The organism is Microbacterium sp. DMC48, assembly GCF_056313825.1.
In genome coordinates this window covers 225,210-282,112 of sequence record NZ_JBQUZN010000003.1, presented here as the reverse complement: position 1 = coordinate 282,112, position 56,903 = coordinate 225,210, and the positions used below count along the sequence as shown (strand labels likewise).

General features: G+C 69.5%; 50 protein-coding genes (2 of these 50 cut by a window edge). 33 read left to right on the top strand and 17 right to left on the bottom strand.

What is annotated here, in order from left to right:
• A protein-coding gene (gene rfbA, locus ACT53O_RS01350; protein WP_294981464.1) for a glucose-1-phosphate thymidylyltransferase RfbA crosses the window boundary here: on the bottom strand, positions 1 to 687 show its 5' portion. The gene continues 183 nt to the left of window position 1, outside the view; 687 of the gene's 870 nt are visible here — the first part of the coding sequence; it begins with the start codon at positions 685 to 687; the stop codon falls past the left edge of the window.
• A 144-nt stretch (positions 688 to 831) separates the two neighbouring features.
• Here rfbA and ACT53O_RS01345 point away from each other — a divergent pair, with 144 nt between their 5' ends.
• From ACT53O_RS01345 to ACT53O_RS01335, 3 genes are read left to right on the top strand one after another with little or no spacing between them, the layout of a single operon-like run.
• Entirely contained in the window at positions 832 to 2,775 is a 1,944-nt protein-coding gene (locus ACT53O_RS01345) for a DUF6541 family protein (RefSeq protein WP_294981467.1), read from the top strand.
• Positions 2,776 to 2,798: 23 nt separating this feature from the next.
• A complete protein-coding gene (locus ACT53O_RS01340) occupies positions 2,799 to 3,545 on the top strand; it encodes a glycosyltransferase family 2 protein (protein ID WP_060960942.1) in 747 nt (248 codons plus the stop codon).
• Complete coding sequence (locus tag ACT53O_RS01335; RefSeq protein WP_060960941.1) at positions 3,542 to 4,006, top strand: DUF2304 domain-containing protein; 465 nt, start codon at positions 3,542 to 3,544, stop codon at positions 4,004 to 4,006. Before ACT53O_RS01340 ends, ACT53O_RS01335 begins: the two co-directional genes overlap by 4 nt.
• Here ACT53O_RS01335 and ACT53O_RS01330 read toward each other — a convergent pair.
• From ACT53O_RS01330 to ACT53O_RS01320, 3 genes are all read right to left on the bottom strand, one after another.
• On the bottom strand, positions 3,999 to 5,135 hold the full coding sequence (locus tag ACT53O_RS01330) for an NAD-dependent epimerase/dehydratase family protein (protein ID WP_294981471.1): 1,137 nt from the start codon (positions 5,133 to 5,135) through the stop codon (positions 3,999 to 4,001). The two genes, ACT53O_RS01335 and ACT53O_RS01330, sit on opposite strands and share 8 nt — an antisense overlap.
• A 183-nt stretch (positions 5,136 to 5,318) precedes the next feature.
• Positions 5,319 to 6,206 (bottom strand): glycosyltransferase family 2 protein, encoded by an 888-nt coding sequence (locus ACT53O_RS01325; protein WP_476151051.1) that lies wholly within the window; start codon positions 6,204 to 6,206, stop codon positions 5,319 to 5,321.
• Positions 6,199 to 7,065 (bottom strand): glycosyltransferase family 2 protein, encoded by an 867-nt coding sequence (locus ACT53O_RS01320; RefSeq protein ID WP_476151049.1) that lies wholly within the window; start codon positions 7,063 to 7,065, stop codon positions 6,199 to 6,201. Before ACT53O_RS01320 ends, ACT53O_RS01325 begins: the two co-directional genes overlap by 8 nt.
• An 86-nt stretch (positions 7,066 to 7,151) precedes the next feature.
• Between ACT53O_RS01320 and ACT53O_RS01315 the strand changes: the two genes are divergently transcribed.
• From ACT53O_RS01315 to glf, 4 genes are all read left to right on the top strand, one after another.
• Positions 7,152 to 8,342 (top strand): glycosyltransferase, encoded by a 1,191-nt coding sequence (locus tag ACT53O_RS01315; RefSeq protein WP_476151047.1) that lies wholly within the window; start codon positions 7,152 to 7,154, stop codon positions 8,340 to 8,342.
• 50 nt (positions 8,343 to 8,392) lie between these two features.
• Entirely contained in the window at positions 8,393 to 9,295 is a 903-nt protein-coding gene (locus ACT53O_RS01310) for a glycosyltransferase (protein ID WP_294981352.1), read from the top strand.
• Positions 9,292 to 10,521, top strand: a complete 1,230-nt coding sequence (locus tag ACT53O_RS01305) for a lipopolysaccharide biosynthesis protein (RefSeq protein ID WP_294981354.1) — start codon at positions 9,292 to 9,294, stop codon at positions 10,519 to 10,521. The genes ACT53O_RS01310 and ACT53O_RS01305 overlap by 4 nt, the downstream gene beginning before the upstream one ends.
• Positions 10,522 to 10,582: 61 nt before the next feature.
• Positions 10,583 to 11,719 (top strand): UDP-galactopyranose mutase, encoded by a 1,137-nt coding sequence (gene glf / locus ACT53O_RS01300; RefSeq protein ID WP_294981357.1) that lies wholly within the window; start codon positions 10,583 to 10,585, stop codon positions 11,717 to 11,719.
• A 39-nt stretch (positions 11,720 to 11,758) separates the two neighbouring features.
• Here the strand turns inward: glf and ACT53O_RS01295 are convergent, their stop codons facing one another.
• Genes ACT53O_RS01295 through ACT53O_RS01285 form a run of 3 tightly spaced genes read right to left on the bottom strand, consistent with a single transcriptional unit; the run spans position 11,759 to position 16,180 of the window.
• On the bottom strand, positions 11,759 to 13,681 hold the full coding sequence (locus ACT53O_RS01295; RefSeq protein ID WP_294981360.1) for a glycosyltransferase: 1,923 nt from the start codon (positions 13,679 to 13,681) through the stop codon (positions 11,759 to 11,761).
• A gap of 36 nt (positions 13,682 to 13,717) precedes the next feature.
• Entirely contained in the window at positions 13,718 to 14,719 is a 1,002-nt protein-coding gene (locus ACT53O_RS01290; RefSeq protein ID WP_476151045.1) for a glycosyltransferase family 2 protein, read from the bottom strand.
• A gap of 57 nt (positions 14,720 to 14,776) precedes the next feature.
• Complete coding sequence (locus ACT53O_RS01285; RefSeq protein ID WP_378794450.1) at positions 14,777 to 16,180, bottom strand: O-antigen ligase family protein; 1,404 nt, start codon at positions 16,178 to 16,180, stop codon at positions 14,777 to 14,779.
• 42 nt (positions 16,181 to 16,222) lie between these two features.
• Between ACT53O_RS01285 and manA the strand changes: the two genes are divergently transcribed.
• The 4 genes from manA (at position 16,223) to ACT53O_RS01265 (ending at position 22,270) form a co-directional block, all read left to right on the top strand.
• Positions 16,223 to 17,404 carry a mannose-6-phosphate isomerase, class I gene (gene manA, locus ACT53O_RS01280; protein WP_476151043.1) on the top strand — a complete coding sequence of 394 codons (1,182 nt, stop codon included), beginning with the start codon at positions 16,223 to 16,225 and terminating at the stop codon, positions 17,402 to 17,404.
• 183 nt (positions 17,405 to 17,587) lie between these two features.
• Positions 17,588 to 17,905 carry a WhiB family transcriptional regulator gene (locus ACT53O_RS01275; RefSeq protein ID WP_005048276.1) on the top strand — a complete coding sequence of 106 codons (318 nt, stop codon included), beginning with the start codon at positions 17,588 to 17,590 and terminating at the stop codon, positions 17,903 to 17,905.
• Between the two features lie 94 nt (positions 17,906 to 17,999).
• Entirely contained in the window at positions 18,000 to 20,846 is a 2,847-nt protein-coding gene (locus ACT53O_RS01270; protein ID WP_347418458.1) for a glycosyltransferase, read from the top strand.
• Positions 20,843 to 22,270 carry a DUF5719 family protein gene (locus tag ACT53O_RS01265; protein ID WP_347418459.1) on the top strand — a complete coding sequence of 476 codons (1,428 nt, stop codon included), beginning with the start codon at positions 20,843 to 20,845 and terminating at the stop codon, positions 22,268 to 22,270. The genes ACT53O_RS01270 and ACT53O_RS01265 overlap by 4 nt, the downstream gene beginning before the upstream one ends.
• Before the next feature lie 34 nt (positions 22,271 to 22,304).
• On the opposite strand, the gene ACT53O_RS01260 is transcribed toward ACT53O_RS01265, so the two are convergent.
• Positions 22,305 to 22,739, bottom strand: coding sequence for a metallopeptidase family protein (locus tag ACT53O_RS01260; RefSeq protein WP_039412603.1), 435 nt, complete (start codon positions 22,737 to 22,739; stop codon positions 22,305 to 22,307).
• Positions 22,740 to 22,840: 101 nt separating this feature from the next.
• Here ACT53O_RS01260 and ACT53O_RS01255 point away from each other — a divergent pair, with 101 nt between their 5' ends.
• The 9 genes from ACT53O_RS01255 (at position 22,841) to hpf (ending at position 33,207) form a co-directional block, all read left to right on the top strand.
• Positions 22,841 to 23,047, top strand: a complete 207-nt coding sequence (locus tag ACT53O_RS01255; RefSeq protein ID WP_005048283.1) for a DUF3499 family protein — start codon at positions 22,841 to 22,843, stop codon at positions 23,045 to 23,047.
• A 40-nt stretch (positions 23,048 to 23,087) separates the two neighbouring features.
• Entirely contained in the window at positions 23,088 to 24,569 is a 1,482-nt protein-coding gene (gene ahcY, locus ACT53O_RS01250) for an adenosylhomocysteinase (protein WP_476151040.1), read from the top strand.
• 99 nt (positions 24,570 to 24,668) lie between these two features.
• Entirely contained in the window at positions 24,669 to 25,148 is a 480-nt protein-coding gene (locus tag ACT53O_RS01245) for a Fur family transcriptional regulator (protein ID WP_112932616.1), read from the top strand.
• Positions 25,145 to 27,418: a catalase/peroxidase HPI gene (gene katG / locus ACT53O_RS01240; protein ID WP_476151039.1), complete on the top strand. Its 2,274-nt coding sequence runs from the start codon at positions 25,145 to 25,147 to the stop codon at positions 27,416 to 27,418. Before ACT53O_RS01245 ends, katG begins: the two co-directional genes overlap by 4 nt.
• 158 nt (positions 27,419 to 27,576) lie before the next feature.
• On the top strand, positions 27,577 to 28,257 hold the full coding sequence (gene mtrA / locus ACT53O_RS01235; RefSeq protein WP_036321663.1) for an MtrAB system response regulator MtrA: 681 nt from the start codon (positions 27,577 to 27,579) through the stop codon (positions 28,255 to 28,257).
• A 10-nt stretch (positions 28,258 to 28,267) separates the two neighbouring features.
• Positions 28,268 to 29,938 (top strand): MtrAB system histidine kinase MtrB, encoded by a 1,671-nt coding sequence (mtrB, locus tag ACT53O_RS01230; RefSeq protein ID WP_036321661.1) that lies wholly within the window; start codon positions 28,268 to 28,270, stop codon positions 29,936 to 29,938.
• Entirely contained in the window at positions 29,935 to 31,629 is a 1,695-nt protein-coding gene (locus ACT53O_RS01225; RefSeq protein WP_476151037.1) for an LpqB family beta-propeller domain-containing protein, read from the top strand. Before mtrB ends, ACT53O_RS01225 begins: the two co-directional genes overlap by 4 nt.
• 96 nt (positions 31,630 to 31,725) lie before the next feature.
• Positions 31,726 to 32,394 (top strand): ComF family protein, encoded by a 669-nt coding sequence (locus ACT53O_RS01220; protein ID WP_476151036.1) that lies wholly within the window; start codon positions 31,726 to 31,728, stop codon positions 32,392 to 32,394.
• A 150-nt stretch (positions 32,395 to 32,544) separates the two neighbouring features.
• Positions 32,545 to 33,207 (top strand): ribosome hibernation-promoting factor, HPF/YfiA family, encoded by a 663-nt coding sequence (hpf, locus tag ACT53O_RS01215; RefSeq protein WP_476151034.1) that lies wholly within the window; start codon positions 32,545 to 32,547, stop codon positions 33,205 to 33,207.
• Positions 33,208 to 33,341: 134 nt separating this feature from the next.
• On the opposite strand, the gene ACT53O_RS01210 is transcribed toward hpf, so the two are convergent.
• Positions 33,342 to 34,670 (bottom strand): hypothetical protein, encoded by a 1,329-nt coding sequence (locus ACT53O_RS01210; RefSeq protein WP_112932620.1) that lies wholly within the window; start codon positions 34,668 to 34,670, stop codon positions 33,342 to 33,344.
• Positions 34,671 to 34,813: 143 nt separating this feature from the next.
• Here ACT53O_RS01210 and secA point away from each other — a divergent pair, with 143 nt between their 5' ends.
• Both secA and ACT53O_RS01200 read left to right on the top strand, forming a co-directional pair.
• Positions 34,814 to 37,606 carry a preprotein translocase subunit SecA gene (secA, locus tag ACT53O_RS01205; protein WP_039414332.1) on the top strand — a complete coding sequence of 931 codons (2,793 nt, stop codon included), beginning with the start codon at positions 34,814 to 34,816 and terminating at the stop codon, positions 37,604 to 37,606.
• A 69-nt stretch (positions 37,607 to 37,675) separates the two neighbouring features.
• A complete protein-coding gene (locus tag ACT53O_RS01200) occupies positions 37,676 to 38,899 on the top strand; it encodes a pyridoxal phosphate-dependent aminotransferase (RefSeq protein ID WP_476151031.1) in 1,224 nt (407 codons plus the stop codon).
• A 36-nt stretch (positions 38,900 to 38,935) separates the two neighbouring features.
• Here the strand turns inward: ACT53O_RS01200 and ACT53O_RS01195 are convergent, their stop codons facing one another.
• Entirely contained in the window at positions 38,936 to 39,412 is a 477-nt protein-coding gene (locus ACT53O_RS01195) for an Rv3235 family protein (protein ID WP_187289968.1), read from the bottom strand.
• Positions 39,413 to 39,564: 152 nt separating this feature from the next.
• Here ACT53O_RS01195 and ACT53O_RS01190 point away from each other — a divergent pair, with 152 nt between their 5' ends.
• A complete protein-coding gene (locus tag ACT53O_RS01190; RefSeq protein WP_476151029.1) occupies positions 39,565 to 40,167 on the top strand; it encodes a hypothetical protein in 603 nt (200 codons plus the stop codon).
• 21 nt (positions 40,168 to 40,188) lie between these two features.
• Here the strand turns inward: ACT53O_RS01190 and ACT53O_RS01185 are convergent, their stop codons facing one another.
• Positions 40,189 to 40,470: a helix-turn-helix domain-containing protein gene (locus ACT53O_RS01185; protein WP_112932621.1), complete on the bottom strand. Its 282-nt coding sequence runs from the start codon at positions 40,468 to 40,470 to the stop codon at positions 40,189 to 40,191.
• A 98-nt stretch (positions 40,471 to 40,568) separates the two neighbouring features.
• Here ACT53O_RS01185 and ACT53O_RS01180 point away from each other — a divergent pair, with 98 nt between their 5' ends.
• From ACT53O_RS01180 to ACT53O_RS01170, 3 genes are read left to right on the top strand one after another with little or no spacing between them, the layout of a single operon-like run.
• Positions 40,569 to 41,198, top strand: coding sequence for a hypothetical protein (locus tag ACT53O_RS01180; protein WP_476151027.1), 630 nt, complete (start codon positions 40,569 to 40,571; stop codon positions 41,196 to 41,198).
• Positions 41,195 to 42,481 carry a CpaE/TadZ family protein gene (locus tag ACT53O_RS01175; protein ID WP_347418466.1) on the top strand — a complete coding sequence of 429 codons (1,287 nt, stop codon included), beginning with the start codon at positions 41,195 to 41,197 and terminating at the stop codon, positions 42,479 to 42,481. The genes ACT53O_RS01180 and ACT53O_RS01175 overlap by 4 nt, the downstream gene beginning before the upstream one ends.
• A gap of 47 nt (positions 42,482 to 42,528) precedes the next feature.
• Positions 42,529 to 44,022, top strand: coding sequence for a sensor histidine kinase (locus ACT53O_RS01170; RefSeq protein WP_036317362.1), 1,494 nt, complete (start codon positions 42,529 to 42,531; stop codon positions 44,020 to 44,022).
• A gap of 61 nt (positions 44,023 to 44,083) precedes the next feature.
• On the opposite strand, the gene ACT53O_RS01165 is transcribed toward ACT53O_RS01170, so the two are convergent.
• Positions 44,084 to 44,332 (bottom strand): WhiB family transcriptional regulator, encoded by a 249-nt coding sequence (locus ACT53O_RS01165; RefSeq protein ID WP_005048317.1) that lies wholly within the window; start codon positions 44,330 to 44,332, stop codon positions 44,084 to 44,086.
• Positions 44,333 to 44,546: 214 nt separating this feature from the next.
• Between ACT53O_RS01165 and ACT53O_RS01160 the strand changes: the two genes are divergently transcribed.
• Complete coding sequence (locus tag ACT53O_RS01160) at positions 44,547 to 44,939, top strand: histidine kinase (protein ID WP_347418467.1); 393 nt, start codon at positions 44,547 to 44,549, stop codon at positions 44,937 to 44,939.
• A gap of 28 nt (positions 44,940 to 44,967) precedes the next feature.
• Here ACT53O_RS01160 and bcp read toward each other — a convergent pair whose 3' ends face one another.
• Genes bcp through aroA form a run of 3 tightly spaced genes read right to left on the bottom strand, consistent with a single transcriptional unit; the run spans position 44,968 to position 47,848 of the window.
• The gene (gene bcp, locus ACT53O_RS01155) at positions 44,968 to 45,435 is read right to left on the bottom strand and encodes a thioredoxin-dependent thiol peroxidase (protein ID WP_039414354.1); all 468 of its coding nucleotides are present in this window, start codon (positions 45,433 to 45,435) and stop codon (positions 44,968 to 44,970) included.
• 15 nt (positions 45,436 to 45,450) lie between these two features.
• A complete protein-coding gene (rsgA, locus tag ACT53O_RS01150; protein ID WP_039414355.1) occupies positions 45,451 to 46,491 on the bottom strand; it encodes a ribosome small subunit-dependent GTPase A in 1,041 nt (346 codons plus the stop codon).
• A 22-nt stretch (positions 46,492 to 46,513) separates the two neighbouring features.
• Entirely contained in the window at positions 46,514 to 47,848 is a 1,335-nt protein-coding gene (gene aroA, locus ACT53O_RS01145) for a 3-phosphoshikimate 1-carboxyvinyltransferase (RefSeq protein WP_347418468.1), read from the bottom strand.
• 95 nt (positions 47,849 to 47,943) lie between these two features.
• On the opposite strand from aroA, the gene ACT53O_RS01140 reads away from it, so the two are divergent.
• On the top strand, positions 47,944 to 48,672 hold the full coding sequence (locus ACT53O_RS01140; protein WP_112932628.1) for a sigma-70 family RNA polymerase sigma factor: 729 nt from the start codon (positions 47,944 to 47,946) through the stop codon (positions 48,670 to 48,672).
• Positions 48,669 to 48,914, top strand: coding sequence for a zf-HC2 domain-containing protein (locus ACT53O_RS01135; RefSeq protein WP_036317410.1), 246 nt, complete (start codon positions 48,669 to 48,671; stop codon positions 48,912 to 48,914). Before ACT53O_RS01140 ends, ACT53O_RS01135 begins: the two co-directional genes overlap by 4 nt.
• Positions 48,915 to 48,957: 43 nt before the next feature.
• Here ACT53O_RS01135 and ACT53O_RS01130 read toward each other — a convergent pair whose 3' ends face one another.
• Positions 48,958 to 49,866: a diacylglycerol kinase gene (locus ACT53O_RS01130; protein ID WP_476151023.1), complete on the bottom strand. Its 909-nt coding sequence runs from the start codon at positions 49,864 to 49,866 to the stop codon at positions 48,958 to 48,960.
• A 128-nt stretch (positions 49,867 to 49,994) separates the two neighbouring features.
• Here ACT53O_RS01130 and ACT53O_RS01125 point away from each other — a divergent pair, with 128 nt between their 5' ends.
• The 3 genes from ACT53O_RS01125 to ACT53O_RS01115 are packed head-to-tail and all read left to right on the top strand — an operon-like array spanning position 49,995 to position 52,157.
• Entirely contained in the window at positions 49,995 to 50,540 is a 546-nt protein-coding gene (locus ACT53O_RS01125; protein WP_476151022.1) for a DUF3060 domain-containing protein, read from the top strand.
• Positions 50,541 to 50,556: 16 nt separating this feature from the next.
• Positions 50,557 to 51,273 (top strand): response regulator transcription factor, encoded by a 717-nt coding sequence (locus ACT53O_RS01120; RefSeq protein WP_476151021.1) that lies wholly within the window; start codon positions 50,557 to 50,559, stop codon positions 51,271 to 51,273.
• On the top strand, positions 51,270 to 52,157 hold the full coding sequence (locus ACT53O_RS01115) for a sensor histidine kinase (protein ID WP_476151019.1): 888 nt from the start codon (positions 51,270 to 51,272) through the stop codon (positions 52,155 to 52,157). Before ACT53O_RS01120 ends, ACT53O_RS01115 begins: the two co-directional genes overlap by 4 nt.
• 13 nt (positions 52,158 to 52,170) lie before the next feature.
• On the opposite strand, the gene ACT53O_RS01110 is transcribed toward ACT53O_RS01115, so the two are convergent.
• Entirely contained in the window at positions 52,171 to 55,896 is a 3,726-nt protein-coding gene (locus ACT53O_RS01110) for a multifunctional oxoglutarate decarboxylase/oxoglutarate dehydrogenase thiamine pyrophosphate-binding subunit/dihydrolipoyllysine-residue succinyltransferase subunit (protein ID WP_476151528.1), read from the bottom strand.
• Positions 55,897 to 56,018: 122 nt separating this feature from the next.
• Between ACT53O_RS01110 and guaB1 the strand changes: the two genes are divergently transcribed.
• Positions 56,019 to 56,903: the 5' portion of a GMP reductase gene (gene guaB1 / locus ACT53O_RS01105; protein ID WP_476151017.1), read on the top strand. It continues 573 nt past the right edge of the window; only the first 885 of its 1,458 coding nucleotides appear in the window; it begins with the start codon at positions 56,019 to 56,021; its stop codon lies beyond the right edge, outside the window.

Below are 56,903 nucleotides of genomic sequence, written 5' to 3'. Positions count from 1 at the left end.
CATCTGGTCGAAGGTGCCCGTGTCCAGCCACGCGGTTCCGCGCGGCAGCACCTCGACCTGCAACTTTCCCGCCTCCAGGTAGGCCTTGTTGATGTCGGTGATCTCGTACTCGCCGCGCGCCGACGGCCGCAGGTTCCGGGCGATGTCCACGACGTCGTTGTCGTAGAAGTAGAGACCCGGTACCGCGTAGTTGCTGCGCGGCGCGACGGGCTTCTCCTCCAACGAGACGGCTCTGCCTTCGGCGTCGAACTCGACGACACCGTACGCGGAGGGCTCGGCGACCCAGTAGGCGAAGACGGCGCCGCCGTCGACGTCCGTGTACCGCTTGAGCTGGGTGCCCAGTCCGGGGCCGTAGAGGAGGTTGTCGCCGAGGACGAGCGCGACCTTGTCGGTGCCGATGAAGTCGGCGCCGATCGTGAACGCCTGGGCGAGGCCGTCGGGCGACGGCTGCTGAGCGAAGGAGATGTTCACCCCGAACTGGGAACCGTCGCCCAGGAGCCGCTCGAAGAAGGGCGCGTCATGGGGGGTGGTCACGACGAGGATGTCCCGGATGCCCGCGAGCATCAGCGTCGACAGCGGGTAGTAGATCATCGGCTTGTCGTACACAGGAACCAGCTGCTTCGACACCCCGAGGGTGATGGGGTGCAGCCGGGTGCCGGAGCCGCCCGCCAGGATAATGCCCTTCATGGTCTCCCATCCTGCCAGACGGCGGTCGTCTCTCTCCGCAGAACCTGCGGACGCGGCGCGCGTCGGTGTTCTTCCAGGCCGCACGATTAGTGTGGATGGGATCCGCGAGAATCGAGCGGACACGACTCCCGAGGACTTCACCCCGTGACCTGGCTTTTGCTCGCTGTTGCCGTGCTCGCTGCCCTCGCCGTCCTCGCCGTCGTCGGCGGCGTGCTCTCCTGGGCGGTGGGCCTGCGCGGACTGTGGGCGTGTGCCGCGGCTCCGGCATTCGCCCTGACGGCGATCGCGCTCGCCTCCGTCACCGCGCCGTGGGTCGAGTTGGTCTGGTCGCCCGTCCCCCTCATCCTGCTCACTGCGATTCTGGCCGTTGCACTGACGCTGATCCGCCGGAGGTGGGTGCGACCGTCGACGGAGGCGGGGGGTTCGCGCCCCGACTTCTGGGTGCTGGCCGCGATCGTGCTGGGCAGCGGCTTTCTCGTCTGGCGGGTCTGCGTCGCGATCGGGGAGCCGACCAACTTCTCGCAGACCTTCGACAACATCTTCCATCTCAACGGTGTCCGATATGTCCTGGACACGGGAAACGCTTCGTCGTTCAACCTCGGACGGATGACGAACCCGGGGGGCACGCTGCCGTTCTATCCGGCGGCGTGGCACGCTCTCGTCTCGCTCGTGATCACGCTGACCGGTGTGGCCATCCCGATCGGAGTGAACGCCGTCACCCTGGTCGTCTCGGCCGTCATCTGGCCGCTCGGCGCCCTCCTGCTCACCCGCACGCTCCTGGGGACGGGGCGGGTGCTGTCTGTCGCCGCGGTGGTCGCCGCCGTGGGGGTGCCCGCCTTCCCCTTCCTGTTGATGGACTACGGCGTCCTCTTCCCCTTCCAGCTGGGTCTCGCTCTCGTGCCGGTGGCGCTCGCGGCGGCCGTGCAGGCCCTCGGCTTCGGTGCGCGGACGACGATGCCGCGGACCTGGTGGTCGCTCATCTTCCTCGGCACGCTCCCGGGGCTGTCACTGGCGCACCCCGGTGCGTTCGTCGTCGTCCTGGCGCTGACCCTGCCCATGGTCACCCTCTTCGCGTGGCGGCTCTCCCGGCGGACCGCGGGGCGTCGGCGCATCCTGGTCGTGCTCGGCTTCGTGGCCTATGCAGGCGTCGGTCTCCTGCTGCTCAAGGTGCTGCGACCGCCGGCAGACGCCCGTGGATGGCCCCCGACGCTGTCGATCCCGGATGCCGTCGGCCAAGTGCTGACGGCATCGATGTGGTACGCGTCGCCCTCCGTCGTCGTGGCGGTCGCGGTGCTCGCCGGGATCGTCGCCACGGCCGTGTCGCGCCGTCCGGAGGCTTTCGTCGCGCTGTCGATGTACGTGGTCGCGGCCGGGCTGTTCGTCGTGGTTTCATCGTTCACCTATCAACCGCTGCGAGACGTCCTTACAGGGAGCTGGTACAACAACATCCCGCGTCTCGCCGCGATCGTTCCGATGACGATGGTGCCGCTGGCGGCCCTCGGCACGGAGTGGGTCTGGAGGATGCTCAAGCGGCTGGCCGATGCCTCGGGGGTGCGCGTCGGACGCGCCGTGCGCGCCGTGGGGAGCGTGGCGGGCGTCGCCGCGATCGCCCTGGTCCTCACGGGCCCCGTCGCGACGGTCTCTTCCTTCGTCAACACCGTGTACCGCATCGCGCCCGACTCCCTGCTGATCAGTTCGGACGAGTACGCGCTTCTCGAGCGGCTCGGCGACCGGGTGCCGGAGGGGGCGGTGATCGCAGGAAACCCCTGGACCGGCACCGCGCTCGCCTACGCGCTCGCGGGGCGTCAGGTGCTGCAGCCGCACACACTGTCCGAGGTGTCCCCGGACATCCGCACGATCCAGGACGGTCTCCGTTCGGCTCGCGCGGGCGACGCCGTCTGCGCGGCCCTCGATCGCACGCACACGCGCTTCGTGCTGGATTTCGGTACCCGCGAGATCCTTCCGGGAACGCACAGCTACCCCGGGTTCGAGGATCTCGCCACGTCGCCCGCGGTGCGTCTGGTCGACGAGCAAGGTGACGCGCGTCTCTACGAGATCGTGGCGTGCGAGGGACAGGAGGGCCCGTGAGGTCCGTGGATAGAATCGCGGGTATGGGCTCGACCGAGGGACGCGTGCTCGTCATTGTGCCAGCATGGAATGAAGCTCGAAGCGTCGGCCCCACCGTGCGCGAGATCCGCGCGAGCGACACGTCGTTCGATGTCGCCGTCATCGATGACGGGTCGACCGACGACACGGCCGCGCAGGCGCGAGCCGCGGGAGCGACGGTGCTGACTCTTCCCTTCAACCTCGGGGTGGGCGGTGCGATGCGCACCGGCTTCACCTACGCGCAGCGCCGGGGCTACGCGCGCGCCATTCAGGTCGACGCCGACGGGCAGCACAATCCCGCCGACATCGCCCGGGTGCTGCAGGGACTGGAGCACGCGGACATCTCCATCGGCGCGCGGTTCGCCGACGTCGGTGACTACCAGGTGCGCGGCCCGCGGCGCTGGGCGATGATCGTCCTCGCGCGCGTCGTGTCCGGGGTGGCGAAGACCCGACTCACGGACGTCACGAGCGGTTTCCGTGCCGCGAACGCGCGCGCCATCGATCAATACGTGAAGTACTACCCCGCGGAGTACCTCGGCGACACGCTCGACTCGCTGGTGGCGGCCTGTCACGCGGGGCTGACGGTCACGCAGGTGCCCGTCGCCATGAGGCCCCGAGCTCATGGAACTCCGAGCCAGGGGCCCATCGGGGCCAGCATGTACCTGTTGCGGTCGGTGTTCGCGCTCGCGTTGGCGATCACACGCCGTCCGTCGCCGACGCGAGGTCGTCCCGTCGGGGAGGCTGCGGCATGATCGTGCTCGTCGGGATCGTCCTCGCCGTCCTCATCCTCGTCATCGTGGTGTGGATGCTGCTCGCTCGTCGTCTGCGTGAGAAGTATGCGGCGATGTGGCTGGTGATCGGTTTCGCCGTCCTCATCCTCGGCGTCTTCCCCCAGCTGCTCCTGGGGCTTGCGGGCGTGCTCGGAGTCCAGGTGCCGGCGAACCTCATCTTCGCGCTCGGCATCGTCCTTCTCCTCGGTGTCTCGCTCCACCTGTCGTGGGAGCTGTCTCAGGCCGAGGACGAGATCCGTCGGCTCGCCGAGGAAGCCGCCATCGCCCGCGCCGAGATCCAGGGCCTCGCCGCGCGCCTCGCTCTCCTCGAGCGTGAACGCGCCGACCTCGGGACACGGGGCGACGGGTCGGCCGCCGCGGCGAGGGACGACGAATCACCCGGTCCGGGTGATCGTCGGGGCCTCGACGGCTCGACTACTTGAGGAGCTTCCGGCGAGCCATCTCCTCGAGCGACTGCTCGTAGGCGTCGTCCGTCGTCGGTTCTGCACGAACCCAGTCGACGAAGCGGCGGACACCGTCGGCGAAGGGCACGGACGGTGTGAAACCGAGCCGGTCTCGTAGAGCGCTCGTGTCGGCCACGTTGTGGCGGATGTCGCCGAGTCGGTAGTTCCCGGACACCCGCACCGGCACCTCCGTGCCGAACGCGGAGAACAGGGCATGAACGACGTCGATCACGGTCGTCGCCACCCCGGAGCCGACGTTGTAGATGCCTCCGGCCGCGTCGGCGTGCGTGGCGGCGAGGAAGGTCGCCTCCACGACGTCGTCGATGTACACGAAGTCGCGGCTCTCCGCACCGTCCTCGAAGATGTTGATCTCCTTGCCCTGTCTGATGAGGGTCGAGAAGATCGAGAGGATGCCGGTGTAGGGGTTGGTCAGTGACTGGCCGGGGCCGTACACGTTCTGATAGCGCACCGACACCGGCTCGATCCCGAGCGTGGGCGCGACGGTCATGACCAGCGATTCCTGCATCTGCTTCGTGATGCCGTACACGCTCGACGGGTGCAGACGCGCGTTCTCGTCCGTCGGGACCATGCGCAGAGGACCTTCGCCGGCCAGGTGCACCTCGAAGTCGCCCGCCGCCATATCGACCTCGGCGCGGTGCGGCGGATAGACCACGCGCCCGTCCTGTGTCAGGTACGAGCCCTCGCCGTACACCGAGCGGGACGAGGCGATGACGATGCGCCGCACATCGTGCGGTTCGTTGGCGAGAAGGTCGAGGAGTTTCGCGGTCCCGCCGACGTTGGCGTCGACGTAGCGGTCGATCTCGTACATCGACTGTCCGGTGCCGGTCTCAGCGGCGAGGTGGACCACGATCGTCGCACCACGCAGAGCGTCGCGCAGATCCTCGATCGAGGTGACCGATCCACGGCGAACCTCCGCGACACCGTCCAGCGAGCGCAGCAGCGGCGAGGTGATCTCCGGATCCGGCCCATGCACCTGCTCGATGAGCGAGTCGAGCACCGTGACGGTGCAACCGGCCTCCACGAAGGAGCGTGCCAGATGCGAACCGATGAAACCGGCGCCGCCGGTGATGAGGACGTGGTCGGGCATGTGTGGTTCTCCTGGGCGAAGACGGATGCCGCCGAGCGGCGCGGGAGCGGCGTCGGCTCGATACGCGAACACGTGCGCGAATCTCGATTGTATCGTCACCGCTAGATCGTCACCGCTAGATCGTCACCGCGTCGCGGGCCCGAGCCCTCCCTACCCGTTCGCGAGGCGGCGAGATGTCGCCGGCTACGCGAAGACGTGGCGAAGGTAGCGCCGTGCTTGTGAACCTCGTCCGCGGGCGAGCGCCGCCGCGGCCGACACGAGGGCGTTCAGCCGCGGGATGAGTCGCGCCCGTGCGGTCCGCGCGGCGCCGTGCCATCCCCGTGCGGCGAACCGGCGCGCATACGCATCGAGCAGCATCGCTTCCTGGGTGAAGCGCACGTCCCCGTGAGTCCCCGCCGCGGACGCCGACGCCGCGTGCCGCCGATATCGGAACACCAGGTCGTCGGCGATGAGCATCCGCCCGCCGTCCAGCGCGATGTCCAGCAGCAGGGAGAGGTCCAGAGCGATCGCGAACCTGGTGTCGAACCCGATCCGCCGTGCCGTCGAGGTGCGCCAGAGGAGGGACGGGAAGTAGGCCCAATCCGCCCGCGCGAGAGACTTGGCCATCGCTTCTGCCTCGATGACGACGGATGCGCCGCGCGTACGTGGGCGCAGCGCAGCCTTCACGACGTCACCCAGGGGCCGGCTGGGCCGGCCGCCGGCATCGATGACCTCCACGCCGAGCTGGATGATGTCGACACCGGGATGAGCGTGCAGTTGTCGTGACATCGTTTCCAGGTACCCGGGCAGCATGATGTCGTCGCCGCCCATCATGACGAACCAATCCGCCTCCGCGAGCTCCAGACAGCGCGAGAAGTTGCCGGCGACGCCGAGGTTGCGGTCGTTGCGCACGTACTCGATGCGCGGGTCGCCCAGCGACAACAACCAGTCCCGCGGTTCCAGGGAGGGGTAGTGGTCGTCGACGCACAGGAGGCGGAAGTCGCCGTGCGATTGGGTGAGGACGCTGCGCACCGCTTCTTCGAACTGATCCGACGGCCCGTAGAACGGCAGGAGGATGTCGAACTCAGCCACGGCGGGACCTCGCCGGGGGGTGTCCGGTCCGTCCGCGATGGCCGTCGCGCCACCCGCGCCACGCATCGAGCACATCCGGGTGGCGGCCGTGCAGCACGCGGAAGGCGCTCTCCTCAGCGACGCGGCGTGCCACGCCCAGCGCCGAGCGCCATCCGGGAATGCCGGCGCGGCGTGCGAAGAGCACCATGTTGCGGATGCCGAGATACATCGGATGCGCTCCGGGATCCTGGGCGGCGAGCGCCGACGGCACCACGACGGTCTGGCGCCCCGCACGCCGCATCCGCCACGCCGTGTCAACGTCTTCGAAGTAGAGGAAATAGCGCTCGTCGAGCCAATCGATGAGATCGAGCGCATCGGTCCGGTACATGACAATCGCGCCGTCCACCCAGTCCACCGGGTAGGGCGCGTCCGCGGCTGGAGCCACGGTGTTCCATGCCCGCCCGGTGCGCGTGAGCCGCCCGCCCGCCGAGAAGACGGTCGACGGGTTCGACGCCCGGCGCAGCAACGGTCCTGCGGCGCCGACCGCTGGCGAGGCCGCCGCGACCAGCAGTTCGGCCGCGAGCTCCGGCGAGAACTCCGCGTCGTGCGTGAGAACGAGCAGCCGAGCGATGCCGGCGGCACGCACGAACGGGCGAGATTCATTGACCGCCGCGGAGTAGCCGGGATTGTCCGGTCGTCGGATGAGGTGCGTGTGCAGGGCCAGAGGGCTCTCGTGAAGCACGTCCTCGTCGAGGTCGCCGGCATTGTCGACGACGATGACGAGCTCGGGCGGGACCGTCTGCTCCGCCAGCTTCGCCAGCACCGAACGCAGGAGATCGGGGCGTCGGTAGCTGATGACGATCGTCGCGTACTGTTCCATAAAGTGGTCGCTGTCGGAGCGCGTCGTGGGAGAGGTGAAGCGTGGTGTCGGAGTCGAGCGAGGCGCAGCCTCCGCGTCTTGCGAGCTTGACGAAGTATATCCCGTACCCGGGTATCGCCCATGCCGGAGGCCGCTACGTCGGTGCGCATTACCGCGCCCTCGCGTCAGAGTGGGCGATCGATGCGACCGCTCCGCTGACGACGGACAACGCGGACGCGTCTCGACGCGTCGAGGACGTCGCATCGGTGGCTCTGATTCGCGGCAGTGGACTGTTCGCCGGAGGCCGGCTGAAGCCCGTCGCCGACGTCGAGGCCGCCTGGGCGGGAAGCGTGGTCACGCGAAACGTGCGCAACGAGTTCCGCCGAGCGGATGCCGCGGTGTGGGATCGGCTGCACCGGGCCGATGTCATCGAGTTTCAGTGGTCGGAGATGTTCGCCCTCGCCGAGCCGGTACGGCGCCGGATGCCCGAGGGGTTCCTGGTGGGGATCGCGCACGACGTGATCACGCAGCGCTGGGAGCGCGCCGCAGGGGCCACACGAGCTCCGCTGAGCAGTGCGTACCGGGTCGCAGCCGCCCGCAGCAGAGGCCGCGAGCAGCTGTCGCTGGCGCAGCTGGACGTGGTGATCGTCTTCAGTCAGAAGGACGCCGATCTGGCCCGCGAGCTCTCACCGGGCACTCCCGTGGAGATCGTTCTCCCGGGCCTGGGTCCGGAAGAGACCGCTCCAGTCCGCGCGCCGCAGGCGGCGGAGCCGATCGTGCTGTTCACCGGGGCGCTCAACCGCGCGGACAATCATGACGGCATCGAGTGGTTCCTGCAACGGGTGTGGCCCGCGGTGCTGCGTGCCGTGCCGTCTGCGCGGCTCGTCATCGCGGGCGCGCACCCGCGGCCGGGGCTTGAGCGCATGGTCGCGCGCGCGGATCGAGCAGTGCTCACGGGGTATCTCGAGTCGCTCGAGCCGTCCTATGCCGAGGCGTCGGTGTTCATTGCCCCGCTGTTCACCGGCGCCGGTGTGAAGTTCAAGACGATCGACGCGATGGTGCGGGGAGTGCCCGTCGTGGCGACGCCCGTGGGCGCGGAGGGCATCGGCGACGCGGACCTGTTCGCCGGGCTGACGGACGATGCCGACGAGTTCGCCGCATCCGTCGTGGGCGCCCTCGCAGCGAACGGCTCGGCCCGCACACGTCGTGCGCAGCAGTGGGCGGAGAGCCGCTACGGAGTGACCGCGTTCGAACGACGCCTCCGCGGCCTGTACGCAGGGTTCCCACGAACACCCTGATCTACGATGAAAATCCCGCTCCTTTCCAGTGAGAGCGGCCGAGGAGTCCTGTGTCCCACTTCGTCATCGCCGTCATCCCCGTGTTCCACGCGCCGCCGGCCCTCGCTGCCCGCGTGACCGCCCTCCGGGAGCAGGTCGATGCGGTCGTCCTGGTGGATGACGGGACCCATTCGACGGCGGCGCTCGGCCTCGAGCTCCCCTCGTTGCACATCGTCGAGATCGCCGAGAACTCGGGCATCGGCAACGCTCTGAACGAGGGGGTGCAGCGCGCACGCGAGCTCGGTGCCACCCACGTGCTCACCCTCGATCAGGACTCGTCCGCCCCGGCCGGGTACGTCGAGGGCGCACTGCGCATCCTCGCGGCATCAGCGGCGTCCGGGGTTGAGGTCGCGGCCGTCGTGCCCGAGTTCGTCGGCGGCCAGCGCGTCCTGCTGCGTGATGGGTTCGCTTTCGATCCCATCCAGGCCGGTCAGCTGATCCCGATCTCGGTCCTCGACGAGGTCGGACCGTACCGCTCCGATCTGTTCATCGACGCGGTCGACTCCGAGTTCTCCATCCGGGCTGAGGAGCACGGCCTGCGTTTCGTGGTGGCAGCGGGTGCGCAGATCGCCCACGAACTGGGTGAGCTGGTGCCCCTGACGGTCTTCGGCCGTCACCTCGTGATCGCCGGGAAGCCCCGACACGTCCTGTATCATGCTCCGTTCCGCACCTACTACATGGTGCGCAACAGCACCATCCTCGTCCGCGTGTTCGGTCGCCGCCGCCGGCGCTGGATGCTGTTCCGCACCCGCAAGATGGCGGAGATGGTGGTCGGATGCGTTGTGCTGTCGCCGGATCGCGGCGCGCAGTGGCGGGCTGCCGTAGCGGGGCTCTCCGACGGGCTGCGCGGCGTGACGGGTCGCGTCAGCGAGGAGCGGCTGCGTGCCATCCGGGGGAGCCGGCGACGCCGATGAGGCGCCTGTTTCGCCACGAGCTGCTGCGCCGGAGCGCTCTGTTCTCCCTCTCGATCGTCGCTTCGACGCTCGTCGGGGTCTTCTCGCTACCCGTCCTGATCGCTACCGTCGGCGCCGAGCAGTGGGGGCATCTCGCCGTCATGCAGGCCATCACCCAGTTCGCGTCGGTGATCGTCGCCTTCGGCTGGGGGGCGACGGGCCCGAGCATGGTGTCGGCTATCGCACCCGAGGAGCGCAAGGCGGTGTTCATGCAGTCGTTCTCCGTCCGCGGGACGCTGTTCGCGGTGGTGCTCGTGCCTACCGTGATCCTCTGCGCTCAGCTCACGGGCCAGTCGTGGATCAACGCGGTGCTCGCCGCCGGAACCTACACGTTCGCCGGACTGAGTGCCGCCTGGTATTTCGTGGGCACGAATCGGCCGATCCCGCTCTTCCTCCTCGACGCGACGCCCTCCATCGTGGGTCAGGTGCTCGGCCTGGTCGCCGTCTTGATCACCGGAGATCTGACCGCGTACCTCGCTTGCACCGCGGCGCTGACCGCCGTCGGAGTGGCGGCATCCATGGTCTACGTCGTCACCCGTCCCCAGGACGGCCCGCGTCGGGCCGCGCGCCCGACTCCGTGGCGCGAGATCCTGCGCTCCCAGTCCGCAGGAGTGTCGAGCACGATCTCGGCCAGCATGTGGACGGCTGCGCCGACGGTGCTCGTTCAGGCCTTCGCGCCCGCCGCCGTTCCGGTCTTCGCCATGATCGATCGGCTGATGAAATACGGAGTCCTCGCCCTCGCCCCGATCCTGCAGGCCATTCAGGGGTGGGTGCCGGAATCCGGGCGAGCGACCGTGGGCGCCCGAGCGGTGACCGGAGTGAAGGTCGCAACCGGAGTCGGCCTCCTCGGGGGCGTGGCTTTGGCGGCATTGTCGACCCCGGTGTCGTCGCTGCTGAGCCTGGGCGAAGCCGTGGTGCCGTGGACGGTCGCCGTCATCGCCGGCGCCGCCTTCGCCTTCGAATGCGTGGCTCAGATCGCCGGTCTCTCGGGCCTCGTCGCGCTCGGAGGCTCTCGCCAGTTGGCGCTCTCGTCGATCGCGTCCGCGGTGGTCGGTATCCCCGTCATCGCGGCGCTGGTGATCTGGCTCGGACTCTACGGTGCCATCCTCGGCATCCTGATCGTCGCCGCGGCACTCGCCGTCTATCGGGCGGTGCACGTCCGACGATACGCAAGACGGTACGTCTGAGGTCACCGGTCGGCTCGGTACCCTGGGAAAGTGAGCGCCATCGCGCTCGGGATTGGATGTCATGGATCTTCTCATCGTCGGTTCCGGCTTCTTCGGCCTCACGATCGCCGAGCGTGCCGCTGCCGCTGGCCGTAAGGTCACGGTCATCGATCGCCGCCACCACATCGGGGGGAACGCGTACAGCGAGGACGAGGCGACGACGGGCATCGAGGTGCACCGCTACGGAGCGCACCTGTTCCACACGTCGAACGCGACGGTGTGGGAGTACGTGAACCGGTTCACGACGTTCACGGACTACGTCCACCGCGTGTACACGAACCACAAGGGGGTCGTGTTCCCGTTGCCGATCAACCTGGGCACGATCAACCAGTTCTTCCAGGCGGCGCACACGCCGGACGAGGCACGGGCGCTCGTCCACGAGCTGGCGGGGGAGTTCGACCCGAAGTCGGCGCAGAATCTCGAGGAGCGCGGGATCGGCCTGATCGGCCGGCCGCTGTACGAGGCGTTCATCCGGGACTACACGGCCAAGCAGTGGCAGACCGACCCGAAGGAGCTTCCGGCGGACATCATCAGCCGACTCCCGGTTCGGTACACCTACGACAACCGGTACTTCAACGACACGTGGGAGGGCTTGCCGACCGACGGGTACACCGCCTGGTTGGAGCGGATGGCGGACCACCCCAACATCGAGGTCAAGCTGTCGACGGACTACTTCGACGAGACGCAGCCGCTCAACAGGACAGCGACTGTCGGTCAGCTGCCTGTCGTCTACACCGGGCCCGTCGATCGCTACTTCGACTATGCCGAGGGAGAGCTCTCGTGGCGCACCCTCGATTTCGAAGAAGAGGTGCTCGAGGTCGGCGACTTCCAGGGCACGAGCGTCATGAATTACGCCGATGCGCACGTGCCCTACACGCGCATCCACGAGTTCAAGCACTTCCACCCGGAGCGTGCCGACCGCTACCCGACCGACAAGACCGTCATCATGCGAGAGTTCTCCCGCTTCGCGACGCGCGACGACGAGCCGTACTACCCGGTCAATACCCCTGACGACCGCGCCGGGCTCCTCGCCTATCGCGAACTCGCGAAGGGTGAGAAGGACGTGCACTTCGGCGGACGACTCGGCACGTACCAGTACCTCGACATGCACATGGCGATCGGTTCTGCGCTGTCGCTGTGGAACAACCACCTCGCCTGACGGCGACGTCGCCTGGCGCCTCGAGCGAGCGAGCCGTGCTCAGCGGCCCGCGCCGCCGTCGAGGTCGAACGTCCGGCGCCACGCCGACTCCGCGGTCAGCTCCGGCAACGCTCGGCGGTACTCGTCGGACAGCCGGTCCCATCGCCGACGCAACGTGCGGTGCAGACGGATGCTGTCGATGAGCATCCGACGGAACTGTGCGCGGTCGCGGGTGTACACGTTCTTTCCCGATCCGTCCGCCGCGTTGACAAGGGCGCTGTCGAACACCGGGACGCGCCACCAGTCCGCGTCGTCCTTGCCAAACTCGACCTCCGGCTGCGCCACGTTCTCGGGACGCGGCGCGTGCAGCCAATGTGCAGCGAGTGTCGACGCCGTGAACCAGCGCAGCCGTAGGCCGGTGGGATTGCCGAGCTGATGGCGTTTGCGCTGAGGGAACACCAGGCGTCCGCGCCGTGATCGCAAGGGAGTGTCGGTATCGCGGTGGACGACGGTCTCGGGAAACCCCGCCGACAACGCGCGGGCCTGCGGCATGGCGGTCGCCAGGTTCGCTCTCATGTGCGCGGGACCGGAGAGAACGTCGCGCAACGCCCGGTGCCGCAGGGCCACGGGGTAGTACTGCATCATCATGAGGTGCTTCAGATCGAGGCGGCGGCTGTGCTTGAGCAGGGTTCCCCCCTGTGGCGCGCGAGAGTGCAACAACCCGGCGACGATGCGGTTGCGCGCATGGAAATACGCCTGCCAGTCGATCGAGTCGTCCTTGCCCACCCACGACACATGCCACAGCGCGACACCCGGCACCGACACCGTCGGGAAGCCGGCCTCGCGCGCGCGCAGCGAGTACTCGGCGTCGTCCCACTTGATGAACGCGGGGAGGGCCAAGCCGACCTCGCGGATGATGTCCGTCGGGATCAGACACATCCACCAGCCGTTGTAGTCCGCATCGAGACGGGAGTGCAGCGAGGGGGACTGGCGGAGGTTGGCGACCGAGAAGTCGTGCGGCATCCGCTCCTGGTTGAGCGTGCGCCACATGAACGGCATCTCGTCGACGACCTCTGCCCACGCGTGCAGCTTGGGGCGATCGAGGAGGTCGAACATGTGGGCGCCGACGATGGTCGGAATCGTGGCAAAACGAGCGAACATGATCGAGCGTCGGATCGACTCCGGCTCGATGCGGACGTCGTCGTCCAACAGCTGCACGAAGTCGCTCTCGGGCCGCTGGAGGGTCTCGGTCATCGCGCGCGCGAAGCCCCCCGAGCCTCCGAGGTTCGGCTGCGTCACAATCTGCAGAGTGTCGCCGAGCGCTCCCGAGACTTCTTCGTAGCCGGTTTCCGCCGTCACCAGACGGTCGCCTTGATCGATCACGAATACGCGGTCCAGAAGCGGAAGCACCTCGGGACTGGTTGCCAGTGCGCGAAGGGTACCGATGCAGTAATCGGGCTTGTTGTAGGTGGTGATACCGATGCTCGCCTTGCCTCGTCGGCGCGGTTCCGTCTCGGTCGACCAGGTCGCACCCTCGAAGATGGCGGACTTCTCGTCGGCGGCGACGTCGAACCAGATCCACCCGCCGTCGCTGTACTGATTGAGCGTGAGCTCGAACGTTGCGGTGGACTCGCCGTCCACTTCGCGAGTGTCGATGCGCTGTCGCACACCGCTGCCCGTCGAACGGTAGACGAGGATCGTCGCGGGCCCGTTCGTGCGAACGGTGAGCGTGACATCGCGCACGGTCGTCCAGTGCTGCCAGTACGAGGCGGGGAACGCATTGAAATAGGTGCCGAACGAGACGCGACGACCCGCGACGATGCGTGCGGTGGTGCGCCCGAGGATGTTGCCGAGCTGCGCACGGCTGGACACGCGTACGGGCTCCTCATCGATCGAGGTCCAGGTCTCGGGGTCGACGTAGAGCGGCAGCAGATCGGGATCGCGCTCGGTGGGAAGGACGGTGTTCTGCAGAATGTGAGTCACGAGAGGCTCCGAGCGTTGCCAGCGGATGGAGGGGGGTCAGGATGCCGCGCCCGCGCCGACCAGCGGCGGCATGGGCTTCCACGCGGCATCCCGCGAGATCTTGCGTCCGTCGCGCAGGCCTCGGAACAGGTTCGAGGTGCCTCGCACGGTGCGCTCGACCAAGAGCAGCCGGATGAGCTCCTTGCCGAACGTGAGCGCGGTGCCGAAGCCGAACAGCACGGGGTTGTAGACGCCCAGGCTACGGTAATAGCGCTTGATGATCGCGCGGTTGCGCATGATGTAGTACCGGTACGCGTTGCTCGACGCGTTCATGTGCCGGATGCCCATGTCCCACTGCTTGATCTCGCGCGTGCGGCGGAGCACGAACTCGTTCACGATCACCGAGGTAGTCAGCCGCGATGCAAGCCACCCGTAGGTCTGGTCGTCCCAGTAGATGAAGAAGCGGGGATCGGGCAGGCCGATCTGCCCGACGATGTCGCGGTGGATGAACATGCCCTCGAAGCAGCCCGAGTTCATCTCCTTGTAGCCCGACTCGTCGAACCCGCTCGGTGCATACGGGATCGGGATCGCGAGCGGCTCCGCAACGCGGTACTGCCAGTAGAACTCGCTGCCGTCGAAGTCGTAGCGCCGCCCCTGGATCGACTTGAACCGCGGCGCCCAGGCGCCCATCTTCGCGAGACCGTCGGGCAGCACCTCGACGTCGTCGTCCATGAGCCAGATCCACGTCGAGCCGAGTTCGTACGCCACCCGCATGCCCTCGCTGAATCCGCCGGAGCCCCCAGTGTTCTCGTCGAGTCGGCGGTAGACCAGCTCGGTGCCCAGCCGCTCGCGGAAGGACTCGACGACGGCGGTGGTGTCATCGGTCGACGCGTTGTCGACGATCACGACGTGGCCGGGCTTCGGATCCATCGCGGTGATGCTCTCGAGCAGCTTCGTCAGAAGGCCGGACCGGTTGTAGGTGACGATCGCGATCGTCGCGCTGGCGGGCGAGAACGTCTGGTTCGAGGCCGCGTCGGGGCGCGCAGAAATAGAGGCCATAGCGCGAGAAGTCTAACCCGGCGCCCTGCGCATCACCCGTGCCGTCCGCCCGCGCACTCAGCGCGGCACGCGCTCCGTCTCGCCCTGCTCGCCGACCAGCCGTTCTTCCGAGGCTCCGCGTCCCAGCAGGGGTGCCTGCTTGATCTTGAACGCGAGCATGACGATCAGCAACCACCCGCCGCCGACGGTCGGACCGGAGTCAGCCACGCCCTGCACGAGCAGGATCGCTCCGGTCAGCGTCGGCACGAGCGTCACGGGGGAGTAGGGCCGGTCGGCGACGAGGTCCCAGCGGGGGCGGTCGACGGCGAAGAACCAGGAGCGCCACACGTAGGCGAAGAAGGTCAGGGCGAGCAGCGCCATCCCGACGATCCCGAGCTGGAGGAGGACGTCGAGCCACACGCTGTGGGCCTGCGTGAGGGCAGAGTCGATGCCGGGGACCCAGGGCGCGGATGCCGCGTCCAGCGGCGGCCACGGCGTTGCGAAACCCCACCCTTGCACCGGACGCTCGAGCGCCTTCGCCGCGATCAGGGCCCACGTCCCTTCGCGCCCGTCGAGGTCGGTGCTGCGCCCGAGGAACGAGAAGATCTGACCGCGCCCGAGCCAGACGGCCAGAATGCCGGCCGCGGCGATCACGGCGTAGACGACGTAATACCGGGTGCGCTCGCCGGCGCGCTTCGTGGTGCGCATCACCAGCACCGTCGCGAGCACGAGGACGACCGCCGCCGCTCCGAGCCAGCCGAGGGCGGACCCCGCACGGAAGAAGAGGAAGGCCGACAGCGCGAACCACCCGACCAGCAGCGTGCGCCGTGGCGCACGCGAAGCGAAGCGGACGGCGAAGACGACCATGCCCAGCAGTGCAAGAAAGGCCAGCGCCGTGGCATCCCCGACGATGCCCTGGATGCGCCCACCGCTCATCAGCTGATCGCGTGACCAGACGACGGCCCCGTCGGCGACCACGCCGTCGGGCCTTGCGAAGCCCGGAAGCAGTACGCCGTGCCAGACGAGGGACACCCAGAGCTCGAACAGCAGCGACAACCCGAGCACCCACTTGAGCGCCGAGGCCATCGCGCGCACCAGCTCACGCCACGTCAGCACCGCTCCGACGAAGAGGGCCTGAATCGTCGTCACCAGCAGGAGGACGAGCGTCGCGGCCGTCGCCGCGAGATGCGTCGTCCACAGCAGCGAGCACACCGCCCACAGGACATAGGCGAGAGCGAACCACGGCAGTCGACGCCACTGCACCGGGGGACGCGAGAGCGCCCACACCGACGCCGAGACGACCCCGGCGACGACGACCGCGACGGCGGTGGCGGGGATGCCGAGCGCCAGCGGCCACGCGGATCCGGCGAGGGCCGCGGCGAGGACGAAGATGCACCACCCCCGCAGCAGCAGGTGGCCCGACGTCGCGCGGATCGGCGCGGTCGGCGGCGCCGCGACCGGATGCTTCGTGTGGACGGCCATGGTGAGATCAGAGTAGCGCGACGGCGGTCCTAGGCTGGGGGCATGCTGACGCCGATCTCCAACGATCCTCGCGACTACTCCTGGGGTTCCCCGACCCTCATTCCCGCCCTCGAAGGACGCCAGCCGACGGGGGCTCCCGAGGCCGAGATCTGGTACGGCGACCACCCGGGCTGCCCTTCCCGGACGCCCGATGGACGCACGCTCGACGTGGCCCTCGCCGACGCCGGACGTCCCGCGCTGCCGTTCCTGCTCAAGCTTCTCGCCGCGGCATCCTCGCTCTCCATCCAGGCCCACCCGACGCGCGCCCAGGCACAGGAGGGGTTCGCGCGGGAGGAGCGCGCCGGTATCCCGCGCGACGCCGCCGACCGTCTCTATCGCGACGACAACCACAAGCCGGAGATCATCGTCGCCCTCAGCGACCGCTTCCGTGCGCTCGTCGGACTCCGCCCGCTCGCCGAGACCCGTCGCTTCCTATCCGTGCTCGCCGCCACCGGCGACGACGTCCCCGCCGGTGTGGCCCAGCTGCAGAGCCGCCTCGCCGTCGACGAAGACGGGCTCGCCTCCGAGCGTGCTCTGCGTGACGTGCTCGCCTGGGCGCTCGACGAGGCGGATGCCGCGACGGTGGCATCCGTGGCCGCGGCTCTCGACGCCGCGGCGGACAGCGGCGAGACCGAGTTCGCCGACGAGATCGCGGTGCTCCGCGCCGCGGCATCCGACTTCCCGGGCGACGGCGGACTGATCGTGGCCCTCCTGATGAACCTCGTGACGCTCCATCGCGGTGAGGGGCTGTTCGCTCCGGCCGGGGTGCTCCACGCGTACCAGTCGGGGCTGGGCGTCGAGCTGATGGCCGCCAGCGACAACGTCATGCGCGGAGGCCTCACCCCCAAGCACGTGGACGTGCCGGAGCTGCTGCACGTGCTGGACGCGACACCCTCCCCGGCTCCTGTCATCCGTCCGCGCCCCCTCGCGAGCGGGGTCGACGTCTACGACACCCCCGTGGACGATTTCGCCCTCGAGCGCGTCGCGGTCGCCGGCGAGGCGGTCCGTGTCGCGGTGCACGGACCGGCGATCGCACTCTGCACCGTCGGGGAGGTCGTCGTCGCCGGCGACTCCGACTCTGACTCCGCGACCCTCCGTCCGGGCACGGCCGTGTACATCGCCGATGAGGAGGCCATCGAGGTGTCCGGTGTCGGCGAGCTCTTCGTGGCCCAGCCGGGCTCCTGACCCGCCGGCCCTGACCGACCGGCCCCGACCGCGCGGTCTCGGCCGCGACACGCCGACGAGCGTGCGTGAAGGTTCAATCCCGTGTTGAGGGTTTACGATCTGCGACTTGACCGCGGCGAATGACAAGGGTGTAATTATTCCAACACGCGCATCGGCGCATCGGGAAAACGTGGGGAGAACGATATGACGGGTTACCGCTCCGGCGTCCCCGACAACTGGTTCGTCGACCCGGTCAATCTGGGCGTGCCGGGAGTGCGTCGTCCGTCCGTCGCCGACGAGGACACTGCGCTCGCCTGGCAGGCGGACGCCCTCTGTGCGCAGACCGACCCCGAGGCCTTCTTCCCGGAGAAGGGCGGCTCGACACGCGACGCGAAGCGCATCTGCACCTCGTGCGACGTGCGCGGCGAGTGCCTCGAGTACGCCCTGCAGAACGACGAGCGCTTCGGCATCTGGGGCGGACTCAGCGAGCGCGAGCGCCGCAAGCTCAAGCGTCGCGCCTGATCTCGACGACCGCTTCCGCGGCGGCGTGACCGATCACGAGACTCGCGGGCGACGTCCGCGTTCTGCGCCGGCTCCCGCCTAGGCTGACGACGTCATGCCCGCCCGAGTTCACGCACTGCTGGTCGTGCGCCCTGATGCGCGCGTGGCCACCGACATCCGTCTCGACCGCGTCCTTTCCGCGCTCGCGGCTCAGGCGCGCCCGGTCGACACGCTCACCATCGTGCTGTGCGGCCCGCACGCGACCGATCGCGAGCTTCAGCGGATCGCGGGGGAATCCGCCGCCGAGGCGGTCATCACCGCCGATCGAGGAACCTCCTTCGCTGAAGCTCTCGCGCTGGCGAGCCGACGGCTCGGCGGGGATGCCGTCTGGGTGCTCGACCAGGACACCACGCCCGCGCCCGACGCCCTCGTCCGTCTCATGGGCGCCCTCGAGACCGCTCCCTCGGTCGCGATCGCTGCACCGAAACTCGTCCGCGCCGACGACAACGACCGCATCGTGTCGCTCGGTGTGTCGATGACCCGAGGCGGCCGCGCCGTCGGCCTCGCCGACGGCGAGCACGATCAAGGCCAGCACGACGCCAGTGAGGACGTGCTCGGTTCGGATGTGCGCGGCATCCTGGTGCGCACCGACGCGTGGCGCGCGCTCGGCGGTCTCGACACGGCGCTCGCCGGCGCCGATGAAGGACTCGACCTCGGTGTGCGCGCGCGTCTGCGAGGGGGGCGCGTCGTCCTCGCTCCCCAGGCTTTCGTCGCCCTCGCCGACCCCGATCGCACAGACCCTCCTGTTCTCGGCGACCGCTTCGAGCCGGTCGGGGTGCGTCGGGCCTACGGCCGCCGCACGGCGCAGCTGCACCGCCGACTCGTGTACGCGCCGCCCGTCGCCGTCCCCCTGCATTGGCTCTCTCTGCTGCCGCTGGCGATCGTCCGCTCCGTGGTGCTGCTGCTCGGCAAGCGTCCCTCGATGATCGGTCCGGAATGGGGCGCCACGCTCACGGTGCTGCTGCGACCGGCTGCCGTCGCTCGTGCGCGTCGCGGCATCCGCGCGGGTCGTTCCGTGTCGTGGGCGCAGCTGGCACCGTTGCGGGTCAGCCGGGCCGAGTTGCGCCAGCGCCTCGACGACGACGTGATCATCGACGGCACCGCTCGCGGTGAGCTGCACTTCTTCTCCGGTGGGGGTGCCTGGATCGTTCTCGGAGCTCTGCTCGTGTCGGTCCTCGCCTTCCTGTCGCTGCTCGCGTGGCCGGTGCTCGGCGGCGGCGGGCTCGCGCCGCTGCGCGCAACCGTGGGCCAGCTCTGGGCGGACGCGGCCTCCGGTGCCCGACCTCTCGGCTGGGACACGCAGGGGCCGGCCGATCCGTTCAGCGCGGTCGTCGCCGTGCTCGGCTCTCTCTGGCCCGCGGCGCCCTCGCGCGTCCTCGTGGTGCTGTGGGTTCTCGCGATTCCCATGTCCGCACTCGGCGGCTGGTTCGCCGCCACGCGCCTGACCGACAACGCCCTCGCCCGCGCCGTCGTCGCGGTGGGCTACGCGCTGGCGCCGAGCCTGCTGGACGCGCTGGCATCGGGACGACCGACGGTCGTCATCGCACATCTGCTGCTTCCCTGGTTGCTGTGGACCGCCGTCGCCGCGCACCGATCGTGGACCGCGGCAGGCATGGGATCGGTGATCGCCGTCGCGGTGCTCGCCAGCGCCCCGTCGCTGGCTCCGGCCCTCGTCGTGCTGTGGCTGGTCGCGATCGTCCTCACGGCAGCGCTCGGCCGCGGTCGAGGACTCGCGCGGGTCGTCTGGCTGCTCGTTCCATCGGTGATCGTCTGGGCGCCGATGATCTGGCGCCGTCTCGGCTCTGGCGAGCCATGGGCCCTGATCGCCGACCCGGGGGTGCCGCTGCCGTCGGGGGAGTCGACCGATCTCGCCCGCCGCGTCGCCCTCGCGCTCGGGTTTCCCACTGCCGGCGGTTCGGAATGGGGTCAGCTCGTCGACGGCGCGGGGCCGTGGCCGTTCCTTCTCGTCGTGCCCCTGATCGTGCTCGCGGCGGCCGCTCCCATCGTCTCGCGCACAGCGTCGTCCGCCGTGGTCCTCCTCATCGCGCTCAGCGGCCTGGCGACGGCGGTCGCGGTCATCGGCATCGTCGTCACGTCGGATGCCGGGACCGGCATCGCGGTCTGGCCGGGCGCCGCCCTGAGCCTGTACTGGCTCGCCCTGCTGGCATCGGCAGCGCTGACCATCGACGCGCTCCCGGCACGGGCCCGGCTTCGCGCACCGCTGGCCGCCCTGGTGATGACCGCTCTCGCGGTCAGTGCGGTCCCCGTGATCACCGCGCTGCCTCGGGGGACCTCGGCCGTCACGAACGGTCCGAGCAGTACCCTGCCGGCCTATGTCGAGGCGGAGGGCAGATCGGGGCTGGACAACGCCACCTTCGTGCTCACCGCCGCGGCTGACGGATCGGTCGTCACGGACGTCGTCTGGGGCGAGACGTCGGCCCTGGGCGGACAGAGCACCCTGCGCTCGGCGCGCTCGTCCACCGACGCCGGTGACGCCGAGGCCGCGGAGCTGACCGCCGAACTGATCTCCGTGCCCTCGGGTGACGCGGTCGCGCGTCTGGGCGCGCACGGGGTCGCATTCGTCCTGCTCGGCGGGACCGCCGACGGCGAGAGCGACGCGGCGCGCGCCGTGCGCATCGCCGCCGAGACCGCGCTCGATCAGCGCCAGGACCTCGAGATCGTCGGCGACACGACAAAGGGCAAGCTGTGGCGGGTCACCGCTGCGGTCACGGATCGCGTTGCCGCATCGGCGGTCGACAACGCTCGCACCGCCGCCGTGCAGATCGGGGTCGTGCTGATCGCATTGCTGCTCGCTCTGCCCACCCGACGCTCGCTGCGGCTGAACCGTCGTCGCCCGCGCATCATCGGCGCGCGACGCGTACCCGGAGGAGGACTCCGATGAGCAACCGCCTGCCCGGCGTTCGTCGCCTCACGTCCGTGCGGTTCGCCGTCGGCGGCGTGATCACGGCGGCCGCGGTCGCAGCGGGCGTGGCCCTGGTCGCGTTGCCGCTTCCTTCGCACACCGCCGACTCCACGCTCGCCATCGCTGCGCATCCGCCCGCGACGGCATCGGTAGCGACGTGCGTCGGACCCGTGCTGGCTGCGGGGCGCGACGCGACCCGCGCCGCCCAGCTCACCGACGCCGCTCCGGCGGCACTCACCTCTGCCGCGGTGTCGAAGGCGGCCTCGACGGATGCCGCGACCTCCACGTTGGCTGCCCCCGACGTCACCGGCGGAACGGGGCCGACCACCTTGCGCGCCGCTCCCGTGGACGGGGAGCCCGCCGACATCGCCGCAGCGACCTCGGCGCAGGTGAGCGCGGACGACCTCGCCGGGTTCGCTGCGTCATCCTGCGCGCGGCCCGAAATGGAATCGTGGCTCGTCGGCGGCTCCGGGGCGACCGGCGCCTCGGATCTGGTCGTTCTCGAGAATCCGGGTGTGGTCGCGGCGCGCGTGACGATCACCGTGTACGGTGCCGGCGGCGGCGCCGTCCCCGTCGCGGGCAACGCGATCGTCGTCGCCGCCGGCACGCAGCGGATCATCCCGCTCGCCTCCCTCGCGCTGCGCGAGGACAACCCGGTGCTGCGCGTGACATCGGCGCAGGCCCCGATCCGTGCCGCGCTGCAGACCAGCCTCACGCGCGTGCTCGTGGCCGGAGGTGTCGATCAGGTCGGCGCCACCGCCGTTCCGGACACCGATCTCGTGATCCCGGGTGTCCCGGTCGTGACGACGCAGGGTGGCGCCGGCGAGAGCAACGTCCCGACGTCCCTGCGGCTGCTCTCGCCGGGCGCCGACGCCCAGGCGACCGTCACCGTCGTGCGCGACGGTGCGGCCGTGGGTGCTCCGCAGACGGTACCCCTGCAGGCGGGGGTGCCTCTCAAGCTCGACCTGGGCGGACTCGCTACCGGCACCTACGCGGTGCGGGTGAGCGCGACGGCCCCGGTGACGGGCGCTGTGTGGGCGACGTCCGGCTTCGCAGCCGGGAGTGATTTCGGCTGGTTCGTGGCCGCCGACGCGATCTCCGCACCCGCACTCGTCGCGGTCGCCGCGGGGACGGCGCCCACGATGACCATCGTCTCCTCGACGGGCGAGCCGCAGACCGTCGTCGTCACGGCGGCATCCGGCACCGGAGCGAAGACCGACGTCGCGGTGCCGGGGGGCGGTGCGGTCACGATCCCGGTGCGCCCCGGTGAGGTCTACCGTATCGATCCGGGTACGGGCAGTGTCCGGGCCGGCGTGACGTATGCTGCCGCCGGCGCTATCGCGGGCTACCCCGTCGCGCCGAGCGCATCGGCGGCGTCGGCCGTCACCGTCTACCCTCGCTGAGTCCTCGCGGGCCACTCACGCCCACGCGGAACGGTCAGAGGAAGCGGAACCGCTCCGGTCCGAGATCCCAGGGGTCGCGATCGAGGTACTGCGCCGCCGCGCGGAAGACGCAGCCCTCGATGGCCATGCGCCGATGCAGCTCGTCCTCGCGATGCAGGCTGCCCAATCGTTCGATGGGCAGACGGTACAGCACGATGCGCCGCTCCTCGGTCGAGACCGTCCACCGCGGGATGCCGTCCTCGTCGGACGCCGGCGGCATGGCCGCCACCTCGAAGCGCACGTCTCGCAGTTCCGGCCAGGCGCTGCGCAGGAACTCCGCCGCCGTGCCGACGACGAAGTCGAAGCGTTCTTCGCGCGTCTCCTGCGCCGGAAGCGGCGGCCGCACGACGGGACTGCGGTCCTCGCGACCATGCCGTCCATGGCGGGACGGTCGCACCCGCGGGGGAGTGCTCGCGCGCCGCCTCATCATGTTCCGAGTCTAGGTCAGCGGTCGTCGTCGCGGTCGGCGATGCGTGCGGCGGCGGCGCGGCATCCCCCGCCCCGGGCTGTGCCGCCGGTAGCGTGAGGGCGATGCGTACCCGACTGTGCTCGAAGGTGGGCTGTGCCCGCGAGGCCGTGACGACCCTGACCTACGACTACGGAGATCAGATGGCCGCCCTCGGCCCGCTCGGCGCGGCGACCGACCCGCACGCGCACGACCTCTGCGCCATCCACACCGACCGCCTCTCGGTTCCCAAGGGCTGGGTCGTCGTCCGCCACGAGACGCTGCGCGTCTGAGTCCCGGCCGGCATCCGGATGAGGATGCGAGAATGGGCGGATGCCGACCACCGCCGCCCCTACCCGCATCCATGACTTCGTCGTCGCCGACCTGAGCCTCGCCGAGGCAGGCCGTCATCAGCTGCGCCTCGCCGAGAACGAGATGCCCGGATTGATGGCGCTGCGCGAGGAGTTCGGTCCGCTCCAGCCGCTCGCCGGAGCCCGCATCGCTGGGTCGCTGCACATGACCGTGCAGACCGCCGTGCTCATCGAGACGCTCGTGGCCCTCGGTGCACAGGTGCGCTGGGCCAGCTGCAACATCTTCTCCACCCAGGACGAGGCCGCCGCCGCGGTCGCGGTGGGTCCGCACGGCACCGTGGACCAGCCGGCCGGCGTTCCGGTCTTCGCCTTCAAGGGCGAGACGCTCGAGGAGTACTGGCAGTTGGCCGATCGCATCTTCGACTGGTCGGCCGAGGGCTTCGACGGGCCCAACCTCATCCTGGACGACGGTGGCGACGCGACGGTCCTCGTGCACAAGGGCGTCGAGTTCGAGGCGGCCGGCGCGGTGCCTGCGGCATCCGAGAACGATTCCCTCGAGTACCGCATCGTGCTCGACACGCTGCGCGCGAGCCTCGCCCGCGACCCGCAGCGCTTCACGCGCATGGCCGGGCAGATCGTGGGGGTCACCGAGGAGACCACCACCGGGGTCCACCGACTGTACGAGCTCGCGGCAGCCGGAAAGCTGCTGTTCCCAGGCATCAACGTCAACGACTCGGTCACCAAGAGCAAGTTCGACAACAAGTACGGCATCCGCCACTCGCTTCCGGACGGTCTCAACCGTGCGACCGACGTTCTCATCGGCGGCAAGGTCGCCTACGTGGTCGGCTATGGCGACGTCGGCAAGGGGGCGGCGGAGGCGCTCCGTGGCCAGGGAGCGCGCGTGATCATCGGCGAGGTCGACCCCATCTGCGCGCTGCAGGCGGCGATGGACGGCTTCCAGGTCGCACGTCTGGAGTCGGTCATCGGCGACGTCGACATCCTCATCACCGGCACGGGGAACACGCGCGTGGTGACGGTCGAGCACCTTCAGAACCTCAAGCACCTCGCCATCGTGGGCAACGTCGGCCACTTCGACGACGAGATCGACATGGCCGGGCTCGAGGCCATCGCGGGTGTCGAGAAGATCGAGATCAAGCCGCAGGTGCACGAGTACCGTCTGCCTGCCGGTGCCGGTCGTGCGCCGCGCAGCATCCTGGTCATGAGCGAGGGGCGGCTCATGAACCTCGGCAACGCGACCGGGCACCCCTCCTTCGTCATGAGCGCGTCCTTCACCAACCAGGTGCTGGCGCAGATCGAGCTGTACACCAAGCGGGAGCAGTATCCCGTGGGCGTCTACGTGCTGCCGAAGATCCTGGATGAGAAGGTGGCGCGCCTGCATCTGGCGGCGCTCGGCGTGCAGCTCACCGAGCTCACCCCGGAACAGGCCGCGTACATCGGCGTTCCGGTCGAGGGGCCGTACAAGCTGGACCACTACCGCTACTGACGGACCATTCGCGCGCCGTGCGCGGATCCATAGACCCGTCACAGCGAGTGTTCACCCCGGCTTTGTTTTGAATTCTTCAAAACTGGGTAAGGTGGAGGCATGCCCTCGATCGCGACCCCCGCGCACGGTGCCGACGCCGCCGATGCGGCGACCGCGCTGCGGGCGGCGGGGCTGAAGGTCACCGATTCGCGCACGGCGGTCTACGACACGCTGCGGACGCATCCGCACGCCAGTGCCGAAGACGTCTTCCTCGCGATCGTCGAGCGGATGCCGCGGGCGAGCCGTCAGTCGGTGTACAACGCTCTCGGCGACTTCGCCGACGCGGGGCTCGTGCGCCGCATCGAACCGGCGGGTCGGCCGATGCTCTTCGAGCTGCGCGTCAGCGACAACCACCATCACCTCGTGTGCACGTCGTGCGGCGCGGTCGTCGACGTGGACTGCGCGATCGGCGCGGCGCCCTGTCTCGAACCCTCCGACAGCCACGGCTTCATCCTCACCACGGCGGAAGTGACGTACTGGGGCCTGTGTCCCGCATGCGCGCACGCCGCCACCCCACCCCTCACGGAAGGAACACCATGACAGACCAGGACCCGACCAGCGCCGGCATCGGCGCTGACGCGACCGACATCGACCAGTCCGTCACCGTCACCGACACCGACGAGGCGTATGCCGAGGAAGTCGCGACCTGCCCGGTCATCCATGCACAGCCGCATCCGACGAGTGGATCGGCCAACCGGGTGTGGTGGCCCAACCAGCTCAACCTCAAGATCCTCGCCAAGAACCCCCAGGTGCGTAACCCGCTGGATGCGGACTTCGACTACGCCGCCGCCTTCGAGTCGCTCGACCTGGCGGCCGTCAAGAAGGACATCGAGGACGTGCTCACCACCAGTCAGGACTGGTGGCCCGCCGACTTCGGCCATTACGGGCCGCTGATGATCCGCATGGCGTGGCACTCGGCCGGCACCTATCGGGTGACCGACGGTCGCGGTGGCGGCGGCGCCGGTCAGCAGCGATTCGCCCCGCTGAACAGCTGGCCCGACAACGTCAACCTCGACAAGGCGCGGCGACTGCTCTGGCCCGTGAAGAAGAAGTACGGCCAGTCGATCTCCTGGGCTGACCTCATGATCCTCGCGGGCAACGTCGCGCTGGAGTCGATGGGCTTCCGCACGTTCGGCTTCGCCGGCGGCCGCGCCGACGTCTGGGAGCCGGACGACGACGTGTACTGGGGTCCCGAGACCACGTGGCTGGGCGACGAGCGCTACTCCGGCGACCGCGAACTCGAAAAGCCCCTCGCGGCCGTGCAGATGGGTCTCATCTACGTCAACCCGGAAGGACCGAACGGCAACCCCGACCCGCTGGCCTCTGCCCGCGACATCCGTGAGACCTTCGCGCGGATGGCGATGAACGACGAGGAGACCGTCGCGTTGATCGCGGGCGGCCACACATTCGGGAAGACGCACGGCGCGGCATCCGACGACAACCTCGAAGACAACCCGGAGGCGGCGGGCCTGGAGGCTCAGGGCCTCGGCTGGAAGAACAACCACGGCACGGGGCGCGGTGACGACACGATCACGTCCGGCCTCGAGGTCACGTGGACCTATCACCCCACGCGCTGGGACAACGAGTTCTTCCACATCCTCTACGCGTACGAGTGGGAGCTCATGAAGAGCCCCGCCGGCGCGCACCAGTGGCGGCCGAAGGGCGGCCAGGGCGCCGACATGGTTCCGCTCGCCCACAGCGACGGCAAGCGTGAGCCGCGCATGCTCACGAGCGACCTCGCCCTGCGTATGGACCCGGAGTACGACAAGATCTCGCGGAAGTTCAAGGACGACCCCGACGCCTTCGCCGACGCGTTCGCGCGTGCATGGTTCAAGCTCACGCACCGCGACATGGGACCCGTCACCCGCTACCTCGGACCGGAGGTGCCGGCGGAGGAGCTGCTCTGGCAGGACCCCGTTCCGGCGCCGAGCGGCGCTCCGCTGGACGCTGCGCAGGTCGCTGACATGAAGGCGCGCGTGCTCGACTCGGGTCTGACGGTCTCCGAACTCGTCGCGACGACGTGGGCGGCGGCATCGTCGTTCCGCGGCAGCGACAAGCGCGGCGGCGTCAACGGCGCCCGCATCCGCCTCGCGCCGCAGAAGGACTGGGAAGTGAACAACCCCGCCCAGTTGCATCGGGTGCTCGGAGTGCTCGGCGGTATCAAGACGGATGCCGCGCAGGCGGGTGTCGACGTGTCGCTCGCCGACCTGATCGTGATCGCGGGAAACGCCGCCGTCGAGAAGGCGGCCGCGGATGCGGGCGTCGAGGTGGAGGTGCCGTTCCACGCCGGACGCACCGACGCTTCCGAGCAGCAGACCGACGCCGAGTCGTTCGCCTACCTGGAGCCCGCGGCCGATGGCTTCCGTAACTACCAGGGTCCGCTGGCACCGATGCCCGCCGAGTACCACCTCATCGACAAGGCGAACCTCCTCACGCTCACGGCGCCGGAGATGACCGTCCTGATCGGAGGCCTGCGGGTGCTGGGCGCGAACTGGGACGGCTCGCCCTACGGTGTGTTCACGGACCGGGTCGGCGTCCTCTCGAACGACTTCTTCGTGAATCTGCTCGACCTCGGCACCACGTGGACGCCGCTGGACCCCGGCTCCCACGCCTTCGCCGGCGTGAAGGACGGTTCGGGAGAGAAGGTCGGCGTAGGCACGCGCGTCGATCTGCTCTTCAGCTCGAACTCCGAGCTGCGCGCGCTCGCCGAGGTGTACGCCTCGGACGACGCTACCGAGAAGTTCGTCCGTGACTTCGTCGCGGCGTGGACCAAGGTGACCGAGCTCGACCGCTTCGATCTTCACCGCTGAGCACGCGTCAGAACGACGCCGGGGCCCCTTCCGAGCGGAAGGGGCCCCGGCGTCGTTCTGCGCGGCACTCGGTCTCAACCCAGACACGTCGGATACTGTGTTCTTGCGCCCTGCCGCCGTCGCGGCATCCGGCCCACCCGAAGGACGAATCAGGCCAAATGACTTCCCGCATCCTCGTTGTCGATGACGACATCGCGCTCGCCGAGATGATCGGCATCGTGCTGCGCACCGAGGGCTTCGAACCGCTGTTCTGCGCCGACGGCACCGCCGCCGTCGAGATGTGGCGCGATGAGCGGCCCGACCTCGTGCTCCTGGATCTCATGCTGCCGGGGATGGACGGCATCGAGATCTGCACGCGCATCCGTTCCGAATCGGGCGTTCCGATCATCATGCTCACCGCACGCACCGATACCGCCGACGTCGTTCGCGGGCTCGAGTCCGGCGCGGACGACTACATCGTCAAGCCCTTCAACCCGAAGGAGCTCGTCGCGCGGATCCGCACGCGGCTGCGACCCGCCGCTGAGGCGACGGGCGGTGATCTTCGCATCGGCGACGTCGTCGTCGATGTCGCCGCCCACGAAGTGCGCCGGGGGAGCGAGGTCATCGCGCTCACCCCGCTGGAGTTCGAGCTGCTGGTGGCCCTCGCCTCGAAGCCGCAGCAGGTGTTCTCGCGCGAAATGCTGCTCGAGCAGGTCTGGGGCTATCACTACAAGGCCGATACCCGTCTCGTGAACGTGCACGTGCAGCGGCTGCGCGCGAAGGTCGAGATCGATCCGGACAACCCGCGGATCGTCATGACGGTGCGCGGCGTCGGCTATCGCGCCGGCGCGGTGGTGTGATCGGCCGCTCATGACGCCGCAGACGGCGACCGTGCCGACGCTGACCGGCTGGCGCGACTGGCGCAGCTGGCCGCGCCGTGTGGCATATGCGTGGGCCCGGTCGCTGAGGTTTCGCACGCTCGTCATCACGATCGGTGCGACGGCTCTGGCCATCCTCATCGCGTTCGTCGCGATGGCGCTCGCGATCCAGAACGACCTCTTCGAGTCCCGTGTCCAGCAGGTGCAGGAGGCCGTGCAGCGCGCTACGCAGTCCACCCAGCAGACGCTCAACGCCGCGCAGATCGACGGCGACGGTGCCGCATTGCAGTCGCTGTGGAACAACGCGACCGATTCGATCGCGCGGCAGGCCGGGACCGACATGATCGCCGCGTTCCGCATCTCGGATGAGCCGTCGACGATCGCGCCGCAGGACTTCCAGCGCGGAGGGCTGACCGCGGGGTTGATCACGCCCGGACTGCGCGGCGCCGTCCAGGGCGACAGCCAGAAGCGCTGGTGGCAGTCCGTCGGCCTGCCGGCCGCCGACGGCGGCACGGTGCCCGGGATCGTCGTCGGGCAGCAGCTCGAGTTTCCCGAGGTCGGCGCCTACGAGTTCTACTTCGCCTACGACCTCGCCCCGGAGCAGCAGACCCTGCAGTTCGTCCAGATCACCCTGTGGCTCGTGGGCGCCGGGCTCGTGCTGCTGATCGCGGCGATCTCCTCCTTCGTGCTGCGCTCGGTGACCGTTCCGATCGCCGAGGCCGCCGAAACCAGCGCGACCCTCGCTGCCGGCGATCTCGCTGTGCGGCTGCCGGTGCGAGGGGAGGACGAGTTCGCGATCCTCGGCCGCTCGTTCAACGCGATGGCCGACAGCATCGAAGCCCAGATCAAAGAGCTCGCCGAGCTCTCGCTCGTGCAGCAGCGCTTCGTCTCCGACGTCTCCCACGAGCTGCGCACACCACTGACGACCATCCGCCTGGCCAGCGACATGCTCAACGACCAGCGCGACTCCTTCGATCCGACGACCGCCCGCGCCGCAGAGCTGCTGCATGCACAGGTGCAGCGCTTCGAGACGCTCCTGACCGATCTACTGGAGATCAGCCGCTACGACGCGGGCTCGGTGCAACTGGAGTACGAGCCGACCAGCCTCGCGCATCTCGCCGAGGACGTCATCGCCTCGATGCAACAGCTGGCCGATCAGCATGGGACGGACGTGCGCCTGGTCGCCCCCGGAGGCTACTCTCCGGTCGACATGGATCCCCGCCGCGTCCGGAGGATCGTGCGCAACCTGCTCGGCAACGCCATCGAGCACGGCGAGGGTCGCCCCATCGTCGTCACCGTGGACAGCAACCAGCGTGCGGTCGCGATCGGCGTCCGCGACTACGGACTCGGGATGAGCGCCGCCGACGCCGAGCGTGTGTTCGACCGCTTCTGGCGCGCCGACCCGTCGCGCAAGCGCACGATCGGCGGCACGGGACTGGGGCTGTCGATCGCGCTCGGTGACGCGAAGCTGCACGGCGGCACCCTGGCCGTCTGGTCGGATCTCGGACGCGGGACGAACTTCGTGCTGACGCTGCCGCGGCAGGGTCAGCCCATCGACGGCTCTTCGCCGGTTCCGGTCGACCCGGGCGAGGACGGCGTTTCGCTCGACGATCTCGGGCTCACGCAGCCCATCACCGTGTTCGACAAGGGGGGACGCTCATGACTGTTCGGCGTCTGCGCCGGGCGGGCATCACCGTGCTCGCGGGAGCGCTCATGGTGGTGCTCGCCGCGTGCGCGGGTCTGCCGACCTCGGGGCCGGTCAACCCGGGCGTGCGGATCGTGGACGACGGCACCTCCGGTGACATCGCGTTCATCCCGAAGGGCCCGGTCAAGGACGCCACCCCCCAGCAGATCGTCGAGGGGTTCATCGCGGCCGGCACCGGCCCCACGAACAACTGGGAGACCGCCCAGCAGTTCCTCGCCCCCAGCTACAAGGGCACCTGGAAGCCGCAGGCCGGCGTCACGATCTACGCGTCCGGGCAGCGCACCCTTCAGCAGAGCGCATCCGGCGATATCGTGCTGACGGTCTCGCCGGTGGCGACGGTGGATGCCACGGGTGAGATGAGCCCGGCATCCGACAACGGCCCCATCCCGCTGACCTTCAAGCTCGCTCAGCAAGACGATGGGCAGTGGCGGATCACGCAAGCACCCGATGGGATCGTGCTGGACAAGGCGCAGTTCCAGGCGGTGTTCGGCGACTACGCGTTGATGTACTTCGACCCGACGTGGACCTATCTGGTGCCCGACGTGCGGTGGTTCCCGCGTTATTACGCCGCCACCAACATCGCGCAGGGACTGGTCGACGGGGCCCCCGCGCCCTGGCTGCGCGGGGCGGTGGTGAGCGCGTTCACGGATGGTGCACGGCTCGAGCTGACATCCGTTCCGCGTCAGTCCAACGTCGCGCAGGTGACGCTCCAGGACGGTGCGCGCTCGCTCGACCAGATCGCGCTGAACCGCATGCAGACCCAGCTGGAGGCGAGTCTCGACGTCCCCGGGATCACGAGCGTGGACATGCTGCTTCCGGGGGGTCAGCAGCTGACGGCCCAGCGCGTGGACGTCCGCTCCACCGCGGTGGCGGCCAACCCCCTGGTCCGCACCGACGACGCCTTCGGGTTCGTGTCGGGGACGACCATCTCGCCGATCGCCGGACTCTCCGACGCGCTCATGCAGATCTCGGCGACCGACATCGAAGTCAACGCCGATCGCACCGTCGCCGCCGTCCGCGACGCGTCGGGCGCGGTTCTCGAGGTCCCCGCTGACGGCCCCGTCCGCCGCCTCGACCCGCGTCCGAATCTCGTCGCCGCCTCCATCGATCCCGCGGGCTACATCTGGTCGGTGCCCTCGAACGCACCCGGATCGGTGATCGCATATGCACCGGGCGGCACCTCCGTCCCGATGTCGGGAGGATGGTCGGGTGCCTCCGCGGTCATCGCGCAGCGTGTGTCGCGCGACGGAACGAGGCTCGTCGCCGTGGTGCGCGACGGTGATCGCTACGCCATCTGGGGAGCGGGGATCCAGCGGGATCGCAACGGCGCGCCCACCTCGCTCTCCTCGCCGGTGAAGAAGCTCGCGACGCTGTCGGATGCCGCGACGGATCTCACGTGGCTCGATGCGAGCACTCTCGGCGTGCTCGCGGGCGCCGGGCAGGACCAGTACGTCGAGGCGGTGCACGTCGGCGGCTTCTCGGACGCGCCGATCCGCACGCCCGGTGACACCTCGACGCTCTCGGGGCAGACGTCGAACGCGAGCGTGAGTGACACCGACGGCGAGCTCTATGCGCAGCGGGGTGCCAACTGGCAGCAGCTGATCGGGGGCGTCCGGGTACTGGCGGTGCAGCAGGGGATGCCGCGCTGAGGTGGATCCTCCTCCCCGCGTCGCGCTGCGCAGACATCGGTCCACAGGTCCGCGTTCGCGTCCGTGTACAGAACATGCGTTCGGCAGGCTGGCATCATGCTCGAACCGATGCCACTGCGCGCGTCCGCGTGGCGCCGCGTGGGCGAGGCCGCGGCAGCGGCGCTGTCGCTCGTGCTGCCCGTGTGGTGCGCGGGCTGCGACGAGCCGGACGTCGCCCTGTGTGCGAACTGCCGTGAACTCCTTCGACCGTCCGTGCGCGTCGGTTCACTCCGTCCGGGCCTGCCCGTGTGCTCCGCACTGGATTTCTCGGGCGTGCCGGCACGTGTTCTGCGCGCGTTCAAGGAGGACGGGCGGACAGGACTGGCCCGGCCCCTCGGCGCCGCCCTGGCCGCGGCCGTGGCGCGGCTGGACGGTGACGGCATCGATGTGGCGGTCGTGCCCGTGCCGTCCTCACGCCGCGCGTTCCGCCGGCGCGGATACGACACCGGAACCCTGTTGGTGGGGCGCGGCGGACTGAAGCCGCTCCGGGCGCTGAGCTCACGCGGCGCGGTCGCCGACCAGCGGGGGCTCGGTCGCGAGGCCCGCGCGCGCAACGTCGCGGGAACCCTCCGTGCCCGTGACGTCGCCGGTCTGTCGGTCATCGTCGTCGACGATGTGCTCACCACAGGGGCGACGCTGCGAGAGGCCGTGCGGGCGCTGACGGCGGGCGGTGCGCACGTGATCGGGGCTGCGACCGTCGCTGCCACCGCCCGACACGCCCCGTGAGCGCAGATCCATTGCCGATGCTCAGAGAATCGGTCCGTTACTCCCGGGATTCTCGCGTGACAGCGCCGCCTCGCCCCGATAGCGTGGGAGGGACCAAGGCGAACTCAGGGTCCGCCCTTGACCGGCCGGACCCGGAACAAGGAGGTCAGGATGGAAACTAGCATCGTCGGCGTGGGCGTGAGCATCTCCGATCGTTTCCGCACCGTCACCGAAGAGAAGTCCGTTCGCATCGGAACGCTGGCGCCGCGGGCGCAGCGGCTCGACGTCAAGGTCACTCACCGCGCCTATCACAACGGCAGTCGCGAGGAGGAGACCGTCGAGCTCACCGTCACCGGCAAGGGCCCGCTGGTGCGTGCGGAGGCCACCGACGGCGACAAGTTCACGGCGCTGGACATGGCCGTCGACAAGCTCGCCGAGCAGTTGCGGCGTGCCAAGGACAAGAGGGTGGATGCCCGTAACCACCCGCGGGGAGCCAAGCTGGACAAGGGCAGCGGCGCGCTCTCCGGCATCGATCTGCAGCCGGCCTCGGTCGAGACGCTGCGTGCCGTCGCGACCGGCGAGATCCCGATCGCCGTCGGCGACGAGGGCGAGGACGACTACACGCCGGTCGTGATCCGCACCAAGAACTTCGACGCCGAGTGGATGACGGTCGAAGAGGCCGTCGACCGCATGGAGCTGGTCGGACACGACTTCTTCCTCTTCATCGACGCGCGCACCGACCACCCGAGCGTCGTCTATCGCCGCAAGGGCTGGGACTATGGCGTGATCTCGCTCACCGCCAGTGCTCCGCCCGCCGCGGAGCTCGCGTCCTGAGCCACCCGGCCGAGCCCCGAAATCGGGGCGAGTGAACAGAATCGGATGCCGCGACGCGCGGCATCCGATTCTGTTTCTCCGATCCGATTCCGCTTCTTCGGCGCGGGTCGGCGCATCCGCCCGATCGGGCGGACTCAGTCGAAGATGCCGTCCAGGATGCTGCCGATGACCAGCCCGCCGAGGATGCCGCCGACCATGTCGCCGCCTCCACCGCGGCGACCGCCTCCCCAGCCGCCACCGTTTCCCCAGCCGCCGTCATTCGGGCGGGAGGAGTCGATGTCGCGCTGGGCCAGCTGCAGAGCCTCCGCCGCCAGCTGCCCGCACCGACGGGCGTCCGCGAGGGCCTGCTCGCGATCGTCCTCGCCGATGGGCTGTGCGCTCAGCGCCGCCAGGTCTAGGCGGATCCGTTCCGCTTCGGCCAGACGGGTGCGCGCATCGGCGCCGATCCATCCCCGGTGGCCGGAGATGACGCTGCGCGCGACGCCGAGCTGGCGGTCCGCGTCGTCGATCGCATGGCGGACGTGGCCCTCCGGCGGTGCGGGGTGGGCCAGACGTGCACGGGCCTTGGCGACCGCGGCATCCAGTGCGGCGTTGGCCTCACGCAGTCGGGTGAGCTCACCGAACGGGTCGGGAAGCTCGCCCGCCGGGGTGAGTGCGGAAAGCTCGTTCTCGAGCGCAGCCATGGCAGCGCTCACGGCGGGGATGCTCTGCAGCTCACGAGCGGCCACGAGGTCGCCGCGCGAATCCTCCACGATGGCGTCGAGCGTGGATTCGGCACGCAACGCCTCCACTTCGAAGGCGTCCACGGCATCCAACAGGGTGGTCGCGCGGCGCACCGCCTCCATCGCCGTCTCCAGCGCGAGGTTCGCCTGCTCCCGCTGACCACTCTCGCGTCGTGCCGTGGAGACATCGGCGCCGTGCGTGGCGAAGGCGAAGAGCTGGGCAGCTTCGGTGGCGTTCTTCTCGATGCGTCGCACGGCGGCAGGCGCGTACCGGGCGTGTACGCGCGCGAGAGTCGCCTCGGCGCGTTCGAGTCGCTGTGTGCCCCGCTCGACGTCGGCGCGGATGCCGGCGATGATCTCCGGAGCGCGGCGGGCGCGCTCGACGGGCTCGGCGAGAGCTTGGAGGCGATCGTCGAGGAGCTCCTGTGCCCAGTCGCACAGCTGGATGATGCGCGCGTTGCGCGTGCGCAGCTCGTCGGGGGTGTCCGGGATGTGGTCATGATTGAGCTGATTCAGCTGGAACGCCTCGCCCATGTGGCTGCGCACCGCGTTCAGCGCCTCGCGGAGGCTCTGGGTGGGCTCGGTGCCCAGTTCGATCTCGGCGAAGACGAGTTCGTCCTCCGTGGTGCGCAGACGCTCGTCGATCTCGACGAGCGCCGCGTCCGCCCGGCGGCCGAGCTCGGCGTCCTCGGCCGCCCGCTGCTCGCGTTCCTGCTTGCGTGCGCCCCAGAATCCGGCCATGTCACGATCCTATGCGCGTGTTTTCGAGGTCTCGCGCAGGTAAGCAAAGTCACAGCCAGGTAACATGGCCCCGTATGCCGTGCCCGCGTGCGCGGTCGAGGCGACGTCGCACGTCGCCCGCACCCGATAGATGGAGATGCTCCGTGGCCAACCCTCTCGAGAAACTGCTCCGCGCCGGCGAAGGACGCATCCTGCGGCGGCTTCAGCAGGTCGTGAAGGCGGTCGGCGCCCTGGAAGAGGACTATGCGCAGCTGACCGACGAGGAGCTGCGTGGCGAGACCGCCGAGCTGCGCGCCCGCCACGAGGCGGGGGAGAGCCTCGACAAGCTGATGCCGGAGGCCTTCGCAGCCGTGCGCGAAGCCGCCAAGCGCACCCTCGGCCAGCGTCCCTACGACGTCCAGATCATGGGTGGTGCGGCGCTGCATCTCGGCAACATCGCGGAGATGAAGACCGGTGAGGGAAAGACGCTCACCGCGACCTTCGCCGTCTACCTCAACGCGATCGCCGGCCAGGGCGTGCACGTCATCACCGTGAACGACTTCCTCGCGTCGTATCAGGCCGAGCTCATGGGTCGCGTCTACCGTGCCCTCGGCATGACCACCGGCACCATCGTCGCCGGACAGACCCCCGAGGTGCGCCGCGAGCAGTACAACGCCGACATCACCTACGGCACGAACAACGAGTTCGGCTTCGACTACCTGCGCGACAACATGGCCTGGCAGAAGCAGGATCTGGTTCAGCGCGGTCACTTCTTCGCGATCGTCGACGAGGTCGACTCGATCCTCATCGACGAGGCGCGCACCCCGCTCATCATCTCGGGCCCGTCCTCGGGCGAGGCCAACCGCTGGTTCGTCGAGTTCGCGAAGATCGCGAAGACGCTCGAGGCCGGGGTGGACTACGAGGTCGATGAGAAGAAGCGCACCATCGGTGTGCTCGAGCCCGGCATCGAGAAGGTCGAGGACTACCTCGGCATCGACAATCTCTACGAGTCGGCGAACACCCCGCTGATCTCCTTCCTGAACAACTCGATCAAGGCCCTGGCGCTGTTCAAGCGCGACACCGACTACGTGGTGATGAACGACGAAGTCATGATCGTCGACGAGCACACCGGCCGCATCCTGGTCGGGCGTCGCTACAACGAGGGCATCCACCAGGCCATCGAGGCCAAGGAGGGCGTGCCGGTCAAGGCGGAGAACCAGACACTCGCCACGGTCACGCTGCAGAACTACTTCCGCCTCTACGACAAGCTCGCCGGCATGACCGGTACCGCTGAGACCGAAGCGGCCGAGTTCATGTCCACCTACAAGCTCGGCGTCGTTCCGATCCCGACGAACAAGCCGATGATCCGCAAGGACCAGCCCGACCTCGTCTACAAGAACGAGCAGGCGAAGTTCGCGCAGGTGGTCGAGGACATCGCACGCCGTCATGAGACCGGACAGCCGGTCCTCGTCGGCACCGTCAGCGTCGAGAAGAGCGAGTACCTCTCGCGACTGCTCGCCAAGAAGGGCATCAAGCACGAGGTGCTCAACGCCAAGAACCACGCGCGTGAGGCTGAGATCGTCGCTCGCGCTGGCCGGCTCGGCGCCGTCACCGTGGCCACCAACATGGCCGGTCGTGGCACCGACATCATGCTCGGCGGAAACGCCGAGTTCCTGGCGGTGCAGGAGCTCAAGGCGAAGGGGCTCGACCCGGTCGAGACGCCCGATGAGTACGATGCCGCCTGGACCGAGACCTACGCCGCGATGCGCGACACGGTGGCCGAGGAGGCGACCAAGGTCGTCGAGGCCGGCGGACTGTACGTCCTCGGAACCGAACGCCACGAGTCCCGTCGCATCGACAATCAGCTGCGCGGCCGCTCGGGCCGTCAGGGCGACCCGGGCGAGAGCCGCTTCTATCTGTCGCTGACCGACGACCTCATGCGACTGTTCCAGTCCGGCGCCGCCGAGGCGATTCTCGCCCGCACGAACTTCCCGGACGACGTCGCGATCGAATCGACCATGGTCTCGCGCGCGATCAAGAGCGCGCAGTCGCAGGTCGAGGCCCGCAACGCGGAGATCCGCAAGAACGTGCTCAAGTACGACGACGTCCTCAACCGCCAGCGCGAGGCGATCTACGCCGATCGCCGCCAGATGCTCGAGGGTGACGACCTGTCCGACCGCGTGCAGCACTTCATCGAGGACGCCATCGGCGCGATCATCGATGACCACACCGGTACCGGCCACAACGAGAGCTGGGACTTCGACGCGCTGTGGACCGAGCTGAAGACGCTGTACCCGGTGTCGGTGACGATCGACGAGGTCGTCGCCGAAAGCGGCAACAAGGGGCGCGTCACGCCGGAGGTGCTCAAGCGCGAGATCCTCTCGGACGCGAAGATCGCGTACGCGGCGCGTGAGGAGAAGCTCGGCGAGCCTGCCATGCGCGAGCTCGAGCGTCGCGTCGTGCTCCAGGTGCTCGATCGGCGCTGGCGTGATCACCTCTACGAGATGGACTACCTCAAGGACGGCATCGGCCTGCGTGCCATGGCGCAGCGTGACCCGCTGATCGAGTATCAGCGCGAGGGCTACGAGATGTTCCAGACCATGATGGGTCAGATCAAGGAGGAGTCGGTCGGCTTCCTCTACAACCTCGAGGTCGAGGTGCGCCAGAGCGGCGAGGAGGTCGAGGCCAAGGGCCTGCAGGTCGCGCCCTCGGTCGAGAACCAGAAGCTCCAGTACACGGCTGCCAACGACGCCGGCGAGGTCGAGGTCCGCAACGATCGCGGGCAGGTCCAGCAGGCGGCGACGAGCAAGCTCCGCCAGCAGAGCGCGCCCGCCGCGCCGGCCGCACCCGCCGCCGAGGCTCCGCGCGGGGCATTCGGGCAGCGCACGGATGCCGCGGCATCCGCGCCTGCGGCGAACAACCGCGCCGAGCGTCGGGCCGCCGGCAAGAAGAAGTAGTCGCCGGTCGGCGCTGTCCGGGCCACCGGTCGGCGATTGGCCTCGTCGGGGCGGCGATATCCTGATCCGATGAGTCCCCGCATCCTCGACCAGTCATCCAAGCTCAAGGACGTTCTCTACGAGATCCGTGGAGCCGCCCTTGTCGAAGCTGACCGGCTCGAGGCCGACGGCCACCGCATCCTCAAGCTCAACACGGGCAACCCCGCCGTCTTCGGTTTCGAGGCTCCGTACCAGATCGTCCGCGACATGATCGAAGCGGTGCCGCACGCCCACGGCTACAGCGACAGCCGCGGCATCATGTCGGCCCGCCGCGCCGTCGTGTCGCGGTACGAGCAGGTGCCCGGGTTCCCGGCGTTCGATCCGGACGACGTGTACCTCGGCAACGGGGTGTCCGAGCTCATCACCATGACCATGCAGGCGCTGCTGGACAGCGGTGACGAAGTGCTGATCCCCGCGCCGGACTATCCCCTGTGGACGGCCATGACGAGCCTCGCCGGCGGGACGCCGGTGCACTACCGCTGCGACAACGAGAACGGATGGCAGCCCGACCTCGAAGACATCCGGTCGAAGGTGACGCCGGCCACGAAGGCCATCGTCGTCATCAACCCGAACAACCCGACCGGCGCGGTGTACTCGCGCGAGGTGCTGGAGGGGATCGTCGAGATCGCTCGAGAGCACTCGCTGCTGCTGCTCAGCGACGAGATCTACGACCGCATCCTGTTCGACGACGCTGTGCACATCCCGCTGGCCACGCTCGCGCCGGACCTGCTCTGCCTGACGTTCAACGGCCTGTCGAAGACCTATCGCGTGGCGGGGTACCGGTCGGGTTGGATGGTCATCACCGGCCCGAAGAAGCACGCCGCCGGGTTCCTCGAAGGCATCCAACTGCTGGCCTCGACCCGGCTGTGCCCCAACGTTCCCGCCCAGCACGCAGTGCAGGCCGCGCTGTCGGGTGTGCAGTCGATCGACGCCCTGATCGCCCCCACCGGGCGGCTCCACGAGCAGCGGGATGCCGCGTTCGACGCTCTCATCGCGATTCCGGGGGTGCAGTGCCACAAGCCGCGCGGCGCTCTCTACGCGTTCCCGCGACTGGATCCCGAGATCTACGAGATCCACGACGATGCCAAGTTCGTCTACGACTTCCTCGTCGCGGAGCATGTGCTGCTCGTGCAGGGCACGGGATTCAACTGGCCGACGCCGGATCACTTCCGGATCGTGACGTTGCCGGAGGCGCGCGTGCTCACCGAGGCGATCGAACGGCTCGGCAACTTCCTCTCGTCGTACCGGCAGTAAGGCGGGTCGGTCACGCGGGGCGCGTCCCCGGAAGGCTCAGAGAAGTGCGAGGGACGTGGCGCGCCAGCGACCGTCCCAGCCCTCCAGACGGAGGGCGACGGCACGCGTGCGCGCGGGTCCTGCCACGATGACGACTCCTTCGATGACGCCGTCGGCGGGCGAGGAGTGGCGTGTCGAAAGGATATGGTGCACGGGGCGGGCCGGCGCGACACCGCGCGCACTCCGCGCACGAGCCGACAGATTGGCCCGTGTGATCAGCGCGCGGAACGCGTCCTCGCCGAACCAGCGTGCGAGCTGATCGACTTCGCGCACCCCGGCGAGGGCCTCGAGGACGCCGATGGTCAGGTTCTTCAGTAGCGGCTCGGGAGCGGGCAGCGCATCCGTGCCGGTGCGCTGGGGTGCGAAGTACTCCGCGACCTCCAATGCAGATCCGCGGCGTGGTGTCGACACGCTCCGCGGCGCGGTCGCGCTGCGCGGTGGAGTACCGGCAGCGTCGGGGGATGCGGTGGCCATGCTCCGTCCTCCTCTGTCGTCGTCCGCCCGGTCGGGCGTCTGACGAGTACAACACAGCCCACGCACAGGAAGGATGAGAATCCTCCAACGTGTGGAGAGGCCGCTGTGGACAGAGTCGGCGGGCAGCGGCATCCGTGCCCTAGGGTCGCCGCGTGCGCTGGGACCGCTTCTTCGAGGATCTGGAAGACCAACTCGACTCCGAATGGGAGGCTGAGCGCGCCGCTCTCGATACCGAGGCGGAGCGCCTGCGCCTGGCGCGCATCCCCGTCCGAGATCTGCTGGTGGTGCTCACGGAGGCCGGCGACGTCTCCCTCGGCATCGAGCTCACGGACGGCACGACGCTGTCGGGAGTCGTCACGCGCGTCGGATCCGACTGGCTCGCCGTGTCCGTCGAGGACGGATCGTCGGGGATGGTCTGGATCGTGCCGTTCACCGCCGTGGCGACCATGGCCCTCGGCACGAAAGATCTTCTCGACAGCGTGCGCAGCGCCCACCCCGGCGGCGCACTCGCGCAGCGTATGTCTCTGGGCTTCGTCGTTCGCGATCTCGTCCGTCGGCGCATCCCGGTGACGGTGCGTCTCGTGACGGGACGTGTCCTGTCCGGCACGATCGACCGCGCCGGGGCAGACCATCTCGATCTCGCGCTGCACGAGGTCGGCGCGGTGCGCCGGGCCGATCAGCTGCGCGGCTTCCGGATCGTGCCGTTCCCGGCGGTGGCCGCGATGCGGATGGATGCGGTCGCCGACCTCGTCTGAGGGATGCCGGTGGCGCGACGATCAGTCCGGGTTGCGCACCGCGCCTCGACCCCACAGCTCGGGAAAGCTCGCCGCATTCGACTCGCGCCACAGCGCCATCCGTCGCGCGTCTTCCACTTGGTCGTCGAGATAGACCGCGACGCTGCCGGCATCGATGCGCCAGCGCGCCGGCGAGCCCGCCTTCATTCCTCGAAGACGGCCATCGATCACGAGAGCGACCACCTCGTCCACGGCGATCTGCAGCATCTCCGCCACCTGGGCGGGTGTCAGCAGGCGTGCGCCAGCTTCGGGTGATTCGGGCATGAGGCCATTATGCGGTCCGGTGGGCGCGCCCTCGCGGGTCCACGCCGCGCTGTGGATAACCAGCCCGGGTCGGCGCGATCCTGAGCCACGATACCGACATGAGCGACTCCGTCACGACCCGACCTCGCCCTCGCGCGTTCTGGGCAGACCTGCGATTCCTGCTCGGAATCGCGCTGATCGTCGTCTCGGTGGGCGGCGTCTGGTTCGTGGTCGCCGCGGCACGCCAGACCGCGCCCGTGCTCGCCGCGGCCACGACGCTGCTCCCGGGTGAGACCGTCGAATCCGCCGACCTGCGCGTGGTCGATGTCGCGCTCGGGCCGATGCACGATTCGTACGCGTCGCCGACGACGCTGCGGCCGGGGGCCGTCGCGACCCGCGTCGTGCGGGCCGGCGAGCTCGTGCCGAACGATGCGCTCGGCGAGGCGGCCGGCGTGCGCAGCACCACGGTCGTCATCACGAGCGCGAGTGATGTGCCCTCCACCGTCGAGACGGGATCATCCGTCGACGTCTGGGCTGCGGCCCCGCGGGAGCGGGGCGCGTACGACACGCCCCGCATCCTCGTCGGCTCCGCGACGGTCGCATCGGTCGATCGTGACCGGTCGATGATGGGCGCCGCCGCCGTCTCGGTCGAGATCGTGATCGACCGCGCCGATGTCGCCGCGACCCTCGCGGCGATCGCCGACGGGTCCAGCCTGTCGATCGTCCCGAGCGGGGGAGCGGGCTCATGAGCGTGCGGGTGGTGCTGGCGTCCGACCGCCTGGGAGCCTCCTTCGTCGACGCTCTCGACGACCACGGCGCCGAGGTGATTCTCGTCGTGACGGCTGATGCTCCGGCGGACGCCGCCGCCGATGCCGTCACGGGACGGGCTGCGGCCGAGCTGCTCGGCGCGCTCGCCGCCGCCGACGTGTTGGCCGTCGATGCCGGCCGAGACGCACTGACTCCTCAACTCGTGGCCGTGTGCGACCGCTTCGGTGTGCGTATCGTCGCGATCTGCGACGGTGCAGCCGACCGTCGACTCGCCGAGATGTTCGGCGTCGCCACGTGCGCGCCGGACGACGTGTGCGCGGCGGTGGTGCACGCGGTGGCCCCTGCGCCGACGGGGCCCGCGCGTGGTCGCATCATCGCTGTCTGGGGACCCGCCGGCGCCCCCGGACGCACCACTCTGGCGATCGAGATCGCGGCGGAGCTCGCGCGGGACGGCCGCCGGGTCGCACTCGCCGACGCGGACACGCATGCTCCGTCGATCGCCATGCTGACCGGACTCGCCGACGAGGGGCCGGGCTTTGCTGCCGCGTGCCGAGCGGCCGAGCGCGGGACCTTGAGCGCCGCCGAGCTCGAACGGATCGCTCTGCCTCTCGGTGATGTCGCCGTCCTGGCGGGAATCAACCGGCCGGGGCGCTGGCCAGAGCTCTCCGCGGCGCGCGTCGGCGGTGCTCTCGAGCAGTGTCGCACGTGGGTCGAGGACCTGATCGTCGACGTCGCGGCGCCGCTGGAGCGCGACGAGGAGATCGTCAGCGACATCGAAGGCCCGCGCCGCAACGCGGCCACGCTCGCCGTCCTGGCCGCTGCGGATGTCGTCGTCGCCGTCGTGTCCGCAGACCCTGTCGGCGTGGCACGTTTCGTCCGCGCGTACCCCGATCTGCGCGCGGCGGCCGGAGCCGCCCCCATCCGCGTTCTGGTCAACAAGACACGGTCATCGACGCTCGGGATCGATGCGCGGTCGCAGGTGCGTCGCACGCTCGAGCGCTACGTCGGCGTCGCGGCGTGCTGGTTCGTGCCATGGGATCCGAAGGCTGCCGATGCCGCGGTCCTGCAGGCACAGCCGGTGGGCCGGGTCGCACCCCGATCCTCGCTGTCGGGCGCCGTTCGTCGTTTCGTCGGCGAGGCGATCGAACCGCCTCCGGCGCGCGCCGCGGGAACGCGACCGTCACGCGCGTCCGGCGCCGATGCGCCGAGCCCGGGAAGCGGCGCGCGCGCCCGGACGCGCCGCGCGCTTCGCGGCGCGGCGTGACGGGCGTGACCGCGTCGCCGTCGAACGATCTCGCCTAGGCTGGGTGCGTGTCGACGCTCAGCGATCTCGTGTATGCCCAGGGCCGGTCCACGGGGGCGGACATCGAGTGGCTGCACCGCCTCGCCGGCGACGGTCAGCTCCTCGCCGACCTCGCGTTCGCCGACATCGTGATCTGGGTACCGACGGTCGACGATTCGTTCATCGCCGTCGCGCACACCCGGCCGAGCGGTGCGGCGACGCTGTTCTACCGGGACATCGTCGGCGACATGGTGCGCCCGCAATGGCGGACCCAGGTGCGGGACGCGTTCACGCGGGTCGAGATCGTCGATTCGGCATCCCCGGACTGGTTCGAAGAGACCCCCACGCGCGTGCGCGCGGTGCCGATCGTGCGCGCGGCCGGCGCCGGTGAGCAGTCGCCCGTGGTGGTGGGCGTGCTCACGCGGCACACCAACCTCGGCGAGGCGCGCACCCCGTCACGCCAGCAGATCACTTTCAACGACTGCGCCGACGACCTCTTCGGCATGATCTCCAGCGCCGACTTCCCCGACCTCGCCGCACCGACTTCTCCACGACGGGGTGCCCCGCGCGCCTCCGACGGTCTGATCCGCATCGATGTCGACGGCACGACCACGTTTGCCAGCCCCAACGCCCTCTCCGCGTTCAACCGCCTCGGCTTCGACGACGAGCTCGAAGGGGAGTCGCTGCTCGAAGTGGCCACCGGCATTCTGCCGAAAGGACGCGATTTCGATGAGTCGCTGCCGATCGTCATGGCCGGCCGGGCGCCTTGGCGCGCCGACCTGGAGGCGCGCGGCGTCACGGTGTCACTTCGGACGATCCCCCTCAAGGATCACGGCACCCGGATCGGCGCCATCGTGCTGTGCCGGGACGTCACGGAGATCCGCCATCAGGAGCAGGAGCTGATCACCAAGGATGCGACGATCCGGGAGATCCATCATCGCGTCAAGAACAACCTCCAGACGGTCGCGTCGTTGCTGCGCATTCAGTCGCGGCGCACACACTCGGATGAGGCTCGCGACGCGCTGACGCACGCGATGCGCCGGGTCGCGGCGATCGCGGTGGTCCACGACACCCTGTCGGAGGGCCTCGCCCAGAACGTCGACTTCGACGACGTCTTCGATCGGGTGCTCAAGCTCGTCGCGGAGGTCGCTGCGTCGCCCAACACGCGCGCGCGGACGCGGAAGACCGGCACGTTCGGCACGCTGCCCAGCGAGTACGCCACACCCCTCGCTCTGGCTCTCACAGAGCTCGTCACCAACGCCGTCGAACACGGTCTGGTCGATCAGGAGGGCGAGGTCGAGATCATCGCGGAACGCACCGAGGACCGACTCGGCGTGAAGGTGCGCGACACCGGCGTCGGCCTGCCGGAAGGTCAGGTCGGTCGCGGGCTCGGCACACAGATCGTCCGCACCCTCATTCAGGGTGAACTCAGTGGAACGATCGACTGGCACACGCTCGTCGGCTCGGGCACCGAGGTGACGATCGAGATCCCGATGCGCTACCTCGGACGCACGCAGAACTGAGGGAGAACGACCTCGGCGAGCTCGTTCTTCGCGGGGTGGGCGGACGCGGGTGGCCGCCGTCTCAGCTGGCGCGGCGGGCGCGGGCCGCGCGGCGCTTCAGAGCGCGACGCTCGTCCTCGGACAATCCGCCCCACACGCCCGAGTCCTGACCGGTCTCGAGGGCGTACTGCAGGCAGACTTCCGTGACGGTGCAGCGCGCGCACACGGATTTGGCTTTCTCGATCTGATCGACAGCGGGCCCGGTGTTTCCGACGGGGAAGAACAACTCGGGGTCGACGGTCAGGCAGGCGGCTTTGTCGCGCCAATCCATAGGGGGTGCTCCTTGATGCGGGATGAGAAGTCGGGTGGGTTGTGACGTCGGGCGTCGATTACCCTGATGGTGTGCGAGCAGACGCTCGCCCCACGCCACTGTGGGAGCACACGGATAGTTCAATGCTCCCATGGTCATTCAGATGAATCAAGGGTGAACTCGGCATTTCCCCCGGCGTGTGCTGTGCACCGGCTGTATCGGAGGGCCCACCCGCATGATGACGACGACGACGGCGGAACGAATCGGTTCGGCCATCTTGGCGCTGGAAGCGCTCGCCGTTCTCGTCGTGACGGGCTGGGAGATCGTCGCCCTGATCACCGGTGACACCGACGACCCGGTCAGCTCGGTCGCTCTCATCGTCCTCACGGCGATCGGGGCGGTGGCGCTCGTCGCCTTCGCGGTGGCCGTCTGGCGTGGCCATTCCTGGGGGCGATCCGGGGGGATCGTCAGTCAGCTCCTGATCCTCGCCGTGGCGCTCGGCGCCATCACCGGCCCGAACCCGTCCGTTTCGACGGCCCTGGCGACGGCGATTCCCGCCGCCATCGGAATGGTCGCCCTGTTTTTCGCGGCGCGCACCGCGGCCCGGCGCGGTGACGACCGCCGCTGAGCGGCTCCGAGGGCCGCTCAGCGGATGATCAGCCGACGCCGAGCAGGGAGCGCACGCGGGCGACGTGCCCGGTGGCCTTCACGTTGTACAGGGCGTGCGCGACGCGACCCTCGGCATCCACGACGATGGTCGAGCGGATGACGCCCTCCACGGTCTTTCCGTAGTTCATCTTCTCGCCCCACGCGCCGTAGGCGTCGTGCACGGCGTGATCGGGGTCGCTGAGCAGCGGGTAGGTGAGACCGTCGCGCTCGCGGAAGCGGCGCAGGGTCGCGGTGTCGTCGCGCGAGACGCCCATCACCGCGTAGCCCGCCGCCTGCAGCGGTGCCAAGCTGTCGCGGAAGTCGCAGGCTTCCGTCGTGCACCCGGGCGTCATGGCGGCGGGGTAGAAGAACAGGATGATCGGGGTGCCGCGCAGATCGTGAAGGCTGACCGGTGCGTCGTCCTGATCGACGAGCGTGAAGTCGGGGGCGGGGGTACCGGGTTCGAGACGTGCCATAGCCCCAGCCTACGATCAGGCGAACGTGGAGAGCAGACGTTGCAGCGAATCCAGTCGTGCCGCTCCGCGCTCGCCCAGCCGTCCCTCGGCCACCGCCTCGATCAGTGCGCAATCGGGTGCGTCGGGAAGATGTGTGCAGCCGCGAGGACACTCCTCGGCGATGACCGCCAGATCCGTGAAGGCGCGGAGGATGTTCGCCGGGTCGACGTGTCCGAGCCCGAACGATCGCACGCCGGGGGTGTCGATCACCCAGCCGCGCCCCTCCGCCGTGACGTAGCGCAGCGACACCGTCGAACTCGACGTGTGACGGCCGCGGCCGGTCACCTCGTTGACGTGGCCCGTTGCGCGATCGGCCGTGGGGACGAGGGCGTTGACCAGCGTCGACTTGCCGACACCGGAGTGGCCGACGAAGACGGTCGAGTGGCCGATCAGGCGTCGCCCGATCTCCTCGACCGGCATCTGGCCGCGGCCGCTCGTGAAGATCTCCAGATCGTCCACGCCCTCGAAGTGCGCGAGGAAGGGGGCGGGATCGGCCAGGTCGGTCTTGGTCACGACCAGGAGCGGATGGATGCCGGCGTCTAGAGCCGCGATGAGATAGCGATCGACCAGCCGAGGCCGCGGCTCGGGGTCGGCGGCGGCGACGACGACGAGCATCTGGTCGGCGTTGGCGACCACGACCCTCTCCACCTGGTCGGTGTCGTCGGCGCTGCGCCGCAGGAGCGATGTGCGCTCCTCGAGCCCGACGATGCGCGTCAGAGTGCCCTCATCGCCGCTGGTGTCGCCCACGACGCGCGCACGGTCGCCGGTGACGATCGGCTGCTTGCGTAGTTCGCGCGCGCGGGCGGCGAGCGCGGTGTGCTCGTCGGGACCGTCTTCGTCGATCAACACGGTGTAGCGGCCCCGGTCGACGCCGAGCACCCGACCGATCACCGCATCGGCGTGGGCGGGGCGCCGTTTCGTGCGCGGGCGATTCGCCTTCGGATTGGGGCGTACGCGGATGTCGGCCTCGTCGAACTCGAGCTCGTCGTCATCGTCGCCGAGATCGAGCCAGCTCATCGCACGCCTCGCACCGGCCGGCTCAGTCGTTCGCAGACCCGGACAGCATCCCGCTCCACAGGGCGGGAAACTCCGGCATGGTCTTCGCCGTGGTCTCGATGTGGTCGACCTCGACGCCGGGCACGCGCAAGCCGATGAGGGCGCCGGCGGTCGCGATGCGGTGGTCGTGGTGCGCGCGCCAGAGGCCCCCGTGGAGGTCAGCGGGCACGATGCGGATGCCGTCGGGCAGCTCCTCGGCGCGTCCGCCGAGTGCCTCCAGATTGGCGATGAGGGCCTCGATGCGGTTCGTCTCGTGGCCGCGGATGTGTCCGATGCCGTGGAGGGTCGTCGGGGCGTCGGCGAAGGCGGCCAGCGCGAACAGGGTCGGCGTCAGCTCGCTCGCCGCGCTCAGGTCGAGGTCGACGCCGGCGATGCGCGGACCGCCGGTCACGGTGAGAGCGCCGCCGCGGCGGGTTGCCCGCCCGCCCAGGAGAGTGAGGATCTCGGGCAGGAGCGCGCCGGGCTGTGTCGAACTCGCGGGCCACCCGGGGATCGTCACCGAGCCCTCCGTCAGCATTGCCGCGGCGAGGAACGGCGCCGCGTTCGACAGATCCGGCTCGATCGCGGCGTCGCGTCCGCGCAGGGTGCCAGCGGGAACGACCCACTCATTGGGTGTGGGGTGTTCGATCTGGATGCCGCGACGCGCAAGCGTCTCGATGGTCATATCGATGTGGGGGACCGACGGAAGGCGCTCGCCGGAGTGGATGAGGTGAAGGCCCACGTCGAAGCGGGGCGCGGCCAGGAGCAGTCCGGAGACGAACTGGCTCGAGCCGCTCGCGTCGATCGTGACCTCGCCGCCACGGATGTGCCCGCGCCCGCGGACCGTGAAGGGCAGCGACCAGGTGCCGCCGTCGTCGATGTCGGCACCGATCTCGCGCAGCGCCTTGATCATCTCGCCCATCGGGCGGTGCAAGGCGCTCGGGTGCGCTGTCAAGGTGACGTCACCGTGGGCCAGTCCGGCGAGGGGGGCGATGAAGCGCATGACGGTGCCGGCCTGACCGCAATCGATCTCGACGTCACCGCGGAAGGACGCGGGCGGGGTCACCAGCAGGTCGGGTCCGAACCGACCGGAGCCGGGCACCTCGGAGACCTCCACGCCCAGTGCACGCAGCGCCGCGATCATGCGTTCCGAGTCCTCGGAGTGCAGGGGCGAGGTGAGCGTGCTGGGGCCGTCGGCCAGTGCGGCGAGGACGAGCTTGCGGTTGGTGAGCGACTTCGAGCCGGGCACCGAGACCGTCGCATGCACGGCCTCGTCCGCACGCGGCGCCGGCCAGGGAGAACCTGCCGGCGGAAGAGGGGAATACCCGGTGACTGTCATCGGGTTCTACCCTAACGAACCCGTCCGACAGTGCCGCGTTCGGCGCGACGGGTGCAGCCTGCCGAACGGTGGACGCCGACGAAGAGAGGAGCCCCGTGACCGCGACACTCGCACCCCTGGTGCCGGACATCGCCGACGTAGACTGGGCCCTGATGGAAGAGCACGCGGCCCTCGAGTCGCCCACCCCCGAAACCCCGGCCACAGACCTCGTCCCGGCGGACGAGCTCGACAGCGCCGCGGACGCCCGTGCGCAGTTCGAGCAGCAGGCGCTGCCGTTCATGGATCAGCTGTACGCCGCGGGCATGCGGATGACGCGCAACCCGGCGGATGCGGCCGATCTGGTGCAGGAGACGTTCGTCAAGGCCTTCGCATCCTGGTCCTCTTTCACGCAGGGCACGAACCTCAAGGCGTGGTTGTACCGCATCCTGACGAACACGTACATCAACACGTACCGCAAGAAGCAGCGCGAGCCCTATCAGGGCACGATCGACGATCTCGAGGACTGGCAGCTCGGCGGCGCGGAGTCCACGACCGCCACGAGGAGCCGCTCGGCGGAGGCGGAGGCGATCGACCACATGCCGGCATCCGCGGTCAAGGACGCGCTCCAGTCGATTCCGGAGGATTTCCGTCTCGCGGTGTACCTCGCCGACGTCGAGGGCTTCGCATATCAGGAGATCGCGGACATCATGAAGACCCCCATCGGCACGGTCATGAGCCGCCTGCATCGCGGCAGGCGCATGCTGCGTGACCTCCTCGCCGACTACGCGCGCGAGCGCGGCATGGACGTGCCGGTGCCCGCGACTTCATCAGGGAGCAAGAAATGAGTGACTGCGGCTGCGACAAAGCACGCAAGGACCTGGAAGAGTACCTCCGCAACGAGGTCTGCAAGACAGAGCACGCCGACATCCGCGCGCACCTGGAGAACTGCCCGTCCTGCCGCGACGAGGCGCTGGTGGCCACGACGCTGACCGCCGTCGTCGCACGGGCCTGCAAGGAAACGGCTCCCGAGGAGCTGCGCGACCAGGTCTTGGCCCGTTTGCGCGCGGAGCAGGCGAGCCACCACTGACCGCAACCGTCGGATCGGTCCGTGACTCGGCCCGGAAACGGGATCAGCGCGCCGCCGGCGCGAAGACGCGGAGCGCACCGGGAACGACGTCGATCTCCAGTGGCAGCATCCCCACCGCATCGCCGTCGGCGTAGGCGGTGGTCGCGGGGGCGGACAGTCGCACCCGCCGCACGCGTGCGGTGACGACCTCGTCGAGGCCGGTATGCGCGCCGCGGTAGACGCGGGGCAGCAGCCGGAGCAGGCGCGTCCGGCCGAGCGGGCGCACGAGCGTGACGTCGAGCAGGCCGTCGGCGAGGTCGGCATCCGGACAGATGGGGATGCCGCCGCCATAGGTCGGGCCGTTGCCCACCGTCGCCATGAGCAGTTCCTCGCCGCGGCGTTCGATCGTGCCGTCGGCGTGCTCGAGCTCCACCTCGAAGGCGACGCAGCGCAGTCGCAGGAACTCGATGAGGATCGCAAGGTCGTAGCGGACGTGGCCGCGAGGCCAGCGCATGCGGTTGGCGCGGTCGTTCACCCGCGAGTCGAATCCGCTCGCCAGCACCGTCGCGTACAACGACGTCGAGCCGTCCACGCGACGCACGCGCGCGAGATCGATCGTGCGTGTGGACCCCGCCGCGACGGCTTCGGCGGCTCCGCGTGCGTCGCGCTCGCGCAGCCCGAGGGCGGTGGCCACGTCGTTGCCGGTGCCCGTCGGCACGATGCCGAGGGGGATGCCGGTTCCCGCGAGCTCCTGCGCGGCGAGGTTGACCGTGCCGTCCCCGCCCGCGACGAGCACGGCATCGGCGCCCGCCTGGAGGGCGAGGCGCAGCAGGTCGGTGGACTCGACGGCGCTGCCGCCCGCGATCAACGTCGTGCGGATGCCGTGGGCGCGCAGGAGCGCGGCGACGTCCTCCGCGGCGTGGGTGCGCGCGGAGGCGCGGGCCGTCGGATTGACGAGGAGTGCGACGTCCATGTCGTCCTGTCGGAAGGTCGGCCGGTGCGAGCTCGGCGGCGTGCGGATGTTCGCCTCATCATGCCCTGTCGCAAGATCGCGACACGGTCGCGACGCGGCTGCGACATCCGTTTCGTAACGTTGTCTGCATGAACACGGTACGCCGCCCTCTCGCTCTCTCCTTCGCGCTCCTGATCGCGGGCTGCGCACTCGCCGGCTGCAGCGTCCGGGTGTCCGACGCCGGCGCCGCGACCTCGACGGCCGCAGATACGGCCGCATCCACGTCTCCGACGGCAGCGGCGCCCTCGCCGTCGCCGAGCGACAGCGCGAACGTGCGCGGTGTCGTCGATGACGAGCGCATGGCGAAGCTGCAGCGCAGCCGGTGGAGCGACAAGGTCACGCAACACGTGGTGTGCGTGGACGGTGCCTACACCGTCGACCGCAACGCCGACGCGCTGGTCGTGGAGGTGACAGGCGACTGCCGCGAGGTGACGATCCTGGCCTCGGCGGCGACCGTCCTGCTGCCGGCCGTCGACGAGCTCAGCGTGCAGGGGGACGGGAACATCGTGATCGCGGCCGCTGCTCGCGAGATCGTCCTCGACGCGGGCGCGGACGCGAACCTGGTCGGCTGGGAGAGCGGCACGGCTGTCGTCAAGGATGCCGGCACCCTCAACGGCACGACGCCGATCTCCTGATCGGTACGATCCGTTCATGACCTCCGCGCCGCCGCGTCTGCTCCTCGTCGACGATGAGAGCTCGATCACCGACGGCCTCGCCCCGTTCCTGACGCGCAGCGGCTTCGAGGTGCGCGTTGCGGCGGACGGGCAGCAGGCGTGGGACATGGTCTCGCACTGGGTTCCCGACATCATCGTCAGCGATGTCATGATGCCGGTGCTGGACGGTCGGGAGTTCGTCCGCCGGCTGCGCGCGGCCGGAGACAGCACGCCGGCGATCCTGCTCACGCGAGTCGGAGAGTCGGGCGAGCGTTCGGCTGCGCTCGAAGAAGGCGCCGACGACTACCTCAACAAGCCGTTCGACCCGCAGGAGCTCGTCGCCCGCGCACGCGCGGTGATGCGCCGCGTCGCCGCGGGAGCCGCCCCGTTGGTGACGTCGCAGACGCTCGTCGCCGACGGCCTGAGACTGGACCGCCCCGGTCGTCGCGTCTGGCGTGGGGACGCCGAGGTCTCACTGACGCCGAAGGCGTTCCAGCTGCTGGAGTACCTGATGGCGCGCCCCGGCGAGGTGCATACCCGCGAGCGACTGCTGTCGGCGCTGTGGGGCTTCGACTTCGCTTCGCACACGCGAGCGGTCGACCACCGTGTCGCGGAGCTGCGGTCTGCGCTCGGCGACGACGCGACGGACCCGCGCTACGTCGAGACCGTCGCGGGTGTCGGCTATCGGTTCCGTGCCGAGGTGCGGCGCGCATGAGGCTCCGCGTGGCCGTGGCGGTCCTTGCCGTCGCCGCTGTCGTCTCAGCCGCCGCCGCGGTCGTCGGCGTCATCGCCGGGGACCGGCGCTCGGTCGTCGTCGAGGCGTCCGTGCCGGGGGTCGGCATCGGTGCCGCCGCCGTTTTCGCCGCCGCCGCTGTGGGCCTCGCCCTCGGCGCCCGTCGCCGGGCCCGCCTCCTGGAGACGGCGCGGCGCGTCACGCGCGACGCCGCGGCTTCGGAGCACCGACGCTTTCTCGCGCGACTCGACCACGAGTTGAAGAATCCGGTGACGGCGATCCGTGTCGCCGTCGCGGCGAGCGAGGCCGACACGCCCCAGCTTGCGACCATCGATACGCAGACGGCCCGGCTCTCGCGCCTGGTCGCCGACCTTCGCAAGCTCTCCGAACTGCAGACCTCCGAGCTGGAGCGCTCGCGGGTTCCGGTCGCCGCTCTCGTGTCGGATGTCGTCGACGCGGTCCGGGACGCTCACGGGCGTGAGGTGGCGGTGACCCTGCCGGCGGCGCCCTGGCCGCTGCCGGACGTGGTGGGCGATCCCGACCTGTTGTTCGTGGCTCTGTTCAACGTGGTGGCGAACGCGGCCAAGTACTCCGAGCCGAGCGATGTGATCGAGATCCGCGGCGACGAGAAGCACGGTGCCGTCGTCCTCGACGTCGCCGACACCGGCCGCGGCATCCCCGCCGATGAGATCGATGCGGTCTTCGACGAGTTGGCTCGGGGCCGCAACGCGCGTGATCGCGGGGGCAGCGGTTTGGGCCTGGCACTGGTGCGCACCATCGTCGATAGACACGGCGGCGAGGTCACGATCTCCTCGCGCGAGGGCGACGGCACGCGTGTGCGCCTGGCGCTGCCCGCCGCCGGATGAGAAGGCAATCAGGTCAGACGGTGAGAGCCTTCTCGAGGATCGCGGCCTGCTCGCGCGCGTGCACCTTCGGTGAGCCGGTCGCGGTGGAGGCGGCGGCGGCGCGGGACACGCGGCGGATCGTGCGTCCGTGCAGGTGCTTGACGACCTCGAGCGCGATGAACGGCCAGGCGCCCTGGTTCTCGGGCTCGTCCTGCACCCAGACCAGCTGGGCGTTCGGGTAGCGGTCGATCACGGCGTTCAGCTGATCGATCGGAGCCGGGTACAGCTGCTCGAGACGGACGAGAGCGACCTGCGGGTTCGGCTTCTTGTCGAGCTCGGCCTTGAGGTCCCAGTGGATCTTGCCCGAGTGCAGCAGCACCTTGGTGACCGCCGACGGGTCGAGGTTGCGATCGTCGTCCAGCACGGGCTCGAACCGTCCGGTGGTGAAGGCCTCGACGGGACTCGTCGCTCCGCGAAGGCGCAGCATCGCCTTGGGGGTGAACACGATCAGCGGACGACGGGGACGGGCGTACGCCTGGCGCCGCAGCAGGTGGAAGTACGACGCCGGGGTCGAGGGTCGCGCAACGGTCATGTTCTCCTGCGCGCACATCTGCAGGTAGCGCTCGATGCGGGCGGAGGAGTGGTCGGGACCCTGACCCTCGTAGCCGTGCGGGAGCAGCAGCACGACACTCGACTGCTGGCCCCACTTCTGGTCCGCGGCGGAGATGTACTCGTCGATCACCGACTGAGCACCGTTCGCGAAGTCGCCGAACTGCGCCTCCCACAGGGTGAGCGTGTCGGGCCGCTCGACGGAATACCCGTACTCGAACGCCATCGCCGCATACTCGCTGAGCAGGGAGTCGTAGACGTAGAACCGGCCCTGGCTCTCCGACAGGTTCGCCAGCGGAAGCCACTCCTGTCCGTTCGCCCGGTCGTGGAGCACGGCGTGGCGCTGGACGAACGTTCCACGGCGGGCGTCCTGGCCGGCCAGGCGCACGTTCGTGCCTTCCATCAAGACCGACCCGAAGGCCAGCAGTTCGCCGAAGCCCCAGTCGATCTGACCGTTGCGGCTCATGTCGAGGCGCTTCTCCAGCAGCTGCTGCAGCTTGTTGTGCACCGTGAAGCCATCGGGCTTGTTCACGAAGGCGTCGCCGATCTGGTGCACGACCTCGGTCGCGACGCCGGTGGTCTCCGGCTCGCCGACCGCCTGCTCCACGCCGCCCGTGACGGCGGGGGAGACGATGCCGGTGGCACCGGTCTCGGCGGCGTGGGTCTCGGCGAAGGCGATCTCGAGACGGTTCTGGAAGTCCTGCTTGGCCTTCTCGTACTCTTCCTCGGTGATGTCACCGCGACCGACGAGCGACTCGGTGTAGAGCCGGCGCACGGATCGCTTCGCTTCGATGAGGTTGGTCATCAGCGGCTGCGTCATCGACGGGTCGTCGCCCTCGTTGTGTCCGCGGCGGCGGTAGCAGACGAGGTCGATGACGACATCGCGGTTGAACTCCTGGCGGTACGCGACGGCGAGCTCGGCGACGCGGACCACGGCTTCGGGGTCGTCGCCGTTCACGTGGAAGATCGGCGCCTGGATGGTCTTGGCGACATCGGTCGCATAGACCGAGGTGCGGCCGTCCTGGGGCAGCGTCGTGAAGCCGACCTGATTGTTGACGACCACGTGCACGGTGCCGCCCGTGCGGTATCCGCGCAGCTGCGACATCTGCAGCGTCTCGACGACGACGCCCTGCCCGGCGAAGGCCGCGTCGCCGTGGACGAGGATCGGCAGCCAGGAGAACGAGCCGATCGGCATGCGGTCCTGCTTGGCGCGGACGATGCCCTCCAGCACGCCGTCGACCGTCTCGAGGTGCGACGGGTTGGCCGCCAGGTACACCGGCAGCTCCTCACCGGCATCCGACACGAACGTGCCCTGCGTGCCGAGGTGGTACTTGACGTCACCCGAGCCGCTCTTCGAGCCGATCGCGACGGAGCCCTCGAACTCGCGGAAGATCTGGCTGTAGGTCTTTCCGGCGATGTTGGTCAGGACGTTCAGGCGCCCACGGTGCGCCATGCCGATGGCGGCGCCGTCGAGACCCGCGCCCGCTGCCCCCTGCAGGATCTGATCCAGCAGCGGGATGAGCGACTCGCCGCCCTCGAGGCTGAAGCGCTTCTGGCCGACGTACTTCGTCTGCAGGAACGTCTCGAAGGCCTCGGCCTGGTTGAGCTTGTCGAGGATGCGCAGCTGCTCGTCGTGGCTCGGCTTCTGGTACTTGACCTCGACGTTGTCCTGGAACCACTTGCGCTGGGCCGGGTCCTGGATGTGCATGTACTCGACGCCGATCGTGCGGCAGTAGGAGTCGCGGAGCACGCCGAGGATGTCGCGGAGCTTCATGAGCCTTCTGCCGCCGAAACCTCCCGTGACGAACTCGCGGTCGAGGTCCCAGAAGGTGAGGCCGTGGTTCTCGATCTCGAGGTCGGGGTGCGTGCGCTGCACGTACTCGAGGGGATCCGTGTCGGCCATGAGGTGGCCGCGGACGCGGTAGGAGTTGATGAGCTCCTGAACGCGGGCGGTCTTGTCGACGCGCTCGGCGATGTCGACGTTGATGTCGCCGGCCCAGTGGATCGGGGCGTACGGAATGCGCAGGGCCGCGAAGATGCCCTCGTAGAAGCCGCGCTGACCGGTGAGCAGCTCGTGCACGATCTTCAGGAACTCGCCCGAGCCCGCGCCCTGGATGACGCGGTGGTCGTACGTGCTGGTCAGCGTGATTGTCTTGCCGATGCCGAGCTCGACGAGGGTCTTCTCGCTCGAGCCCTGGAACTCGGCCGGGTACTCGAGGGCGCCCGCGCCGACGATGCAGCCCTGTCCCTTCATGAGACGCGGCACGGAGTGGACCGTCCCGATGCCGCCGGGATTGGTCAGCGAGATCGTGGTGCCCTGGAAGTCGGCCGCCGTCAACTTGTTGCCGCGGGCGCGCTTGACGAGGTCCTCGTAGGCAGAGAGGTACTCGCCGAAGGTGAGCGATTCGGCCTGCTTGATCGAGGGGACCATCAGCGCGCGCGAGCCGTCGGGCTTGGGCAGATCGATCGCGATGCCGAGGTTGATGTGCGCCGGCGCGACGACGGAGGGCTTGCCGTCGATCTCGGCGTAGGACACGTTCTGGCTGGGGAAGGCCTTGAGGGCTTGGATCAGGGCCCAGCCGATGAGGTGCGTGAAGCTCACCTTGCCGCCGCGGGTGCGCGACATGTGGTTGTTGATCACGATGCGGTTGTCGATCATGAGCTTCGCCGGCACGGTGCGCACGCTCGTCGCGGTGGGCACGGTCAGCGACTCGTCCATGTTCGCGGCAAGAGTCTTCGGCATGCCGCGCAGCGGTGTGACGACGTCCTCGCGGGCGGCGGGAGTCGGCGTCGGTTCGGTGCTCGGCGCCTGCGCCGGCACAGGCTGGGGGGAGGCGGGGCGGGCCGTCGTGCGGGCGACCGGCTGGGCGCCGACGACGGGGATCGGTGCCGTCATCGGCCGAGGCTCGGCGGCCGCCGCCGGCGACGCGGCGGGAGCGGGCGCGGCGGGAGCGGGCGCGGCGGCCGGAGCGGTGGGAGCGGGCGCAGCATCCTTCTGAGTCTTCTCGTACGCCTCAAGCACAGGCCACCACGCCCGGTCGACCGAGTCGCGATCCTTCGCGAACTGGTCGTACATCTCGGCGACGAGCCATTCGTTGGCCCCGAATTCGCCGTCGCTCGAAGTTCCCACGCCGGTCACCTGACTGGACACGGTTGCGCCTGCTTTCATCGATGAACTTCAGATCGTGCGAGGCCCGCTGCCGTGTATGGCGCGGCCCACACGCACACGTTCATCAAGGGTATCCCAGGTTTTCTGTCGGTACCGTGGGAGTCATGCAGTTCTCCGGCGCACAGCCCACCGTCGACCTCACGTACTCGGACGTCTTCCTCGTGCCGCGACGATCCGGTGTGACGAGCCGGCTGGACGTCGATCTGTCGCCCCGCGACGGGACCTCGGCGACGATCCCGCTCGTCGCCTCCAACATGAACTCCGTCACCGGACCGCGTCTGGCCGCAGCCCTCGCCCGACGCGGAGGGCTCGGCGTGCTGCCGCAGGATATGCCGCTGCAGGAGATCGACGCGGCGATCCGCTGGGTCAAGGACCAGCCCGTACGGTGGGACACCCCGCTCGTGCTCGGCGCCGACGCCACCGTCTCCCAGGCGGCGGCGCTGCTGCCCGCGACCGAGGGCCACGGCATCGTCGTCGTCTCCGAAGGTCTCACGCAGGTGCACGTCGACGACATCCTGGGCGTCGTCCCGGCGACGCGGCTGGGCACGGCCCTGCCCGACGCGCGCCTGGGTGACCTCACCCGCGGTCGCGGCGTCTCGATCGACGCCGACGACGTCACCGACGCCCGGCACGCCTTCGATCTGCTCGTCGCCGCGGATGCCGAGACCGTGTGCGTCCTGCACCACGGATACCTCGTCGGGACCCTGTCGCAGCGCACCGCGTTGCGCTCGACCCTGTACCGGCCCGCGGTCGACGCGCACGGTCGGCTGATCGTCGCGGCTGCGGTCGGCATCAACGGCGACGTCGCCGCGAAGGCGAAGGCCCTCGCCGCCGCCGGTGTGGACGTGCTCGTCGTCGACACCGCGCACGGCCACCAGGAGGGCATGCTGCGCGCCCTGCAGACCGTGTCGGGGCTCGGCCTCGGCATCCCCGTCGCGGCCGGGAACATCGTGACGGCGGAAGGCGTGCACGATCTCGTCGGAGCCGGC

Coding starts and splice junctions, on each gene's coding strand:
- ACT53O_RS01225 (WP_476151037.1), top strand. CDS start 29,935: ATGACTGTTCGGCGTCTGCGCCGGGCGGGCATCACCGTGCTCGCGGGA.
- ACT53O_RS01220 (WP_476151036.1), top strand. CDS start 31,726: ATGCTCGAACCGATGCCACTGCGCGCGTCCGCGTGGCGCCGCGTGGGC.
- mtrA (WP_036321663.1), top strand. CDS start 27,577: ATGACTTCCCGCATCCTCGTTGTCGATGACGACATCGCGCTCGCCGAG.
- ACT53O_RS01340 (WP_060960942.1), top strand. CDS start 2,799: ATGGGCTCGACCGAGGGACGCGTGCTCGTCATTGTGCCAGCATGGAAT.
- ACT53O_RS01160 (WP_347418467.1), top strand. CDS start 44,547: ATGATGACGACGACGACGGCGGAACGAATCGGTTCGGCCATCTTGGCG.
- ACT53O_RS01200 (WP_476151031.1), top strand. CDS start 37,676: ATGAGTCCCCGCATCCTCGACCAGTCATCCAAGCTCAAGGACGTTCTC.
- ACT53O_RS01320 (WP_476151049.1), bottom strand. CDS start 7,065: ATGGAACAGTACGCGACGATCGTCATCAGCTACCGACGCCCCGATCTC.
- ACT53O_RS01175 (WP_347418466.1), top strand. CDS start 41,195: ATGAGCGTGCGGGTGGTGCTGGCGTCCGACCGCCTGGGAGCCTCCTTC.
- ACT53O_RS01330 (WP_294981471.1), bottom strand. CDS start 5,135: ATGCCCGACCACGTCCTCATCACCGGCGGCGCCGGTTTCATCGGTTCG.
- ACT53O_RS01265 (WP_347418459.1), top strand. CDS start 20,843: ATGAGCAACCGCCTGCCCGGCGTTCGTCGCCTCACGTCCGTGCGGTTC.
- rsgA (WP_039414355.1), bottom strand. CDS start 46,491: ATGAGCTGGCTCGATCTCGGCGACGATGACGACGAGCTCGAGTTCGAC.
- ACT53O_RS01180 (WP_476151027.1), top strand. CDS start 40,569: ATGAGCGACTCCGTCACGACCCGACCTCGCCCTCGCGCGTTCTGGGCA.
- ACT53O_RS01185 (WP_112932621.1), bottom strand. CDS start 40,470: ATGCCCGAATCACCCGAAGCTGGCGCACGCCTGCTGACACCCGCCCAG.
- ACT53O_RS01120 (WP_476151021.1), top strand. CDS start 50,557: ATGACCTCCGCGCCGCCGCGTCTGCTCCTCGTCGACGATGAGAGCTCG.
- ACT53O_RS01165 (WP_005048317.1), bottom strand. CDS start 44,332: ATGGATTGGCGCGACAAAGCCGCCTGCCTGACCGTCGACCCCGAGTTG.
- ACT53O_RS01115 (WP_476151019.1), top strand. CDS start 51,270: ATGAGGCTCCGCGTGGCCGTGGCGGTCCTTGCCGTCGCCGCTGTCGTC.
- katG (WP_476151039.1), top strand. CDS start 25,145: ATGACAGACCAGGACCCGACCAGCGCCGGCATCGGCGCTGACGCGACC.
- hpf (WP_476151034.1), top strand. CDS start 32,545: ATGGAAACTAGCATCGTCGGCGTGGGCGTGAGCATCTCCGATCGTTTC.
- ACT53O_RS01285 (WP_378794450.1), bottom strand. CDS start 16,180: ATGGCCGTCCACACGAAGCATCCGGTCGCGGCGCCGCCGACCGCGCCG.
- ACT53O_RS01255 (WP_005048283.1), top strand. CDS start 22,841: ATGCGTACCCGACTGTGCTCGAAGGTGGGCTGTGCCCGCGAGGCCGTG.
- bcp (WP_039414354.1), bottom strand. CDS start 45,435: ATGGCACGTCTCGAACCCGGTACCCCCGCCCCCGACTTCACGCTCGTC.
- manA (WP_476151043.1), top strand. CDS start 16,223: ATGCTGACGCCGATCTCCAACGATCCTCGCGACTACTCCTGGGGTTCC.
- ACT53O_RS01305 (WP_294981354.1), top strand. CDS start 9,292: ATGAGGCGCCTGTTTCGCCACGAGCTGCTGCGCCGGAGCGCTCTGTTC.
- ACT53O_RS01130 (WP_476151023.1), bottom strand. CDS start 49,866: ATGGACGTCGCACTCCTCGTCAATCCGACGGCCCGCGCCTCCGCGCGC.
- aroA (WP_347418468.1), bottom strand. CDS start 47,848: ATGACAGTCACCGGGTATTCCCCTCTTCCGCCGGCAGGTTCTCCCTGG.
- ACT53O_RS01195 (WP_187289968.1), bottom strand. CDS start 39,412: ATGGCCACCGCATCCCCCGACGCTGCCGGTACTCCACCGCGCAGCGCG.
- glf (WP_294981357.1), top strand. CDS start 10,583: ATGGATCTTCTCATCGTCGGTTCCGGCTTCTTCGGCCTCACGATCGCC.
- ACT53O_RS01290 (WP_476151045.1), bottom strand. CDS start 14,719: ATGGCCTCTATTTCTGCGCGCCCCGACGCGGCCTCGAACCAGACGTTC.
- ACT53O_RS01125 (WP_476151022.1), top strand. CDS start 49,995: ATGAACACGGTACGCCGCCCTCTCGCTCTCTCCTTCGCGCTCCTGATC.
- ACT53O_RS01135 (WP_036317410.1), top strand. CDS start 48,669: ATGAGTGACTGCGGCTGCGACAAAGCACGCAAGGACCTGGAAGAGTAC.
- ACT53O_RS01260 (WP_039412603.1), bottom strand. CDS start 22,739: ATGATGAGGCGGCGCGCGAGCACTCCCCCGCGGGTGCGACCGTCCCGC.
- mtrB (WP_036321661.1), top strand. CDS start 28,268: ATGACGCCGCAGACGGCGACCGTGCCGACGCTGACCGGCTGGCGCGAC.
- ACT53O_RS01335 (WP_060960941.1), top strand. CDS start 3,542: ATGATCGTGCTCGTCGGGATCGTCCTCGCCGTCCTCATCCTCGTCATC.
- ACT53O_RS01210 (WP_112932620.1), bottom strand. CDS start 34,670: ATGGCCGGATTCTGGGGCGCACGCAAGCAGGAACGCGAGCAGCGGGCG.
- ACT53O_RS01270 (WP_347418458.1), top strand. CDS start 18,000: ATGCCCGCCCGAGTTCACGCACTGCTGGTCGTGCGCCCTGATGCGCGC.
- ACT53O_RS01245 (WP_112932616.1), top strand. CDS start 24,669: ATGCCCTCGATCGCGACCCCCGCGCACGGTGCCGACGCCGCCGATGCG.
- ACT53O_RS01275 (WP_005048276.1), top strand. CDS start 17,588: ATGACGGGTTACCGCTCCGGCGTCCCCGACAACTGGTTCGTCGACCCG.
- ahcY (WP_476151040.1), top strand. CDS start 23,088: ATGCCGACCACCGCCGCCCCTACCCGCATCCATGACTTCGTCGTCGCC.